Raw genomic sequence first — 57,671 nt, forward strand, 5'->3', positions numbered from 1 at the left:
GTCACCTCCCTCCGCAAGCCCTGCGCTCGGCCTCCTGAAGTCGCGATCTGCGGCGCCTGAGCTACCGCGCGATTAGAAGCAACAGCAACTGCAACTGCAACTGCAATATATAAATTCAATAGATGAGTTGACGCTTGCAAATCCTTTGAATACTAACAGTTCTATGTATTAGCGGCCTTGCGCCGCGATGGGCCGCGCAGCGGCCCCAGTCATTAGCGCACTGCCTCAACGCTTGGAGCCGCTGCACGTTTTATCCTACAGAAGACATATACCGTGGCAAGTTTAGAACTCATCACCGCTACGGTTCCATAATCCGCTCAAGCTCCGCCGCCCGCTCTCGGTTCATGTCCATCAGGCAGGTCCCGCCCTCCAGCTGCGCCATGGTGCCGCCGCTGGCCTTGCGGTGAAACTGGCAGTTGCCATCCCGATAGACCAGCCATTTGCGCTGCACATCACGCAGGCTCTTTTGCTGATCCGCCGCCAGTTTACCCATCAGCTGCTTGTAGACGCGGTTCAGGCGTTGATCCTGTACCTGCGTCTCAGCCTTGAGGCATTCACCCATGGCCAGGGTACTGGAGGCACCCTCCATACAGCGGGTATAGGCTGGAGAAGGTTCGGCGGCGATCGCCAGCGTCGTGCAGCACGCCAATGCCAGCCCCGCCAGGTAGTGCTTGATCATGCAAACTCTCCTTGAGTGTCAAAGCGTCTGAGGCTGCTCCGGCGGCATCAATACCCTGCTCGGCTCGAAGCGCAACGACGGCATCTGCGTGGCGGCATACAACGTCACCGCCAATGCCGCAATCAGGGTAACGTCCGCCCAATTCCACCCAGGCATATCAGCGGCCTGGCGCGCTTTCAAACAGTACCAGCCCTGACCAAGGCAAAATACCAGCATGGCTGCCACCCACACATAGAACCCTGCCGCCAAACCTGTCAGGTCGTGAAACTCATAACTCTGATTGTCCGGCAGGCGGTCGATACCCAAACTGGTTGCCGCCAGATACAGAGCACAAAGCCCTAGCAGCAGGGCCAAGCGGCGAAAGCGCCGATGCGCCAGAATGGCCAGGGCGAGCAACGGATTGGCGAACCACTGGTTCAGCCCGAAGGGTACCCCCCAAGGCCCGTACAGCAACATCTGCAGGGCGGGCATGTGGTGGCCATCGCTCATCGAGGCGCCATCGAAGCACAGAGCGACCAAGTACAGCAGGAGCGTGATACTGAGATAAAAAGCGGGCAAAGGACACCTGGGAGGACGGTACAGGGGATGACCATAACCCATGTCATCCCCCGCTTCCAAACTGGGTGTTCGCAGTCTTTCAAGCCACCGGCGGTTCGAGCAGCAGCCCGTAGATGCCCGAGTCGGATAGCTCACCGCCTACGCACCAGCGCGCCCGCAGGGTGCCCTCCAACACAAACCCCTGGCGCTCCAACGTACGCGCCGAGCCTTGGTTGCGAGGGTCGATCTCGCCTTCCAGGCGGCGCATGTGCAGGGTGTTGGCGATGTAGTCGATAAAGCACGTCAATGCTTCATCCATATACCCCCTTCCCTGCACGGCGCTGGCCAGGCAATAGCCGATCTCACCTCGCCGGGAGGTGTCGTCGATGTTGAACAGTTGAACCATGCCAATCAGCTCGCCGTTGTCCCGGCGATACATCCCAAGCTTGAGTTGCTCTCCATTGGCATACGCCTCACGGTCAGCTGCCAGTGCGCTCTGGGCTTCAGCCAGACTCTGCCAGGGCGCGTGGTGCCAGTACCGCATGACTTCCGGGTCGGCCATGATCGCCAACCACATTGCCGCATCTGCGTGGCGCATGGGGCGCAGGTAAAGGCGCGGGCTATCGAGACACAGATCACTCGGGAAACTTCGGGGTGGGGTCACGCCGGCTCACCTGTCCATTGCTGGGTAAGATGACAGTTTAGCGTCATGCGCGGCCTTCAGGCATTGCAAAACTCCACGGCGGTGCAAAGTCGACAGTTAGGACGCTAATAAGCGAACCTCTACATGCCGACTTAGGCGACCTCAGCCCCATCATCGGGCCAATGGGGCTCATTGGCCCCAGGCGGAGTCAATGGCGGTAGACCGTAGGCAGCCCGGGCGGTATCACAGCGTGGGTTGTGGACGCCCCCTTCCCACGACGCCTCGAACTCGCGGCAGGTGCTGGAACGGTTGGCGTAGATGGCGCAGGCAACGCCTTGCCCCACCTCGCCCTGCAGGCTGGTACAACGGCAGGGCTTGGCGTCGGTGCCAATCATGGCCACCCGAGACGGACTCACCTGCACCACCAGATCGTCAGGCACCACACCGCCGGAGGACTGGCATTCACCCCAGAAGAAGGACACACGGAAATACCCGCAGCAAGCGCCGCAGTCAAGGCAAGGGTTATATTCGGACATGATTGCACGGAAGGAAGGTGGTTGAGATCGGGGCTGGCCCGAGCAGCCATTCTCGGGCCAAGCGGGGGTGATTGAATAGAGGGGCAGAAAAAAATAACTGCAGGCGATTGACTGTCACCAGACACCCTCTTCCCCCTCGGGTCAAGTTAGCGCAACGCTTTATAGGTATCCCCATCGCACTGCGTCAGGCCAAGACCTGCAGCTGGGCAATAGGGATCGCCGCGGACATGGCTGAAGGTCGTTTGCCGGGTGCCTTGATGTAACAGCCTGTCGTCACGGCTACCTTCGGTCACGACGGTGTAGGACTTGCGACGCATTGCTTGGTACTGGTCTTCACAGTCCGCCATTGCCTTGTGATAGCCCATCACTTGTTCCTCACTCAAGTCCAGGCACTTGGCCAATTCGACACCCCAGCGCCTGAGGCACACTTCGGCGTAGTGCCTGACCACCAGGCCCGGCTCGACCAGCACTTGGCCGCTGCCAGCACCGTCTACCGACGCGTTCCCCACCAGCGTCGCGTGCCGACCCGGCATGGGAAACACGCCTATCCGCGTACCGGGTTGCACGTCTGGCACCACACAGGCGAACCCTTTGGAACGTTCGTCACGGGAGTAGAACCCTACGTACTCACGCACATTGGCCGACAGCATCACGCGCTCTGGCTGCACATTGCCAATGCCTGGAACCGGGTCAATGGTAAAAATATTGACCGGGACATCGCACAGCTCCGGGTCCTTGGCCATGGCATTGGCCAGCATGTGGCAGCTGATGCCGCCGCGACTCCAGCCGACCAGGTTGACCTGTGTAGGCACAAGCGGCTTACGAAACAGATGAATGATGCGTTCCTGTAATGCCTGCGGCGTGGGTTGGCGATCACCGTAGTCATAGGTCCTCCAGAACCACGAAGCGGTCGAAGCCACTTCCGGCACAGGGACGCCGGCATCTTTAAGCCGCCTATATTCGGCCTCGCTCAGTTTGGTGCGCTGCCAGCGGCTTTCGCCTTTGATGATCTGAAGCACATGGCTGACGTTTTCTTCCCAGCCGCGGCCAAACAACTGCCCTGTCCAGTTGTAATAACCCCCGGGATCGACGAAAAGGCTGTCGTCCTGAAGATTGCCGCTGCCCGGACCGTCGACAGCGACCCAGTGGGCAAACTCGCGGCCCTGGTCATGGCTGGCCAGGGTCGAAACCAGTTCGCCATTCCAGAAATTGGTGTTGGTGTCGTCGAAGCGATGGGAACCTGTCCCACAGAAATAGGCGGTAAAAACACTCATGTCACTGTCATCGTGCGAGAAATGAGTGCCGAAGGTAGTCAGTTAGCACGATAGGGGACATACGGAAGCCTGTCCTGCCGTCGGGCGCTGCGCACCTGCCGCCGGAAATTCCAACGGCAGGCCGTCAAAGGTTACTTGCGCGCCAGCCCGTCAGCCCGGAACATCTGGCGGATACCGCGAATGGCCTGACGAATCCGATCCTGGTTCTCGATCAAGGCAAACCGCACATGGTCGTCACCATAGTCGCCAAAGCCGATACCTGGCGAAACACACACCTTGGCCTCGGCGAGGAGTTTCTTGGAAAACTCGAGCGAACCCAGGTGTGCATACTCAGGCGGGATCTTGGCCCAGACGTACATGGACGCCTTGGGGTTCTCGACCATCCAGCCCAACTCGTGCAAGCCCTTGACCAGCAAATTGCGACGCTGACGGTACTGCTCGGCAATATCCCGTACGCACTGCTGATCCCCTTCCAGCGCTGCGATGGCAGCCACCTGCAAAGGCGTGAAAGTACCGTAATCGTGGTAACTCTTGATGCGCGCCAGGGCGTTGACCAGTTCGGGGTTACCGACCATGAAGCCGATCCGCCAGCCGGCCATGTTGTAGCTTTTAGACAAGGTGAAGAACTCCACCGCAATGTCCTTGGCGCCAGGCACCTGCATGATAGACGGCGCTTTCCAGCCGTCGTACACGATGTCGGCATACGCCAGGTCGTGCACCACCAGCACGCCATATTGCTTGGCCAATGCCACCACGCGCTCGAAGAAGTCCAGCTCCACGCACTGGGCGGTCGGGTTGGACGGGAAGCCGAGAATCATCATCTTGGGCTTGGGGATGGACTCGCGAATGGCCCGCTCAAGCTCGTTGAAGAAGTCCACGCCCGGCACAAGCGGAACAGAACGCACCTGGGCTCCGGCGATCACAGCGCCGTAGATATGAATTGGGTAGCTGGGGTTGGGCACCAGTACCGTATCGCCTTGATCCAGGGTGGCCAGCATCAGGTGTGCCAGGCCCTCTTTCGAGCCAATGGTGACGATAGCCTCTTCTTCAGGGTCTATGTCGACCTCGTAGCGCTCCTTGTACCAGTTCGAGATGGCGCGACGCAGGCGTGGGATGCCGCGGGATGTGGAATAGCCATGGGTATCCTCGCGCTGAGCGACCTGCACCAGCTTCTCGACGATATGCGGCGGCGTGGCGCCATCGGGGTTACCCATGCTCAGGTCGATGATGTCCTCGCCACGGCGGCGGGCAGCCATCTTGAGCTCGGCAGTGATGTTGAAGACGTAGGGCGGGAGACGATCGATGCGCGCAAAGCGGCGCGGCAAACTTGGATTAGCCATGGTTTCCTCTGAAAACGTAAGCGCCCGGAACCGTCCGAGCGACGCTGGCCGCATGGGGCGGCCTGATTCAGAAGATAATGCCGATAGAGACGGCTTGTAAAGGGTAATTTACTGTTTTTTTGGATTTATTCAGGTGCATTTTTTGCCAGCTGAACACGGATAACCGCATGCTGGTAAGCCAAAAACGAAAACTTGTGTACCGGGCACGTCACCTGACTTACCAGCGACAGGCCCCGCATAGGCAAAAAAAAACCCGGCACACAGGCCGGGGTTTTCGTGAAGCAGGCGTGGTTTCAGCGTGCGTAGGTCATCAGCACGTCAGCAGCCGTCTGGCTGTCCACACCCATCATCAGGCTCAAGGCCATGACGGTAAGGATGGAAAAGCCAAACACTTTGCGTGCCCACTTGCTGTCATCTTCGGCCTTGTAGCCACCCCATGCCATGTACAGCCAGTAAAGGCCCATGGCAGCTGCCACGGCCATGTAGCCGAGGCCGGCGTAACCGCCGAGGGTGAGCATCAAGGTCGCAAGCACGAATGCCAGCACATACAGCACGATCTGTTTTTTTGCAGCCAGGATGCCGCGCGCCACCGGCAATACCGGAATGTTTGCGGCACTGTAGTCCTTGAAGCGGAAGATGGCGATGGCAAAGCTGTGCGGCATCTGCCAAAGGCTGAACATCACCAGCAGGGTCACAGCCGCCAGGTCGAAGTTATTGCTGACAGCGCAATAGCCAATGACAGGCGGCATGGCACCGGACAGGCTGCCGACCAAGGTGCCGTGCACCGATTTACGCTTGAGCCACAGGCTGTAGAAGCCCACATAGACCACGAAGCCGATCAGTGCGCAGTACGCGGACAAGGGGTTGGCCTGGACGTAGAGCAAGCTGAAACCCGCCACCCCAAGCAGGGTGGCATAGATCAGCGCGAGGGGCAGTGACATGCCACCCTGTACCATCACGCGGTTCTTGGTGCGCTCCATTTTCTGGTCGATGTCGCGGTCGATGCAGTTGTTGAATGCACAACCGGACGCCACCACCAGGGAAGTACCAACGACCACTGCCAGCAGCAGGGCGAAGTCCACATGGCCCTTCGCGGCAAGGAAGAAACCGCCTGCCACGGAAAGCACGTTACCGAAAATGATCCCCGGTTTGGTGATTTGGATAAAGTGCTTAACGGACATGCAGTCTTACCTCACTTGGCCAGCATTTCGGCGTGGATGCTGAACATGATCCACAGCGACAGGCCAACCAGCAGCGCGATCACCATGACGGTGAACAGGAACGTCGATACGTTGTTGCGTTGCCCTTTCGAGCGGTCCATGTGCAGGAAGTACACCAGGTGTACCACCACCTGGATCACGGCCATGGCCACAACGACCAGAACGGTCAGGTTCTTCGGCAGGCTTGGGAACATCACCAGGCCGAACGGGATCGCGGTCAGGATGATCGACAGGACGAAACCGATCATGTACGACTTGACGCTGCCGTGGCTGCCTTCGTGATGAGTGTCGTGTGCGTTAGCCATTACAGAACCCCCAGCAGGTAGACGACGGTGAATACGCAGATCCAGACCACGTCCAGGAAGTGCCAGAACAGGCTCAGGCAGCTCATGCGGGTCTTGGCGGTCGGCGTGATGCCGTGCTTGTTGATCTGGTACATCATGATTGCCATCCAGATCAGACCAGCCGTCACGTGCAGACCGTGGGTGCCTACCAGGGCGAAGAAGCCCGACAGGAAGCCACTGCGGTTCGGGCCGAAGCCTTCGCCGATCAGGTGATGGAACTCGTAGATTTCCATCGCGATGAAGCCTGCACCGAACAGGAAGGTCACAGCCAACCAGCCCAGGACGCCTGCCTTGTTACCGGCGAACATCTTCAGCATGGCGAAGCCGAAGGTGATCGAGGACAGCAGCAGGAACAGCGTTTCAACAGCTACGAAATCGAGCTGGAAGATGTCATGACCCGACGGGCCGCCGGCAAAACTGCCGGACAGCACCGCGTAGGTAGCGAAGAGCGACGCAAACAGGATGCAGTCGGTCATCAGGTACAGCCAGAAGCCCAGTACGGTCATCTGGCCCGAGTCGTGGTGGTGATCGTCGTGCCCATGGTCGTGACCATGAGCACCGTGCATTACTTGACTGGACATTGATTACACCCGCTCAAACGATTCGACACGTGCGCCGGCAGGCAGAGCACCTGCATTGGCCAACGCTTTCATGCGCTCGCCTTCGATGCGCGCCACTTCTTCGGCCGGAACCATGTAGCCCTGGTCGTCACGCGCAGCGTGGCGAACGAAGACAGCGATGGTTGCAACCAGGCTTGCGCCGACCAGCCACCAGATGTGCCAGATGAAAGCGAAGCCGAAGATGGTCAGGAACAGACCCATGAACAAACCGGTAGAGGTATTGCTCGGCATGTGGATCGCTTCGTACTTGCCCGGCACCTTGTAGGCAACACCGGCTTCCTTGGCTTCGTGCCAGGCATCCAGGCCAACCTTCTCAGGCATGTGGGCGAAGTTGTAGAACGGAGGTGGCGAGGAAGTCGACCATTCCAGGGTACGGCCGCCCCATGGGTCGCCGGTCACGTCCAGGTTCTGGTGACGATCGCGAACCGATACGAACAGCTGGATCAGCTGGCAGGCGATACCGAACAGGATCAGCACGGCACCAACCACGGCAACGTACAGGTAGGGTTCCCACAGTGGGTTGTCCGAGTGGTTCAGACGACGGGTCATACCCATGAAGCCCAGTGCGTACAGCGGCATGAACGCCACGTAGAAGCCCGAGATCCAGAACCAGAAGGCAGCCTTGCCCCACTTCTCGTTCAGGGTGAAACCGAAGGCTTTCGGGAACCAGTAGGCGAAGCCGGCGATATAGCCGAATACCGCACCACCGATGATCACGTTATGGAAGTGGGCGATCACGAACAGGCTGTTGTGCAGCACGAAGTCAGCACCCGGTACAGCCAGCAGAACGCCGGTCATGCCACCGATGGAGAAGGTTATCATGAAGCCCAGGGTCCAGAGGATCGGCGCGGTGAAGCGCAGACGGCCCTGGTAGATGGTGAACAGCCAGTTGAACAGCTTCACACCCGTCGGGATGGAGATCAGCATCGTCGCCAGGCCGAAGAAGGTGTTGACGCTGGCGCCGGCACCCATGGTGAAGAAGTGGTGCAGCCAAACCGCAAAGCCCAGAACAGCGATCGCACCCGATGCGTAGATCATCGCGTGGTGGCCGAACAGACGCTTGCCGGCGAAGGTGGAGGTGACTTCCGAGAACACGCCGAAGGCCGGCAGGATCAGGATGTAAACCTCAGGGTGACCCCACGCCCAGAACAGGTTGACGTACATCATCGGGTTCCCACCAAGCTCGTTGGTGAAGATATGGAAGTCCAGATAACGGTCAACGGTCAGCAGTGCCAGTGCAGCGGTCAGGATCGGGAACGAAGCCACGATCAGGACGTTTGCCCAGGTGCAGGTCCAGGTGAAGATAGGCATGTCCATCAGCTTCATGCCAGGTGCGCGCATCTTCATCACGGTGACGAGGAAGTTCACGCCTGTCAGTGTCGTACCCAATCCTGAGAGCTGTAGCGCCCAGATGTAGTAGTCGACACCCACGCCCGGACTGTACTGAATGCCCGCGAGCGGCGGATAGGCAACCCAACCGGTCTTGGCGAATTCACCAACGCCCAGCGAGATGTTCACCAGCAGCACGCCTGCCAGCAGCAGGTAGAAGCTCAGGGAGTTCAGGAACGGGAAGGCCACGTCACGTGCACCGATCTGCAGAGGAACCGCAAGGTTCATCAGGCCGGTGAAGAATGGCATCGCCATGAAGATGATCATGATCACACCGTGGGCGGTGAAGATCTGGTCATAGTGTTCAGGAGGCAGGTAGCCTTCGGAACCACCGGTGGCAACAGCCAGCTGGGTCCGCATCATGATGGCGTCGGCAAAGCCGCGCAGCAGCATGACCATCGCGACGATGATGTACATCACCCCGATTTTCTTGTGGTCGACGGTCGTCAACCACTCGGTCCACAAGTAGGACCACTTGCGGAAGTAGGTGATTGCACCAACGACAGCGATACCACCGAGCGCGATTATGGCGAGTGTCACCATGACTATCGGCTCGTGATAGGGTATCGCCTCCAGGCTTAATTTACCGAACATCTCTTACTCCTCTGCACCGGCAGCTGGTTGCATACTCGATTCCACACCCTTGGTAGTGGCCAGGTCTTTGCTGCCAGCTTCTTCGTGGCTCGAACGACCGCGGTTCATGCCTTCGTACTTGTCGACGATCAGCTGGAACTGGTCAGGCGAGGCCTCGCTATACAGCGTGACTGGGTTGTTTTCGCTTGGTTTGGCCAAGGCTTCGTATTCGGCCTTGTCCAGCTTCTTCGGCGACTGCTTGACTTCGGCGACCCACTTCTCGAAGTCTTCCTGGGACGTGGCAGTAGCCTTGAATTTCATGCCGGTGAAGCCAGCACCGCTGTAGTTGGCGCTGATACCGTCAAACACGCCGTTTTCGTTGGCGATCAGGTGCAGCTTGGTGGTCATGCCCGCCATGGCATAGATCTGGCCACCCAGGCCCGGGATGAAGAACGAGTTCATCACGGCGTCGGAAGTGACGCGGAAGTTGACCGGGGTATTGGCCGGGAAGACGATCTTGTTGACCGTGGCGATACCTTGTTCCGGGTAGATGAACAGCCACTTCCAGTCTAGCGCGACGACGTCGATCTGCACGGGCTTCACGTCGGAATCCAGAGGACGGTACGGGTCGAGCTTGTGGGTGGACTTGTAGGTCACGTAACCCAGCACGATGATGATCAGGATCGGGATGATCCACACCGCAGCCTCGATCTTGGTCGAGTGCGACCAGTCCGGGGTGTAGGTGGCTGCCTTGTTGGAAGCGCGATACTTCCAGGCGAACACCACGGTCATGATGATGACTGGCACGACGACCAGCAGCATCAGGCCGATTGCGATCAGGATCAGGTTCTTTTGCTCAATGCCGACCTGTCCCTTCGGGTCGAGCAGGGTCCAGTTGCACCCACTGAGTAAAAGCATGCCTAAAAAGGGCAATATGCCAAACAGTCTGGGGTAACGCTTTTTACTCATCTCACGACCTCTAGATCAGCTTGCTTCAATGCAATTGGTGTTTGATAGCCAACACTTCGTCCAACCAAGTGAGGCATTGCGCGCCCGTACCCGCTCCTGCCTGGGCCCGACTGCAGGACCTTGGCTTCAAGCGAGTTAGCGGTGCTTTTGGTTTCGTAGGCAAAGGCCTGTATAGCAGACCAATTCCATTTGGTGCGGAAAACGCGGAGGGGGGTCCGCCCGGTATCGCCGTTGGGCGAAACTTGACGAAGTCAGCAAAAAGGAGCGCTGGGGCTTCCTTCAATCCTGCGACTTGCAAGCAGTGCCGAACGGAAATTGGGGGCGATTGTAGATAGGTCGCCAACCCTTGACTATGACTTATTGAGCAACAGTCCTTTACAGGTTCTGTAACAATAGCGCCGAAAAATTCAACTTCGCGACACTTTGTCGCACCCCTGGCTATAGCCCTGCAACCCGCATCCAGCAAGGGCTACAGCTTGATCTGGATCAATTTACCAGGGGTTTTCGTACCTCGATGAAGCCCGCGAAAACCTTGTCGTATTCAGGGACTTTTGTCTAAGGACGGCGACGGTTGCGGTAGATGCCAAGTGGCACCAGCAACGCCGTCAGGACGAAGGCGATCAACGCCCATTGCGCCAGTGAAAGGCCCAGCACCGGTGGGTAAGGCGTGCTGCAGAAACCGTCCACCTGAAACGCCAGCGGCCAGACCTTGGCCAAGGGCAAGTCATCGACGATGGGCTGCAGCGTATCGATGCCACAACTGACCATGGGGTTGGCGAGTATATACACATGGTTGCCGGCTGCAATGATTCCGCCAATGGCGCTGACCACGACCAGTGCCTCGAAGAAGGTCAGGCTGCGTCGCCCGGGCATGGCTGCGGCCAGGAATGCGAAGACGGCGATGCACAGGAGCGCATAGCGCTGAAGAATGCACAACGGGCATGGCGCCTCGCCCAGCACCACCTGCATGTAAAGGGCGCCACCGATCAGCGAAACGCAGATCAGGCCCAACAGTACCAGAAAGCGCCGTTCCCGATTCAGGCGCGATGTTTGATCATTCATTGCCGGTTCCTTGGATGGATAGTCGCAGCGTAGTCCGCCAGCCTGGCGCAATTCTACACAGACGCCGGTTGCCTGGGCGCTTCGCCTTCATGGATACATATTCCAGGCGACAATGGGGTGTGGCTCTGACCGGGCGTTGGCAGGACGGTTCAACGAGGGGCAGCAAAAAAGTGAAGCTACCGGACAGGCCGCAGTTGCCGCCTGCTTCTCGTTCAGCAGGAGTGAATGGCAGCTGGGTTAATGCAGGATTAACGCAGGACTCAAGCATTGCCCTGACGGATTTCGTGAGCACGGCGAGGGGCTGCTTTGCAGCCCCTGATGACGGCCGACCATCGCGTAGCCGTTACGCTTCTTTATATATAGTCACTAGGCGTTAAAACGCTTACACCAGCGCCGCGGCCGGCCCGAAGAACTCGTAGCGGGTCTGCCGCTCGGGTACGCCCAGGGCCAGAAGCTGACGTTTGACCGCGGCCATGAAGGGCTTCGGCCCGAGGAAGTAGACGTCCACGTCGCGTTCACGAGGGAGCCACTCGCCCAGCAGATGCTGGTCCAGCAAGCCCACGGCATTGGCGTGGGCTGCATCATCCGCTTCGGCGTAGCAGTAGAAACGCCTGAGTTGCGGGTGCTGAGCTGCCTGGGTGTCGAGCCACTCGCGAAACGCATGCACCTGCCCGTTGCGCGCGCAGTGAATGAAGTGCACCGGCCGCCCGGTCGGCAAGGCCGCTTCTAGCATGGCCAGGGTAGGCGTGATGCCCACGCCCCCGCTGATTAGCACCAACGGCTTATCACTGGCGGCCAGTGTGAAATCACCGGCTGGTGGGAACAATTGGAGGGTGTCACCTACCATCAGTTGGTCATGCAGGTAGTTGGAGACCGTGCCACCCGATTCGCGTTTGACGCTGATCCGATATTCACCACCGTCGCACAACGCGGAAAGCGAATAGTTGCGACGATGCTCTACACCATCGATCATCAGCCTCAGCCCGATGTACTGCCCAGGTTCGGCCTTGAGCACCGGCTTGCCGTCCACTGGGGTGAAGTAGAAAGAGACGATTTCGCGGCTTTCCACCACTCGCCGCGCCAGTCGGAACTCGCGGGTCCCTCGCCATCCGCCGTCGGCCTCTTCTTTTTGCTTGTATAGGCTTTCTTCAGCATTGATGAGAATGTCTGCCAACTGGCCATAGGCTGCGCCCCAGGCGTTGATCACCTCGGTCGTGGCAATGTCCTTGCCCAATACTTCCTCGATGGCCCGCAACAAGCAGCGGCCAACGATCGGGTAATGCTCGGGCAGGATCTGCAACGCCACATGCTTGTTGATGATCTGGCCCACCAGACCGCCCAACTGTTCGAGCTGGTCGATGTGACGGGCATACATCAGCACGCCATTGGCCAAGGCACGCGGCTGGTCACCGCTGGCCTGGTGCGCCTGGTTGAACAGTGGACGTACCTCGGGGTACTCGCTGAGCATCATTTGGTAGAAATGAGTGGTCAGTGTCTCGCCGCCGGTTTCCAGCAATGGAACGGTGGCCTTGATGATCGCACGTTGTTCGGCATTGAGCATTGCAGCAACTCCTGAGCCATGGGCTTCGAATGATGTCTGGGTCATTTCACCATTCGTGCCAAGTCCAGGGCCCTGCAAATTCGGGGGCTTCAAGCCCTAGCATGTCGAAATGACACAGGATGGCTTATAGTCAATTAGACACACAGGAGTCCCTATGACTGCCAAGCCATTGCTTACCGCCTTGCTGCCACTGGTCAGCGACCTGTCCCGCGACCTGCCCGATCAGGAGCGCTATCGCCGTTTACTGCAAGCCATGCGCAGTCTGCTGCCCTGTGACGCTGCCGCCTTGCTCCGGCTCGATGGCCAATGGCTAGTGCCCTTGGCCGTGGACGGCCTGAGCCCAGATACCGTTGGCCGTCGCTTCAAGGTCAGTGAGCACCCACGTTTTCAGATTCTGTTGAGCAGCCCCTCCCCTACCCGCTTTGCCAGCGACTCCGAGCTGCCGGACCCCTACGATGGCCTGGTCAATACGCCGGACGTGGACCTTGAGGTTCACGACTGCATGGGTTGCCCCTTGATGGTCGATGAGCGCCCGTGGGGGCTGGTCACCCTCGATGCCCTGACGCCCGGCCAGTTTCAGAGCCTGGAGCTCGACGCCTTGCAAGCCTTTGCCAGCCTGGCCGCTGCCACCGTGACCGTGGCCGAGCGGATCGAACGCCTGGCCCTGCGCGCAGAAAACGAGCATCAGCGAGCAGAGGTGTATCGCCAGGCCAGTGGTCAGGACCGAGAGCTGATCGGCCAGAGCCCGGCCCACAAGCGCATGCTGGAGGAAATCCGATTGGTGGGCAGCAGCGACCTCACCGTGCTGATCACCGGCGAGACCGGGGTGGGCAAAGAGTTGGTAGCCCAAGCCCTGCACCAGGCGAGCAGCCGCGCCCACAAGCCGTTGATCAGCCTGAACTGCGCAGCGCTGCCCGACACGCTGGTGGAAAGCGAGCTGTTCGGCCACGTGCGCGGAGCCTTCACCGGCGCCCATGCAGAGCGCCGAGGCAAGTTCGAACTGGCCAATGGGGGCACGCTGTTTCTCGACGAGGTAGGCGAGTTGCCGCTAGCCGTACAAGCCAAGCTGCTGCGCGTGTTGCAAAGCGGGCAGTTGCAGCGGCTGGGCTCGGACCGCGAACACCACGTCGACGTGCGCCTGATCGCCGCCACCAACCGCGATCTGGCCGCCGAGGTGCGCAGCGGGCGATTGCGTGCCGATTTCTACCACCGCCTGAGCGTATATCCCCTGCATGTCCCCCCTCTGCGGGAACGAGCACGCGACGTGCTACTTCTGGCGGGCTACTTCCTCGAACAGAATCGCTCACGCCTGGGCTTGAGCAGCCTACGTCTGGACGCGGACACCCAGGCTGCACTTCTGTCCTACGACTGGCCGGGCAACGTGCGTGAACTGGAGCATCTGATCGGCCGCTCGGCGCTCAAGGCGTTGGGCCGACAAACGGTACGTCCCAGGATTTTGTCCTTGACCGCTGCCGACCTGGATCTTCAGCCACTTGCTTCGCTGCCTGCACAGCTCGCCCCCGCCCATGAAACGGCGGTGCCGGAACTGGGTGCTGGAGGCCTGCGCCAAGCGCTGGACACCTACCAACGCCAGTTGATTCAGGCCTGCCTGGATCAACATCAGGGCAACTGGGCAGCCACCGCAAGAGTGCTCGAACTCGACCGCGCGAACCTCAGCCGCTTGGCCCGGCGGCTGGGCATTCGCTAGGGATGCCTCACAAAAGGATTAACCCAGAAAGCCTCTGGTTGGTCTGAACACGGCTGCTATATCTCCTAAACGCCCACGCCTCGACTGACCGGTCGAGGCTGCCGCATCGCGTTCCAGAGGACCTGGTGCAGCAATGCCGGCCGCATTCAGGCCGGGGGGGATCAGTCGACCAGCAGGGAGCACTTCATGGAAAACATCGTCGTCGCCGATAAGCAGTCCGCCGTCGCCACCCAGAATGCCTGGGGCAATATCACTCTCAATGGCCCAGGCGTCGTGCAGATGCCCGTCGCGCCCGACCAGGTCGCCACCGTCACGCAACGCGGGCAGGATTTGATCGTCACGCTCAAGTCCGGCGAAAAGGTCACCATCGGTAATTTCTTCGCGTTGAACCAGGCAGGCGTCGGCAGCGACATGGTGTTCGTCGGCGAAGACGGCACCCTCTGGCAAGCCGAATACGATGCTCAGGCTTTCACCGGCTTCACCTTCAACGAAGTGGCTTCTCTGGACGAACTGGTTGCAGGCATCGGTACGGCGGGCGACGCGATGCCGACGTGGGCCATCGCAGGCTTGGGATTGCTCGGCGTGGGCGGCGGCGCGGCGGCGCTGGGCGGCGGTAGCGGCGGCGGCGGTGGTGGCGGTGCAGTACCTGACACCACGGCACCGGCAACCCCCATCGACCTGCTGGTTTCCCCGGATGGCCTGCGCCTGTCGGGGCGCGGTGAAGCGGGTGCGATCGTGAACATTCGTGATGCCGCTGGCAACCTGCTCGGTACCGGTACGGTCGGGGCCGATGGCAGCTTCGATATTGCGCTCAACGCCCCCCAGATCAACAACGAAAACCTGCAGGTGACCTTGACCGATGCAGCCGGCAATGTGTCTGCACCGGGCACCGTGACCGCGCCGGATGCGACCGCTCCGCTGGCGCCGACCGAACTTGCCATCGACGCTCAGGGTACAACGCTCACAGGCCGCGCCGAGCCCGGTTCCACGGTGTCGGTCAGAGGGGCTGACGGCGTGCTGCTGGGCTCGGCCACGGCTGGGGCGGACGGCTTGTTCAGCATTACCCTGCAACCGGCACAGACAGCGGGCCAGGCGTTGCAGGTCACGGCCGAGGATGCAGCGGGCAACACGTCCGCCGCAGCTGGTATTGTGGCTCCAGTGGTCGATGGCACCGACACCACCGCTCCTGATGCGCCCGTGGCGCTCGTTGTCTCCGCTGATGGCACGCGCCTGTCGGGCCGCGGCGAACCCGGCACCACGGTCAACGTTCGCGACCCTGCCGGCAATGTGATCGGCAGCGGCGTGGTGGGGGCCAATGGAGCCTTCGAGGTGGTGCTCACACCGGCGCAGCTTGATAGCCAGAACCTGCAAGTCACCCTGACCGACGCCGCTGGCAACGTCTCTGCACCGGGTGCCGTCGTTGCGCCAGACCTCACGGCGCCGCTCGCACCGACCAACCTGGCCGTCGATGCCCAAGGGGCCACCCTGACCGGGCGGGCCGAACCTGGGTCTACCGTTTCGGTACGCGGCCCTGGCGGTGCGTTGCTGGGCACCGCCATCGCGGGCGCCGACGGCCTGTTCAGCATCACGCTGCAACCCCCGCAGACCACTGGCCAGGCCCTGGCGGTGAGCGCTACCGACGCAGCAGGCAATACGTCGCCGGCAGCCAACATCACCGCGCCCTTGGTCGATGGCGGTGACACCACACCGCCGGATGCACCTGTGGACCTGGTGGTCGGCCTAGCCGGCACACAGTTGAGCGGCCGCGGCGAAGCCGGCACCACCGTGCAAGTGCGCGACGCGGCAGGCAACCTGCTCGCCACAGGCACCGTCGGTGCCGATGGCACCTTCACCGTCAGCCTGGACCCCGCCGTCAAGGACGGCAGCAGCCTCCAAGTCACCCTGACCGACGCAGCGGGCAACACTTCGCCAGCCGCCAGCGTGGCATCGCCAGACCTCGTGGGGCCTGCGCAACCCACCGACCTCGCCCTGACCGATGGCGTCACCTTCACCGGCCGCGGTGAGCCAGGCGCTACCGTGCAAGTGCGCGATGCCGCCGGCACCGTGATCGGCACAGGCACCGTGGGCGCAGACGGCGCCTTCAGCATCACCCTCTCCCCTGCCCAGGCCAACGGCCAGGCACTGGACGTACGCCTGGTCGATGCAGCAGGCAACGCCTCGGCGCCCTTGCAGTTCGACGCCCCTGACATCACTCCGCCAGAAGCGGTCACCAATGTGCTGGTCGGCCCTGGCGGCAACGTCATCAGTGGCCGAGGCGAGCCAGGTGCAACGGTCGAGGTGCGCGATGCGAACGGGACCCTGCTGGGCAGCGCCGTGGTCACTGCCAACGGCACCTTCCTGGTCAACCTCGACCCCGCCGTGCAACCCGGCGAGCAACTGAGCCTGGTGCAGACAGACCCTAGCGGCAACGCCTCGCCCGCCGTCGACTACGAAGTGCCCCTGACCCCAGCCCTGGAAAGCCCAGCCAACCTGGCGGTAAACGCCGACGGCACCGTGCTCACCGGTACTGCCCCGGCAGGCTCACGCGTCGAAGTGCGCGATGCCAGCGGTGCGTTGGTCGGCAGCGTCATCGCCAATGCCGACGGCAGCTTCAGCATCGACCTGAACCCGGCCCAGGCCAACGGCGAACTGCTGGATGTGGTGGCCATCGCCGACGATATATCGTCACTGCCCGCCCAGGTCACCGCCCCCGATATTACGGCCCCCGCCGCTCCCGCAGAGCTGGCAGTGAGCGCCGACGGCAGCGTGGTCACGGGCCGCGCCGAGCCGGGCAGCACCGTGCGCATTCTGGCCGCTGATGGCACTGAGTTGGGCTCGGCGGTCGTCGGCGCCACCGGCGTGTTCAGCATCACCCTGAACCCTGCCCAAGTGGATGGCGAAGTACTGCAAGCCACTGCCACCGATGCGGCGGGCAACGTATCCCAAGCCAGTGCAGTCACAGCACCGGACATCGATGGCGGTGGTGACGTCACACCGCCAGACGCGCCCGTGGACCTGGTCATCGGGCTAGCAGGCAGTCAACTGACTGGCCGCGGCGAAGCCGGTACCACCGTGCAAGTGCGCGACGCCGCAGGCAACCTGCTCGCCACGGGCACCGTCGGGGCCGATGGCACCTTCACCGTCAGTCTGGAACCCGCCGTCAAGGACGGCAGCAGCCTCCAAGTCACCCTCACTGACGCGGCAGGCAACACATCGCCAGCCGCCAGCGTGGCGTCGCCAGACCTCGTAGGGCCTGCCCAACCCACTGACCTGGCCCTGGCCGATGGCGTCACCTTCACCGGCCGCGGTGAGCCGGGTGCTACCGTGCAAGTGCGCGATGCCGCCGGCACCGTGATCGGTACAGGCACCGTGGGCGCAGACGGCGCCTTCAGCATCACCCTCTCCCCTGCCCAGGCCAACGGCCAGGCACTGGACGTACGCCTGGTCGATGGGGCAGGCAATACCTCGGCGCCCTTGCAGTTCGACGCCCCTGACATCACTCCGCCAGAAGCGGTCACCAATGTACTGGTCGGCCCTGGCGGTACCGTCATCGGGGGCCGAGGCGAGCCAGGTGCAACGGTGGAGGTGCGCGATGCGAACGGGACCCTGCTGGGCAGCGCCGTGGTCACTGCCAACGGCACCTTCCTGGTCAACCTCGACCCCGCCGTGCAACCCGGCGAGCAACTGAGCCTGGTGCAGACAGACCCTAGCGGCAACGCCTCGCCCGCAGTCGACTACGAAGTGCCCCTGACCCCAGCCCTGGAAAGCCCAGCCAACCTGGCGGTAAACGCCGACGGCACCGTGCTCACCGGTACTGCCCCGGCAGGCTCACGCGTCGAAGTGCGCGATGCCAGCGGTGCGTTGATCGGCAGCACCATCGCCAATGCCGACGGCAGCTTCAGCATCGACCTGAACCCGGCCCAGGCCAACGGCGAACTGCTGGATGTGGTGGCCATCGCCGACGATGTATCGTCACTGCCCGCCCAGGTCACCGCCCCCGATATCACGGCTCCCGCCGCTCCCGCAGAGCTGGCAGTGAGCGCCGACGGCACCGTGGTCACGGGCCGCGCCGAGCCGGGCAGCACCGTGCGCATTCTGGCCGCTAACGGCACCGAGCTGGGCTCGGCGGTGGTCGGCGCCACCGGCATGTTCAGCATTACCCTGAACCCTGCCCAGGTGGACGGCGAAGTGCTACAAGCCACTGCCACCGATCCATCGGGCAATGCATCCCAGGCCAGTTCGGTCACCGCGCCGGACATTGACGGCGGCGGCGATACGACGCCGCCTGAAGCGGCTTCCAACCTGGTAGTGGGTGTGGCGGGTACCCAGTTGAGTGGTCGCGGTGAAGCCGGAGCCACGGTCCAAGTGCGCAATGCGGCCGGTGACCTGATTGCAACCGGTACCGTGGCCGCCGATGGCACCTTTACTGTCAACCTGGACCCCGCCGTCAAAGACGGTAGCGACCTGCAGGTCACGCTCACCGATGCCGCTGGCAATGTGTCCGAGGCCGCGACCGTTACTTCCCCTGACTTGATCGCCCCGGTACAGCCAACCGAACTGGCGTTGGCTGGCGGCGTGACCCTGACTGGCCGCGGTGAAGCAGGTGCGACCGTGCAGGTCCGTACCGCAGCCGGTACCCTGATCGGCTCGGCAATTGTTGGCGACGACGGCCGGTTCACAGTCACCCTCTCTCCTGCCCAGGCCAACGGCCAGGCATTGGACGTACGCCTGGTCGATGCAGCGGGTAACACGTCTGACCCGCTGCAGTTCAACGCCCCGGACATCACGCCACCAGAAGCTGTGACCAACCTTCTGGTCGGGCCAGGGGGTACCGCACTCAGTGGTCGAGGCGAAGCCGGTGCCACGGTTGAAGTGCGTGACATCGATGGCAACCTGCTGGGTCGCGGCGTGGTTACCGCCAACGGCACTTTCCTGGTCAATCTCGACCCTGCCGCGCAGCCCGGTGAGCAACTGAGCCTGATCCAGGTGGACCCCAGCGGCAATGCTTCGATCGCCGTTACATTCGCGGTGCCAGCGACCAATCCGCCCGCCAGCCCTGCTGAACTGGCACTGTCAGAAGACGGTACCGCCCTGACCGGTACCGCCCCGGCAGGTACTCGGGTAGAAGTGCGCGGCGCGGACGGTGCGTTGCTGGGCAGCGCAGTCGCAGGCCCTGACGGCAGCTTCTCGGTCGAATTGGCACCCGCGCAGGCCAACGGCGAACTGCTCGATGTGGTCGCGATCGACGGTGCAGGGCTTTCTTCCCTGCCCACCCAGATCATCGCCCCGGACATCACTGCACCTGCAACGCCAAGCGAACTGGCCGTCAATGCCGACGGCACGGTACTCAGCGGACGTGGCGAGCCTGGCAGCACTGTGCGCGTGCTGGCAGCCGATGGCACCACGGTGTTGGGCAGTGCAGTGGTCGGCGCCACCGGCAGCTTCAGCATCACGCTGAACCCGCCGCAGGTCGACGGCGAGGTCTTGCAGGTCACGGCCACCGACGCGGCGGGCAACACCTCTGCTGGGGGCAATGTCACAGCGCCCGACATCGACGCCGTGGACAACACGCCGCCTGCACCTGCCACGGGCCTGGCCATCAACCTTGCCGGCGCGCAACTGAATGGGCGCGGCGAGGCTGGCGCCACCGTGCAGGTACGCGATGGTCAAGGCAACCTGTTGGCCAGCGGCACCGTCAATGCCGACGGTACCTTCCAGGTCACCCTAGACCCTGCGGTGAAGGACGGCAGCCCCCTGCAAGTCGTGCTCACCGATGCCGCCGGCAACGCCTCCACCCCAGCCACCGTGGTCAGCCCCGACCTGCTGGCGCCTGCCCAACCAACCGCGCTTGCCCTTGAAGGCGGCGTCACGCTGACCGGTCGCGGCGAGCCTGGCGCAACGGTGCAGGTACGCACTGCTGGCGGGGGCGTGATCGGCACCGGCCTGGTCGATGCAAACGGCAACTTCAGTATCACCCTGGCACCCGCGCAGGCCAACGGCGAAGCGCTCGATGTACGCCTGGTAGATGCCGCCGGCAACACCTCGACACCGCTGCAGTTCGAAGCGCCGGACATCACGCCGCCGGCTTCGGTAAGCAACGTGGTGGTGGGTAACGCCGGCCTGACCGTGGCCGGTCGAGGCGAAGCGGGCGCGCGCGTAGAAGTGCGCGATGCGAACGGTAGCGTAATCGGCAGCGGCATCGTGAGTGGCAACGGGACCTTCCTGCTCGAACTCAACCCACCTGCCCAGCCCGGCGCACGCCTGAACCTCGTGCAGACCGACCCAAGCGGCAATGCGTCCGAACCGCTGCTGTTCGACGTTCCTCTGGTTCCGGCCCCGGCCAGCCCGAGCGATCTGGTGGTGGCCGAGGACGGCACCAGCATCAGCGGCACGGCCCCGGCAGGCAGCCAGGTGCAGGTACGCGATGCCGATGGCAACGTAGTCGGCAGTGTGGTGGTAGGCGCCGGTGGCACATTCACCGTCGTGCTCAACCCGGCTCAGGCGAACGGCGAATTGCTCGACGTGGTGGCCATCGATGGCGCCGCAAATGCCTCCCTGCCTGTGCAGGTGACGGCGCCGGACATCACGCCACCGGCCATCCCCGGCGAGCTGCAAGTCAATGGCGACGGCAGCATCGTCACGGGGCGCGCCGAAGCTGGCAGTACCGTGCGCGTGCTGGCCGCTGATGCGGTCACTGTGCTGGGTTCGGCCGTAGTGGGTGCGACCGGTGTCTTCAGCATCACCCTGAATCCGCCACAAGTGGCCGGCGAGCAGCTGCAGGTCAATGCTACCGACGCCGCCGGCAATGCCTCATTGCCGGGCTCGGTCACTGCGCCTGTGATCGACAACGGCGGCGACACCACGCCGCCGCAACCTGCCACCGACCTGGTGATCAGCGCCAATGGCGCCACCGTTTCCGGGCGCGGCGAAGCCGGCACCACTGTCCAAGTGCGCAACGACCAGGGGCAACTGCTGGCATCCGGCACAGTACAAGCCGACGGCAGCTTCGTGGTGCAGTTGCAGACGCCGGTGATCGACGGCTCGGCGCTCCAGGTCACCCTCACCGATGCAGCGGGCAACATCTCCGTGCCAAGCTCGCTGGCCGCCCCTGACCAGGTGGCGCCGTTGCAACCGGCCAACCTGGCGCTGGAAAACGGCGTGACCTTGAGCGGTACGGCCGAGGCCGGCGCGCGCGTTGAAGTGCGCGACGCCGCCGGCACCCTGATCGGCAGCGCCATCGCACAGCCCGGCGGCACCTTTACCCTCACACTCGACCCGCCCCAGGCCAACGGTCAGGCCCTGTCCGTGACCGTCACCGACGCCGCAGGCAACAGCTCGGTGCCGCTAGGCTATGTCGCCCCCGACATCACGCCGCCGGTACCGGTCAGCAACGTGCAGGCAGGTGCGGGAAGCCTTGCCGTTGCAGGCAGGGGCGAGCCGGGCGCCACCGTGCAGGTGCGCAATGACGAGGGCCTGGTCATCGGCACGGGCACCGTCGCGGCCAACGGCACCTTCGTCGTCAACCTCGATGCGCCGTTGGTGGCCGGCCAGGCCATCACGCTGGTGCAGACCGATGCAGCCGGCAATGTCTCCACGGCGATAGACGTCACCGTTTCGCAAGCCCCCGTACCGGCTAGCCCGACCGACATCGTGGTGGCTGGCGACGGCACCTCGGTCAGCGGCACAGCCCCTGGCAACAGCCAGGTGGAAGTGCGCGATACGCAGGGCAATGTCATCGGCACCGTTCAGGCCAACCCTGACGGCAGCTTCACCGTGGGCCTCACACCGGCCCAGGCCAACGGTGAAACCCTGGATGTGGTCGCCATCGATGGCGACGGCACCCCTTCGTTGCCCGTGCAAATCGTCGCTCCCGACATCACGGCCCCCAATGAACCTACCGATCTGCAGTTGAGCACCAACGGCAGCGTGTTGACCGGACGTGGCGAGGCAGGGGCCACGGTGCAGGTCACCGATGCCGATGGCAACGTGCTCGGCACGGCTCAGATCGGTGCCAACGGCGTCATCAGCGTGCAACTGACGCCGCCGCAGACCGATGGTCAGACCCTGGAAGTCACCGTGCGCGATGGCGCAGGCAATACCTCGAGCGCCACCGTCACGGCGCCCGATCTGGACGGCCCGTTGCAGCCTTCCGCGTTGGCTATCGACACCGCGGGTATCCATCTGACCGGTGTAGGTCAGGTCGGCTCGATCATTACCGTACGCGACGCAGACGGCGCTGTGCTGGGCAGCGCAACCGTGGGCGCCGACGGACGCTTCGACGTCACCCTGTCCGCTGCCCAGCGCAACGGCGAAAACTTGAGCGTGGAAGCCACCGACAACCTGGGCAACAGCGCAGGCCCGGTACCCTTCACTGCGCCGGATACCACGCCACCCCAACTGGTCGCCGACGCCGTCATCAACGGCGCAGGCAGCGTGGTGAGCGGCACTGGCGAAGCCGGCGCCACGGTGACCGTGCGCGGCCCGAACGGCGCCGTATTGGGCTTTGCCCAAGTAGGCGACAACGGCGCATTCTCGGTCACGCTCGACCCCGCGCAGACCAATGGCCAGGTGCTGAGCGTCGAACAGCGCGATGCCGCCGGCAACCTGTCCCAGGCCGTCGACCTGACTGCACCAGACAATGAACCGCCGGCCATCCCCGGCACCCTGCTGGTGTCCGCTGATGGCACCGTCGTCACGGGCACGGGCGAGCCCGGCGCACAAGTCACGGTGACCGGCGTCGCCGGCATCGTGCTGGGCACTGCCGAGGTCCAAGCCGACGGCAACTTCAGCGTTACCCTGGTACCGGCGCAACTCGGTGGCCAGGCGCTATCAATCACCCAAACCGACCCTGCCGGCAACGCCTCCGTTCCTGGCACCTTGACGGCGCCTGACCTCGAACCGCCTGTGGCGGCTGTTGGCCTCACGCTCAATGGCGCAGGGAATGTACTGAGCGGCCGAGGTGAGGCCGGGACCACTGTCGAGGTCCGCGATGTCGCCGGCAATGTGCTGGGCAGCGTCGAAGTAGGGGTCGATGGCAACTTCGAAGTCCCTCTCACCCCTGCACAAACCAATGGTGAAGTGCTGTCGGTAATCCTCATCGACGCACAGGGCAACCTGTCACCTCCAACCACGCTCACGGCTGACGACAGCACTCCACCGTCAACCGCCACGGGTCTGGTCATCACCCCGGGCGGCACTGCCATCCAGGGCGTTGGCGAACCTGGCGCCACGGCAGAAGTACGTGCCGCTGACGGCACCGTGCTGGGCAGCGTCGTGGTGCCTGAGGGCGGCAATTTCATCGTCCCCGTGTCACCTGCGCAGCTCGATGGGCAAGTGCTGGACGTCGTGCTGATCGACGGTGCCGGCAACGTTTCGTTGCCCGGTCAGGTCACCGCGCCGGACATCACCCCACCTGCGCAACCCACTGGCGTTGTGGTCAGCGAAGACGGCACCACCGTCACCGGCAACGCACCTGGCGCCCAGACCGTCACGGTACGCGACAGTGCCGGGGGCCAAGTCACTGTCCCAGTAGACGCCGACGGCGGCTTCAGCGTGACGCTGCCCACCCCGCAGAACAATGGAGAGACGGTCACCGTCGTGGTCACCGATCCGACTGGCAATGCGTCGGCGCCGATCAGCGTGACAGCACCGGACAACACCGATCCGCTGCCAGCTACCGATGTCAGCGTGAGCCCCGATGGCACCACGGTCGGCGGCACGGCCGAACCTGGCAGCACGGTGGTCATCCGCAATCCTGATGGCTCCGAGCGCGGCAGTGAAACGGCAGGCCCGGACGGCACCTTCGTGATCCCGGTCGACCCGCCCCTGAGCACGGGCGAAACGGTCGACGTGGTCGTGATCGACCCGGCCGGCAACGCCTCCACCGAAGTACAGCTGCAAGGCCCGACCGGCAACGAAGTCGCGGCCCCAAGCAACCTGGCGATCAGCGACGACGGCTTCCTGCTGACCGGCCAGGGCACCGTCGGTACCTTGATTACCGTGACATCCGCCGGTACCACGTTGGGCACGGCGACGGTTGGCACCGATGGCATCTTCCGCGTGTTCTTCCTCAATGCCCAGCTCAATGCGCAGAAATTGCAGGTCACCGCGCGAGCGACGGCAGGCGGTCAGCCCTCGGTGCCAGCCACCGTGGTCGCCGAAGACACCACACCACCGGATGCACCGACAAACGTGGCCATCGACCGGATCGGCAGCACCTTGACCGGCCAGGGCGAAGTGGGCGCCACCGTGCGCGTCAGCGATAGCCTGGGCAACTTCCTGGGCAGCGCGACCGTGGGCAGCAATGGCCTGTTCACGATCAACTTCGTTCCGCCAGTGGCCAATGCCCAGAACCTGATCGTGACCCAGGCGGACGCGGCCGGTAACGTGTCATTGGCCGCGACCTTGCAAGCCCCCGATCTGCAGGCACCTCTGGCTGCCGACAACCTGAGCCTGAACAACGCGGCCACGGTCGTCAGCGGCCAGGGTGAGGCCGGGGCGCTGGTGACGATTCGCGATGCCAGCGGCGCGGTACTGGCCACCGGTACCGTCAACCAGAGTGGCCAGTTCCAGATCACCCTGCCCAGCGCCCAGACAACCGGTAGCGCGCTGCAGGTCACCCTCAGCGATGCAGCCGGCAACGTGTCGGCACCGGCCAGCCTGGCCACGCCAGATCGCACACCGCCGGCAGCCGTGAGCGACGCGCAGTTGAGCGGCGATGGCCGGCAGCTGTCCGGCAGCGGTGAACCCGGCGCTACCGTGCAGGTGCGCAACGCCTCCGGCGCCGTGCTGGGAACGGCGACTGTGGGTGTGGACGGCCGCTTTACCGTGGTGTTCGATACGCCCCAGGCCAATGGCCAAGCCATCGGCGTCACCCAGGTCGATGCCGCCGGCAACACCTCGGTTGCCGTCAACCTCACCGCGCCAGACCTCACACCCCCGGCTGCCCTGACCAACGTGGTGCTGAACAACAACGGCCTGACCCTGACCGGCCTGGGCGAAGCAGGCGCCACCGTCAGCGTACGCGGGGTCGACGGCACCATCCTCGGTACAGGACTGGTCGCGGCCAATGGCAGCTTCACCCTGACCCTGGACAGCGCGCAGCTCAACGCGCAGCGCCTGAGCGTCACCCAGACCGATGCGGGCAACAACACATCGGTGGCGGTTGCCGTGACTGCGCCGGACTTTACGGCACCCGACGCGCCGATCGACCTGCTGCTCGCCCCTTCAGGCCTGCAAATGACCGGCAGCGCCGAAGCAGGCAGCACGGTGACCGTGCGCGACAGCGCCGGCAACGTGCTGGGCACGGCAGTCGCCGCTGCCAACGGCACCTTCCAGATCACCCTCAATGCTCCCCAGACCAACGGTCAGGCCTTGCAGGTGACCGCCACCGACGCTGCCGGCAATGTCTCGACCGCTGCGCCCTATACCGCAGCAGACACCACGCCGCCGCCCGCCGTCAGCAACCTGGCCGTGTCCGCCGACGGCGCGAGCCTGGTGGGCACCGGTGAGGCCGGCGCCACCGTGCGCGTCAGCGCAGCCGATGGCAGCCTGCTGGGCACAGCCGTGGTCGCAGCCGACGGTCGTTTCAATGTCAGCCTGAGCCCTGCGGCACTGGTGGGTGAAACCCTCAGCGTGGTGCAAGCCGATGCAGCGCAGAACGTATCGCCTGCCCAATCGATCAACGCCCCTGGGCCCTTGGCACCGGCAACCCCGGCAGACCTGGTCCTGGCAGCCGACGGGCTATCGGTATCGGGAACGGCAGCCAGCGGCACCACCGTCAACGTGTACGGCACCAATGGGCAACTCCTGGGCAGCAGCCCAGTGGCCAATGACGGCAGCTTCACGGTCAACCTTGGCAGCGCGCAGGCCAACGGCGAAGTGCTGCTGATCGCCGCCACTGGCACCGACGGCGCGGTTTCGCTACCTGCCACGCTGCAGGCGCCGGACACCACGGCGCCGCTGTCGCTGACCGGCCTGGTGCTGTCTGGCGATGGCCTGGTCGTGACCGGCCGCGGCGAGCCGGGCGCTACCGTGACCATCACCGGCGAGGGTGGTATCGAACTCGGCACCGCCGTGGTCGATGCCGCTGGCAACTTCAGCGCCACGCTGGCGACGGCACAACTGGACGGCGAGCTGCTCAATGCCAGCCAGGCCGATGTGGCTGGCAACGAATCGAACAGCGTCAGCCTTACCGCGCCAGACCGCACCGCGCCAACACCTGCACAGGACCTGGCGTTCGCTGGCGGTGGCAGCCTGCTCAACGGTACAGGTGAGCCAGGCGTCACCGTGCGGGTGATCGCTGCCGACGGCAGTGTTCTGGGTACCGACACCGTGCGCGTCGATGGCACCTTCCAGGTCAACCTCACGGCGCCTCAGGCCAATGGGCAACAGGTCCAGGTGCTGCTGACCGACGCCGCCGGCAACCAATCGGGCGCCAGCGTCATCACCGCGCCCGACACCACGCCGCCAACCGCACCGGCGGAGCTGGCGGTTTCCAGCGACGGCGCCACCATTACGGGGCGCGGCGAAGCCGGCGCAGAAGTGACCGTCACCAACGCAGCGGGTGAGGACATCGGCAGGGCCATCGTCGATGCCAGCGGCAACTTCACGCTGACCCTCGACCCGCCGCTCACCAACGCCGAGGTGCTGAGCTTCACCCAGGCCGATGCGGCCGGTAATGTCTCGCCGATCGCCACCTTGCAAACGCCTGACTTCACCCCACCAGCGCCATTGACTCAGGTGGCAATCAACGCCGATGGCAGCGTGGTCACCGGCTTGGGTGAGCCGGGATCCACGGTAACCGTCAGGGATGCAGCGGGCGTGGCGCTGGGCACGGGCACGGTCCTGGCAGATGGCAGCTTCCGTGTGGACCTGTCGCCGGCTCAGGTCGATAACCAGGTGCTATCCGTGCTGCAGGCCGACCCACCTGGCAACGTCAGCGAGGCGGTCACGGTGCAGGCGCCCGACCTGACGCCGCCAGCAGCGGCGACCGAGTTGCGCCTCAATGCGGCAGGCGACACCCTAGGTGGCGTCGGCGAAGTGGGCGCCACCGTGCGGGTGTTCGTGGGCACGACGCAGATCGGCACGGGAGTGGTGAGCGCCGCAGGCACCTTCACCATCGCCCTGCAAACCCCGCAGCTCAATGGCGAGCGGTTGCAGGTGACCCTGACCGATGCTGCCCAGAACGTCTCGCCGGTCAGCACCCTGACTGCCCTGGACATCACGCCCCCTGAAGCGGTGGTGGCGACCATCAACAGCAGCGGCACCCAGGTAGTCGGCACAGCCGAAGTCGGGGCGCGCGTCACGGTGCTCAACAGCCAGGGCGACCTGGTCGGCCAAGTGGTCGTCGCCGCTGACGGCCGCTTCGTGATGGCACTGACGCCGGCACAGATCAACGGTGAAGTGCTGACACTCATCGCCCAGGATGCCACCGGCAACCCATCGCCCGGCGTGGAACTGCAAGCACCTGACCTCACCCCACCGGTGCAGCCGGGTGACCTTGTGCTCAATGCCACCGGCCAGACCCTCACCGGTACGGCCGAAGCCGGCACCACCATCAGCGTGCGCGGGCCGGACGGTGTCGAAGTCGGCACCGCCCAGGTAGCGGCGGGCGGTGCCTTCACCGTCGCCCTGAACCCAGCCCAGAACAACGGCCAGCTTCTGACCGTGGTCTCCATCGACGCAGCAGGCAACGCGTCGATCCCGGCCACCTTGCTGGCCCGGGATACCTCGCCGCCCGGTGCCGTTACAGACCTGGCGGTGGACAACACCTTCACCGTGATCACAGGCCGTGGCGAGCCAGGCGCAACCGTCACCATCAGCAAAAACGGGACGGTGATCGGTACCGGTGAAGTCAGCGACGCCGGGACCTTCCAGATCGTCACCAGTCCGCCTGCCGGCTCAGTGGCGTCGCTGGTGGTCTACCAGACCGATGCGGCGGCCAATACGTCTGCCAGCATCACCTTCGTCACGCCGTTGGCACCTCCTCCGGTACCCCCTACCAACGTCGTGCTGGCCAGCGATGGCCTGACCTTGTCGGGCAATGCGCCTTCGGGAACGGGCATTCGGGTATACGATGCGGCGGGCAACCAGATCGGTGTCGGCGGCGCCACCTTGAACGGCACGTTCAGCCTGCAACTGACGGCCGCACAACTCAACGGGCAGCAACTGACCGTCACGGCCGTTGCCTTGATTGGCGGCGAGTCGCAGCCAACCTTCGTGGTGGCGGCAGACATCACCCCGCCTGCAAACCCGGTCATCGCCGCGCTGTCGAGCAATGGCCTGGTACTGACCGGCACCGGCGAAGCGGGCGCGACAGTGACCGTGCGCAGCGCCGGCAATGCGGTGCTGGGCACCGGGCAGGTCAACGCCGCCGGCGAGTTCAGCATCAACCTGAACGCACCGCAGTTGAACGGCCAGGTGCTGACCGTCAGCCAGACCGACGCGGCGGGCAACGCCTCTGGCAACACCGCCTTCACCGCGCCTGACGTCCAACCACCTGCTGCGCCGACCAACGTGGTGGTCAACGGTGCGGGCACCGTACTGACCGGCAACGGTGAAGCAGGCGCTACCGTTACCGTGCAAGGCCCAGGAGGCCAGGTCGGTACCGGTGTGGTGCAGGCCAACGGCACCTTTACCATCGCCCTGAGCTCACCACAGAACGATGGGCAACTGCTGGTGGTACGCCAGACCGATGCCGCCGGTAACCTGTCCGGCAGCGCCAGCGTGCTCGCACCCGACACCACGCCGCCTGCCGCGCCGCTTGCCACCATCAACCCCACCGGCACCGCCGTCAGCGGCTCGGGCCAGGTCGGCAGCACGGTGCAGGTGCGTAACAGCGCCGGCACCGTGCTGGGCACTGCCACGGTCGGCAGCAACGGGTTGTTCGTGGTCAGCCTGGCGGCTGCGCAGATCGACAACCAGGCGCTGTCGGTTACGCTCACGGACGCAGCTGGCAACGTTTCAACGCCTACGGCATTGACGGCGCCGGACTTCACCCCGCCAGCGGTCGCCGGCAACCTGCAGGTCAATGCCGACGGTACCAGCCTGACCGGTACCGGCGAGCCCGGCGCCATCGTCACCGTGCGCAGCGCGACCGGCACGGTGCTGCAAACCGGTACCGTGCAGCCTAACGGCAGCTTCACCGTGACCTTGAACCCACCGCAGGACAATGGCCAGCTGCTGTCGGTGACCTTGAGCGACCCACGCGGCAACGTGTCGGGCAATGTCACCGTTACCGCGCCCGATGTGGACGCCAACGCACCGGTCATCGCCAGTGACAACCTGGCCACTGCCGTGGTCAACCTTGCGCCCGTCGTCAGCAGCCGCACCTACCAGGACTCGTTCAGCACCCTGCTGGCAGGCTTCAGCAAGACCTTTACCTGGACAGTTGGCGCAGGGACAACGGCGGACCCGACGCTGACGCTCAACACAGGCAGTGCCTTGGCCTTGCTGGACAGCGCCACCTTCACCTTGCAGGTAAAAAATGCCAGTGGCGCCTGGGTGACGCTGGCCACCGGCAACAGCCAGGGCCTGCTCGACCTGGTATTGCTGCCGCTGGGCCAAGGCCTGCGCGTGGACATCGGCGAGCTGCGTGCCGGTGACTACCGGCTGACCGTGGGCAGCGGCGGCATCGGCCTGCTGACCACGGTCAACACCACGTTGCAGGTCGATACCACCAGCCTGACCCAGTTCACCGGTACAGGCGCTGCAACGTCCGGCAACGTGGTCACCGACGTGGGTATCGATGGCACTACCGATGCGCGTGGGCCGGACAGCGACGCGGTCCTGCAGGTGCTCAAAGGCGGGAGCTACGTGACCGCTGGCAGCGCCACCACGGTGCAGGGCCAGTACGGGACGCTGGTGATCAGGGGCGATGGCAGCTACACCTACACCCCCAACGGCAGCCCGAGCAGCGTCGGCAAGGTGGATGTATTCAGCTATCAACTGGTGCATCCGAACGGCAAGTCCGACACCGCCAACCTGTACGTGCGCATCGACAGCCCTCAAGCCACCGAGGTGTGGAGCAACACCAACTATGCAGCGCCAGCCACCGTGGTGGATGCGGTGAACGACGTCGACAACACCAACATCAGCCTGGTGAACCTGCAAACCAGCAGCACCACCACGTTCTCACCGCTGTCCTTGCCGGTGCTCGGTACCCGCTCGGCCACCTACACCACCACCGTGGCAGCCAACACCACTGCTGATGTACAGGTCGTGCTCAACTCCACCAACCTGCTGACCCTGCTCAACGGCACCACGCTCGAGCTGCTCAAGCTCAACCCGGCCACCGGGCAGTACGTGACGGTGCAGACAGTGGGTGGTGGCTCATTGGTGACCCTGCTGGGCGGCGGTGCGGGCTACACCTTCCAGAACCAGGGCGCCGGCACCTACCACGTGCGGGTCACCGCAGGCGGCATTGGGCTGCTCAGCTCGCTGACCACCACGGTCAATGCCACGGCCACTCACCTCAACGAGTTCGTGGTGGGCAGCTACACGCCGGTCACCGGCAACCTGCTGACCGACGGCGCGGGCGCCGACAACCTGGGCTCGCCCCTGACGGTGCTGAGCGTGCTGACGGCGGCGAACACCTTCACCATTCCGGGCTATAACGGGGCCATTGTCCAGGGCAATTACGGTACCTTGGTGGTACAGGCCGACGGCAGCTACGCCTATACCCTCGACGCCGGTCTCAGTTCGTCGGTGATCGGGCAACGGGAAGTGTTCACCTACGAGCTGACCCACCCCAACGGCACCACCGACACCGCCACGCTCACCATCAACCTTGACCCAGTCACCGGCTTTGCCGCCACCGCTGCGATCATGGCGGACACCGGTGAAGAGGGCGCGGCGCTGGCCAGTGTCGCCGCAGTCGCTGCCAGCGAGGTGATCGCCGGCACCGATGGCGATGACACGCTGGTGGCCAGCACCGGTAGCGCGGTCGCGCTCGACGGGGGCGCGGGCAACGATACGCTGGTCATCAGCGACCAGGCCTTTGCCAGCATCAACGGAGCAAGCGGAAGCGACACCCTGCTCTGGAATGGCGGCGATGCCAGCATCGACCTGGGCAACCTGGTCGGGCGGGTGCACGAGATCGAAACCATCGACCTCAACGACACCAGCGCAGTGACCCTGACATTGACCCTGGCCGATGTGGTGGCGGTCACCGACAGCGCCAGCGACACGCTGATCATCAAGGGGGACGAAAGTGACTCGGTTCACATGACCGACACCTGGAGCAAGGTGGGGAACCAAACTGCCGACGGTATCGACTATAACCAATACACGGCCCAGGAGGATCCGAGTCACCACTTGTGGGTGCAAAGCGGTATCCATGTGGTCTGAGGCCGCTGCAAACCCGCCGGGTACACCCCCGGCGGCAAGGACGATGACCAGCAGTAAGGACACTCTGTGAAGCCAAGCAGTACGCTTTCACCGTGGTTGCTGGGAGCCTTCGGGCTCCTGGCCTTGAATTTTCAACCGGTGGCCCAGGCCGCCGATGACATAGACCCTGCATTACGCCAGATCGGGCCGTCCCTGCTCAGGGACGCGCCTGACGCGGTACCGGCAAGGCCCGCCGTGGGCATGGCCCCGGTCGCCGGCGCGCAGCCCTTGGGGCTGTCCGAGGCCGTGTTGCAAGCCGCGCAATGGCACCCGAGCATCGCCGAGGCCATCGGCAACCTGTACAAGCAAGGCGAAGGTATCAATGTCGCCCGCGCAGGTTATTACCCGCAGATTTCCGGCGGCCTGCGTACCGGTTATGACACCGGCTACGGCGGTGACCGCAGCAGCCAGGCCATCAACCTGTCGCTCAAGCAGATGCTGTACGACTTCGGCAAGGTCGATCATGCGGTCAGCGCTGCCCAGGCCGCAGCCGCCCGGGCCCAGGCCAATATCCTGCTGGTGGTCGATGACCTGGCCCGCGACACGGCCTACGCCTGGATCGAAACGCGCCGCTATGAGCAGCTGATCGGCATTGCCCGTGACCAGATCCGTGGGGTAGGCGACATTGCCAGCATGGCCCGCCAGCGCAGTGACATGGGCGCCAGCACCCGCTCCGACGTGGTCCAGGCCGAGTCGCGGGTACAAAGCGCCCGCGCCGTGCTGGAAGAATACAGTGCCCAATACGAGCGCTGGCGCTCGACCCTGGCGGCCTTGCTCGGACGCGCCACGCCGGTCTCCCTGGACGAACGAACGCCTCGGGAACTGGCCCAGGCCTGCAAGCGGCCGAGCCAGGGCGACGAGCGCCTGCCAGCGGTACTGATGGCGCTTGCCCAACGTGCCCAGGGCCAGGCCGAACTGGCCCAGGCCAAGGCCGAGGCCTACCCTACCGTGTCGTTGCAGCCCCAGGTCAACCACTACCTGGACAATGACTACAACCGTGACAACTCACGCCTGGACCGTACCCAGGCCGGTATCTACCTCAACGTGGAGGTGCCGATCTACCAGGGCGGCTCCATCAGTGCCCGCAGTCGCGCGGCGGGCTATGCCCTGACGGCCGCCGATTCGGCCGAGGATGCCGCGCGCTTGCAGGCCCGCCGCGGCCTGGCCGAAGCCACCGCGCAAACAGCGGGGCTGGGCCGCCGCCTGAGCTCGCTCGAGGCCCGCCAGGACAGCATTCAGGAAGCGCGGATGCTTTACGGCCGCCAGTACCTGGACCTGGGCACGCGCCCCCTGCTCGACTTGCTCAATGCCGAGCAGGAAATCTACCAGTCGCGCTTCGAACTGGCCGGCACTCGTTCCGACCTGCTGCGCCTGGACGTGGACTGCCTCTACAACACGGGCGCCCTGCGGGCGGCCTTCGGCCTCGAGGGGCGTAACCTGCAAGGTGTGGAGATTCAGCCATGAGCGATCCGGTCAATGTGACACTGCCCGAACAGGCCCACGCCCCGGCACCTGCCACCAGCGCGCGGGCTGACCTCGGCCCTTGGCTGGAGGTGATGCTGCAGGTCGCGCATCACTATCGTCTGGACGTGTCCCCCCAGCGCATCCGCCTGGCCGCCGATGAGGATGCCCGGCCCCTGGACGAAATCCTGCGCCACATGGCACGCCAGGCCGGCCTGGCCTTGCGCTTTGTGCGTTTCGACGCAAAAGGCTTGCGGCAATGGCGCACGCCGCTGGTGCTGGAGCTTGATGACGGCCAATTGGCCGTGGTCGAGTCGGTGACCCAGGAGGATGACCTGGCGGTGGTCTTCGCAGGCGATCAAGGGCTGACCTCGCGCCTGCCCCGCGATGCGCTGCAAGGCAGGATCACCCGCGTTGCACTGCTGCGCCCTGCACGGCCACTGCGCGATGTGCGCACCGATGACTACACCGCCCCGTACGACCGTCACTGGTTCGCCCGCATCGTGCTGCGCGACCTGCGCCCGTATGGGCAAGTGATGATCGCCTCGCTGGTCGCCAACGTTCTGGCGCTGGCCGGGGTGCTGTTCTCGATGCAGGTCTACGACCGCGTGATTCCGGCCGAATCGCTGCCGACCTTGTATGTGCTGTTTGGCGGCGTGGTGCTGGCGCTGGTGTTCGACTTCAGCATGCGCCTGCTGCGGCTCAAGGTTACCGACCTGTTGGGCAAGCGAGCCGACCTGCGCGTCAGCGACCTGGTCTACGGCCACGCCCTGCGCCTGCGCAACTCGGTGCGGCCCAAGTCCACCGGCTCGTTCATTTCGCAGTTGCGCGAGCTGGAGTCCATCCGCGACCTGATCACCTCCAGCACCGCGACGGCACTGGCCGACCTGCCCTTCTTCCTGCTGTTCCTGTTCGTGTTCTGGCTGATCGGCGGCGTGCTGGTGTTCGTGCCGATCGTAGCCCTGGTGGCGATGGTGGTGCCGGGCTTGCTCGCGCAGCGGCGCCTGGCACGGTTAGCCAATGCCTCGATGCGCGAGTCCTCGTTGCGCAACGCCATGCTGGTCGAGAGCATCCAAGGCCTGGACGAGATCAAGGCCCTGCAAGCCGAAGCGCGTTTCGAGCGGCAATGGAACCAGTACAACGCCGCCTGCGCCCACACCAACCTGCGCCTGCGCACCCTCACCAACGGGCTGGTGGCCTGGACGCAGAATGTGCAAGGGGCCGTGTTCGCCGTGGTCATCGTGATCGGTGCGCCCATGGTGATCGCCGGTGACCTGACCACCGGCAGCCTGGTGGCCGCCTCCATGCTGGCCTCGCGCATGATGGCGCCGCTGGCCCAACTGACCCATGTCCTGACCCGATGGCAGCAGGCCAAGGTGGCCCTGCAAGGGCTGGACAAGCTGATGCAATCGCCAGTGGACCATCCTGAAGGCGAGGCACGGGTGCACATGCCTGCCCTGCGCGGTGAATACCGCTTACGCCAGGCCACCTTCCGCTACAGCGAAGAAGCGCCGCCTGTGCTCAACATCGCGCAGCTGGACATTCGTCCGGGTGAGCGCATTGCCGTGCTTGGCCGCAACGGCGCTGGCAAGTCGACGTTGCTGCAGGCGCTGGCCGGCAGCATGGACCTGATGCAGGGCGAGGTGAGCCTGGACGGTATCGCCATGGCGCACCTGGACCCGGCCGACCTGCGCCGTGACGTAGGCTTGCTGGCCCAATACGCCAGGCTGTTCCACGGCACCCTGCGCGAGAACCTGACCCTGGGCGCCGGCCAGGCCAGCGATCAGGAGCTGGTGGCGGCGCTGTCGGCCACCGGTGCGCTGGATTTCGTGCGTCGCCTGCCCAAAGGCATGGATCACCTGATCCTCGAAGGCGGCCTGGGCTTGTCCGGTGGGCAGCGCCAGGCCCTGGTGCTGTCGCGGTTGCTGGTGCGCCAGCCGCAGGTGCTGCTGCTGGACGAACCTACTGCTTCGCTCGATGACATTACCGAGCGCCGGTTGTTGGATAACCTGGACCGCTTCTGCCAGGGCCGCACCCTGGTGATAGCCACCCACCGGTTGAGCGTGCTGCAACGGGTGGACCGCATCCTGGTGCTCGACGGCGGCCGTATCGTGATCGACGACGCGCGCGACGTCGCGTTGGCCAAACTGCAAGGAGCGCAGGCATGAGCAACCATGAACTTCCCGCCTCTTATCTCGATGGTCAGGATGACCAGGCGGTGTTTCGGGCCGGGCGCCTGATCACCCTGTGCGCGGTGATGCTGGCGGCATTCCTGGCTTGGGCTGCCTGGTTCGAGGTGACCGAGGTGTCCACCGGCACGGGCAAGGTCATCCCCAGCTCTCGCGAACAGGTCATCCAGTCGTTCGAAGGAGGCATCGTCGCGCAGATGAGCGTGGCCGAAGGTGACCTTGTCGAGCGCGGCCAGGTCCTGGCCCAGCTTGACCCGACCAAGACATCATCGAGCGTGGGCGAAAGCGAAGCCAAGTACCGCGCGGCCAAGGCCAGCCAGGCGCGGCTGCAGGCAGAGGTCACGGGCAAGCCGCTGAAATTCCCGGCCAGCCTGCGCGAGTCGCCCGAGCTGATCGAGGCGGAGACGGCGCTGTACACCACCCGCCGCCGTGGCCTTGAGCAGACATTGGCCGGTATCGAGGACTCGCTGCGGCTGGTGCGCAGCGAGCTCAAGATCACCGAAAACCTGGCGAAGATGGGCGCCTCCAGCCGCGTCGAGGTCATCCGCCTGAACCGTCAACGCTCGGAACTGGAGCTCAAGGCCACCGAGGCGCGCTCGGAGTACCTGGTGCGAGCCAGGGAAGAGCTGGCCAAGGCCAGTGCCGAGGCCGACAGCCTGTCGGAGGTGATTCGTGGCCGCAGCGACTCATTGACGCGCCTGACCCTGCGCTCGCCTGTGCGGGGCATCGTCAAGGACATCGAGGTCAATACCCTGGGCGGTGTGGTGCAGCCCGGCGGCCAGGTGATGAAGATCGTACCGATGGATGAACGCCTGCTGATCGAAACCCGCATCGCGCCACGGGACATTGCCTTCATTCACCCCGACCAGGCCGCGAAAGTGAAAATCAGCGCCTACGACTACTCGGTGTATGGCGGCTTGGACGGCAAGGTGGTGGGGATTTCGCCGGACACCCTGCAGGACGAGGTCAAACCTGAAATCTATTATTACCGGGTGTTCATTCGCACCGAACAGGACAGCCTGCAGAACAAGGCCGGCAAGCAGTTTGCGATCGTGCCGGGGATGATCGCCACGGTGGATATTCGCACCGGGGAGAAGACCATACTCGACTACCTCATCAAACCCCTGAACCGTGCCAAGGAAGCCTTGCGCGAACGTTAGCGCAGGCGCCCCTAAAGCCTTGACGGAACAGGCCGATAACCTGTTATACCCTGTTCCCCACCGAAGGTCACCATGGCCAAGCAAAATGCCCGCGCGGACGCGTTGTCCCTGCTGTTGTTCACCCTGCGCAGCGGCAAGCTGATGGCAATCAACCTGCTCAAGGTCAGCGAAATCATTCCGTGCCCAGCGCTGACCAAGCTTCCCGAGTCCCACCCCCATGTCAAAGGCGTAGCGACCCTGCGCGGGCACCCGCTGTCAGTGATCGACTTGTCCCGCGCCATTGGCGAGCGACCGCTGGCCGACCCCAACGCAGGGTGCTTGATCGTCACCGAGATCAGCCGCTCGCGCCAGGGCCTGCACGTGCAGGCGGTCAGCCGCATCGTGCACTGCCTGAGCACCGACATCAAACCGCCGCCTTACGGTGCGGGCAAACAGTCGTTCATAACCGGCGTTACCCGTGTGGACAACACCTTGGTGCAGGTGCTCGACATCGAGAAGGTCATTCACGGCATCGCCCCGGCACCCGTCGAATCGCCCGCCAGTGGCCTGAGCGTCGAGGACGCCAGCCTGCTGGCCGCCGCCAACATCCTAGTGGTCGACGACAGCAACGTCGCCCTGCAACAGTCGGTGCATACCCTGCGCAACCTGGGGATCGAGTGCCGTACCGCCCGCAGTGCCAAGGACGCCATCGGCATTCTGCTGGAGCTGCAAGGCACGGCGCAGGAGATCAATGTCATCGTCTCGGACATCGAGATGAGCGAGATGGACGGCTATGCCTTCACCCGCAGCCTGCGCGAGAGCCCGGATTTTCAGCACGTGTACGTGCTGCTGCACACCTCGCTGGACAGCGCCATGAGCAGCGAAAAGGCGACCCAGGCCGGGGCCAACGCCATCTTGACCAAGTTCTCGTCCCCCGAGTTGACCGACTGCCTGGTGGTGGCGGCGCGGGCCGTGGTCTTCGCTGAGCGCTGACCTGCCAGCACGGCTGCGGGTTTGCCCCTCGGACTGACTGGGGCATACTTCCAGACCCTCTCGCAACCAGCAGGAAGCCACGCATGAAACGTATCAGCCTCATCCTGATCAGTTGCGCCCTGTTCAGCGGCCTCGTCCAGGCCTCCAGCAGCCAGGCCTGGAACGAGCACCGTCAGCAGATGCTCAAGGCCTGCCTGGCTGCCAGCCAGTTCAAGAACGCCCATGCTCGCGGCAAGCCCGCCGAGTTCGACGACCAGTCCGGCATGAGCGCACTGCTGATCGAAGGCGTGTACCCGCAAAAGCACATGAAGCAGCGTACCGGTACCGAGTTGTGCCTGTATGACCGCAAGCAGCAGCGGGCGTATGTAAGTGAATGGAGCCCGCAAACCAAGTGAGCGATAGCCTGCGTTTCGCCTGCACCGGCTGTGGCAAGTGCTGCAGCGGCCACCATGTGCCCCTGACCCTGGTCGAGTCGCAGCGCTGGGCCCGCGACGGTGGGCAGGTAATCGTGCTGATAGAGGCATTCGTCGTCGACGGCCCTGGCATGCCTCCTGAGCAACGCGAACATGTGCTGTTGCGCTCTCACGCCGTACCCAGTGCCGACGGCCAGATCCGGGTGTCGGTAACCTTCGCGGCCTTCAACCCTGGCCGCTGCCGCTATCTGGCCGACAACGACCTGTGCGCCATTTACGACCAGCGCCCGCTGGTGTGCAGGATCTATCCGGTTGAAATCAACCCACACATCCCCTTGCGGCCCGAGAGCAAGGATTGCCCGCCTGAGGCCTGGCAACAGGGGCCTGAGCTGATCCACGGCACGCAGTTGGTCGATGCCCAGTTGCAGGCGTTGGTGCAGGCCTCTCGGCAGGCAGACAGGGAGGACATCGCGGCCAAGGTGGCGGTCTGCCATGCACTGGGCATGACGACTAGCGCGCTTAAAGGCAACGGCTTTACTGCCTACTTGCCTGACATGCAGGCGTTTGTCACAGCACTTGTAGATCAGCCCCAGGACATCTGGGGATCATGGGTTCTGCATGTCGAGGATGCGGCATTGCAGGTGCAGTTACAGGCGCATGGGGTACAGGTGACTGACCAGCCACCGGTTTATTACGCGTTTATCGGGTTCTAGGGGCGGGGCCGCTTTGCGGCCCCGGCAATGTGAGCTGCGAAGCTGAGCACCTGAAGCCGCCATCTTCGTGGCCGTTCTGGCCGAGGCAAGCGTGCGCTCCGACCACGTCCGGTAACCGTCTGAATGCAAGCACCCTCACGCCCACTCTGAACCTCGGCTCTCACTATTTCCCTACAAGGCTCTAAACCGGGCATTTCAAAGAAAATCCCCGCCATTCCAGCCCCGATACTTACCTTTTACGCAACAGTGCTTATCCAACTTCGCTCTGTTTAAACTGCCTCCACACGACTAACTTTACCCCTGTCCTCATTAGTACTTGCACCGCAAGAAGGTAGTTAGAAATGTCCAACAGTATGGGTATTGCCAGCGTGTTCGTCCTGTCGTCCCTGTTGTTGTCCCCCCTGGCCATGGCCGAAGAGTCGCCTGCATTCGTGGCCCGCAACGCCGAGTTCGCAGCGGCCCATCAGGAGGCCCGTGAAACAGTGGCCACACAGCATGCCGACACCGTCAAAGGCTCGCCGCAGACAGCGTCCAAAGCGGTTGTCGATACCGACGCCGACAGCTGAGCCTACGCCTCGGCGCGTTCAACAGGCGCCATGGGATTCATCTGTTTCAATATGTTAGCCTCTAAAAGCCGCTGCCCTATCAGCGGCTTTTTTTCGTATGCGCTGTGTTTTTTCCTGGCAGTTGTGTCATGCGCCAAGCATGGCCATCCCTTATAACAAGCACTGCCCCGCCTACCGATCAAGGAGTCTATACCGGTGTCTTTCGCGTTTCGCTTCACCCCGCTTTTCATTGCGCTCAGTGCAAGTATTCCCGTCACGGCTCAGGCCACCGATGACAACGCCGAGGGTTTTGTCGAGGGATCGTCGTTGAACCTGCACTTGCGCAATGCTTATTTCAACCGCGATACCCACAATCACGGTGCACGCGATACGCGGGAATGGGGTCAAGGGGCAGTGGCGCGCTTCGAATCCGGTTACACACCAGGCACTGTCGGTTTCGGTCTGGACGCGCACGCCATGCTAGGGGTGAAGCTCGACGGTGGTGGTGGTCATGCAGGCACCAGCATCCTGCCGACCCGTGTGAAAAGCGACGGTGAACTGGGGGCAGCCCCGCATTCGTTTTCCACCGCAGGCGCGGCGCTCAAGCTCAAGGCGCTGGACACCGAGTTCAAGGCCGGTGATCTGTTTCTGACCAACCCCGTGATCGCCGGTGGCGAAACCCGCATGCTGCCGCAGACGTTCCGGGGTATCAGCCTGACCAACACCAGCGTCGAAGGGCTGCTGCTTGAGGGTGGCAAGGTCAGTTTCACCAAGCCCTACAACCAAAGCGGCCATCGCCGTATCGACACCTACTACGGCTCACTGGATGAGCGCGGCAAGAGCAAGCACCTGAGCTGGGCGGGCGCAGCCTGGAGCGGTACACCCAACATCACGACCAGCGTGTATGCGGCTGAACTCAAGGACATCTGGAACCAGTACTACGCCGACTTCGACTACACCTATGTGGTCAACGAGCAGGTCAGCCTCAACCCTGGCGCTCACTTCTACCATACGCAAGACACAGGCCGGGCCTTGCTGGGCAGCATCGACAACAACACCTACAGCCTGCACCTGACCCTCAATGCAGGCGCTCATACCGTGACCGCCGCCTATCAGCGGGTTAACGGCGATACGCCGTTCGACTACATCAACCTCGGAGACAGCGTCTACCTGGACAACTCGCGCATGTATTCGGATTTCAATGCGCCGAACGAGCGGTCCTGGAAACTTCAGTACGGGTATGACTTCGCCGGCCTCGACCTGCCTGGCCTGAGCGCATCGCTGTCGTACTCGCGGGGCAAGGCCGACCTGACCAAGGCTGCCCAGGACAACAACCATTACGACTACTACCGGGCTGATGGCAAGCAGGCCCAGCATTGGGAACGCGACCTGGACGTCAAGTACGTGTTCCAGGAAGGCGACCTCAAAGACCTCTCGGTGCTGGTCCGTTACGCCACGCACCGCGGCGGCCAAGGCTACGCCTCGATCGATGGCAACAGCAACAACGACGAAGTGCGCGTCATCGTCGACTACCCTCTGAACGTGTTCTGACAGCTTGGTACAGACACTGGCTAATCCGTGCGGCAGGGCGATCTCTGCCGCGCAGTGATTCCGTCGGGCGAACTTGTCCGACAATCACCTCTTGCCTAGAATGTCGCCGCCGCAAATGCCCCCCAGCAGTCGCGACCATGCCTACCTCACCGTTACGCCTTGCCTCTTCCCGGTCGCACCCTGAACTGGCTCTCGTGCTGGGCAGTTGCCTGGCCGTGCTCGCCATCGTGGCCATCGTCAGCTACTTGCTGATGCGCGAGCGTGAGAGCGTGGAGCAATCGGCCGTACGCTCGGCCAACAACATCGTGCAATTGATCGAAAGTGACATCCTGCGCAATGTCGAGCTTTATGATCAGGCCCTTCAAGGGTTGATCTGGGCGGTAGGCCGCAAGGAGCTGCCCTCGGTACCCGGCCCCCTGCGCCAACGGCTGCTGTTCGATGATACCTTCGCCGACCGCAAGCGCGGGGACGTACTGTGGCTGAACAGCAATGGTGACGTGGTAGGTGATTCGACCAGCAGCGTACCGCGCAAGGCCAACTTCCGGGACACGGGCGTGTTCCAGACCCACTTGCACAACCCAAACACCGCCCTGCTGGTGGGGCCGCCGTTCAAGGCCCGGTTGGGCGACCTGGACTGGTGCATCAGCTTCAGCCGGCGCATCACCGACCCGAACGGCAATTTCGCCGGGATTGCGGCTGGCGCACTGCGCCTTGGCTATGTCACCGATCTGTTCAAACGCCTGGATATCGGTGCCAACAGCAGCGTGAACCTGTTCAACGTCGAAGGCCAGCTACTGGCCCGCCAACCCATGGGCCGGTCCGACCCATCTGTGGGCAGCCAGTACGCCGGCAAGCCCAATTTCCAGCGAATACTCGGGCAACAAAGTGGCAGCTTCGTCGCGGCCTCAGCCGGGGATAACAGCGAGCACATGTATACCTTTGCACGGGTGGGCGACCTGCCGCTGATCGTGCTGGTGGTGCATGCCACCGACGAGGTGTTCGCGTCCTGGCGCCGCACGGCGCTGCTGGTCAGCGTCGCCACCGGGCTGCTGTGTGCAGGGATCATCTGGTTGACCTGGCTGCTCGGCCGGGAGCTGCATCGCCGTTACCAGGCTGAACAGCGCCTGGCGTCCTTGGCCGCGACCGACAGCCTGACCGGCCTGGCCAATCGCCGGCACCTGGATCAAATGCTGCGCCATGAATGGGCACGTGCTCAGCGTTCCCGCCAGCCACTGACGGTGCTGATGGTGGATGTGGACCATTTCAAGGCGTTCAATCAGCGCCACGGCCATGCGGGCGGTGATCACGCACTGCGCGAGGTGGCCAAGGCCATCGAGGCCTGCATCCGTCGGCCGGCCGATCTGGCTGCTCGGTATGGCGGGGAGGAATTTCAGGTGGTACTGCCAGAAACCGACGCGCAAGGTGCACGGCTGCTGGCAGAACGGATATGCCGTAGCGTCGAGCGACTCGCTCCTTTCGGTAACGATACCCAGCCGGTCACGGTGAGCATCGGCATTGGCAGCTTCAACGCAAACACCCAGCAGGGCCTAGCAGCCATGCTGGGTGGTGCGGATGAAGCGCTCTACCGGGCCAAGGCCAAGGGCCGCAACCGGGTAGAAGGCCCGGTCACTTAAGAGCGGGCGCGGGCCGAATCACGCAGCGCCTTTACTTGGTCATGGTTGCGCTGTACGCCTTGCAGCTGTTTCTCGACCAGGGTGTAGGTGGAGTCTGTTGCACTACGACCCAGCTTCACCAGTTTCTCACGGGCCTCTTTGTAGGCCTTCAGCGCATGATCCTCACCGCGCTCGACTTCGTTGAGCACTGCCTCTTCGCTCTTACCTGTCAGCATGGACTTGAAGTTCACCCATCCCCGATGGATATCAGCTGTAATGCTGGTAGATGTCTCTGGATCCCCGCCAAGCCTACGTACTTCGCTTTGCAGTTCGGCAGCAGCATTCGCGCACTCGCCAGCACGTTGAACGAAGAACGCTTTCAGTTCAGGATTCTTGACATCATCGGCCGATTCACGGAAACCCTTTTCGCCGTCTTTGCTGTACTCGATCAGGTCGTTCAATACGTTGATAACGTCTTTGTTAACGTCACTCATGGCAAAACTCCTTGGCAGGTGATAGTCATCTGGATAGGAGCAGTGATCGTGCCAAATTGAGCAATCTTATAAAATGCATATATTTCAATGACTTAGCCAAATCAAATATTATTTGGAAAGCAGCATTCTGCATGATTGCGCTTGGGTACTCGTGCAGATTGCCGTATGGTCGGCATTTTCACGTTCAGATCTGAAAAATGTTCAACCAGCAAAGTCTTGAACTGTTAGTGACTCGCAGTATGCCGTTTGGCAAATACCAAGGTCGGATCATTGCCGACTTGCCGGGCGATTACCTGGCGTGGTTTGCGCGCAAGGGCTTTCCTACAGGGGAGCTGGGGGAGTTGCTGGCCTTGATGCATGAAGTCGACCATAACGGTCTGAGTGACCTGCTGGTGCCATTGCGGCGCAAGCATGGGTGTTGAGCGGGTTCGCCGACAGTGCCGGTGAACGGCACTGTGCCAGGCTGACGCCGCCCCTTAAGAGCGGCATCCGTAACCGAAAAGGCTTGCCGTTAAGCACCTCTATCCCTTGGCTGGCGCCACCATCAGCTCGACGTTTTCGTTCTTCTTGATCAGCGCATACACCACCGCCGTCAACAAGCTACCTGCGACAATCGCCAACAGGTACAACGCGGCATGGTTGATGGCGTTCGGGATCAACAGGACGAACAGTCCACCATGGGGCGCCATGAGTTTGCAACCAAAGTACATGGACAAGGCCCCAGTCAGCGCGCCCCCTGCCAGGCTCGCCGGAATCACTCGCAGCGGATCCTTGGCGGCGAATGGGATGGCCCCCTCGGAAATGAAGCACAGCCCCAGTGCCAAGGCCGCCTTGCCCGCCTCTCGCTCGCTCTGGGCAAACTTGCGCCTGGCCAGGAACGTGGCCAAGCCCAGGCCAATCGGCGGTACCATCCCGGCGGCCATGGTGGCAGCCATCGGGGCATAGCTCGAAGACGCCAGCAACCCTACCGAGAACGCATAGGCGGCCTTGTTGATCGGTCCGCCGAGGTCGACGCACATCATGCCACCAAGCAGCAGCCCCAGCAGGATCGCGTTGGTGGTGCCCATGCTGTCGAGAAATCGCGTAAGGCCTTCGAGCATGGCCGCCACCGGCTGCCCCACCACATAGATCATCACCAGACCGGTGAACAGGCTGGCCAGCAAGGGAATGATCAGGATCGGCTTGAGCGCCTCCAGACTGGTGGGCAGCTTCGCCCAACGGGCAATGGCTTTGGCGCTGTAGCCGGCCAGAAAGCCCGCCACGATGCCGCCGATGAAGCCGGCACCCTGGGTGCTGGCCAGCAGCCCGCCGATCATGCCTGGGGCCAACCCTGGCCGATCGGCGATGGACCAGGCGATATAGCCGGCCAGCAGTGGCACCATCAGCTTGAAGGCCGCTTCACCGCCGATCTGCATCAGCGCAGCCGGTAGCGTCCCCGCTTGCTTGTAGGCTTCGATACCGAACACGAACGACAAGGCAATCAGCAGCCCCCCGGCCACGACCATGGGCAGCATGAACGAGACACCGGTCAGCAGGTGCTTGTAGACGCCGGTTTTTTCGCCCTTGCTGGCGGCAGCGCTGGCCGAAGCAGTCCCACCCTCCTCCACCTTGGCTTCGGCCAGCGCCTTGTCCAGGGTGGCGCGGGCCTGCTTGAGCGCAATGCCAGTGCCGCAGCGGTAGATGCGCTTGCCCGCAAAGCGCGCTGCGGGCACCTCGATGTCAGCGGCCAGCAGCACCACGTCGGCAGCTGCGATGGCTTGGGCCGAAAGCGGGTTGCGTGCCCCGACCGAGCCCTGGGTTTCAACGGTGAGCTGGTAGCCCATCTGTTGCGCGGCCTGTTGCAGGGCTTCGGCCGCCATGAAGGTATGGGCGACGCCAGTCGGGCACGCAGTGACTGCAACGATGCGCACTTCCTCGCGGGTGTCGACATCGGGGGCTACGGCCGTCAGCGGCTGCGCATTGGCAGCTGCTTCGTCGAGAAAACCTTCGCGGTCAGCCAAAGCCTGGGACGGCGTGCTCTGGTACACACGCTTGCCTACAAAGCGGGTAAGGTCCACCGGGCCGGTGCTGACCACCAGCACCCAGTCGGCGTCGGCGATCTGCGCTGCGTCGAGCTGTCGTTCGGGATGCTCGGCATCCTGCACCTCGACCTGAGTGGTCCAGCCACGGCGCTGGGCAGCAGCCGCCAGCAGACGTGCGCTGAGCACGCTCGATACCTGGCCATTGGGGCAGGCAGTGAGAATGACAATGTTCATTGGCAACCCTCTTGTTGTTCTGTCAGGCTCACAGCGGCTTGCAGGCGGGCCAACTGGTCATGGTCGTTGATGCCGAAACCCACCTGGGTGACGGCCTGTGCGGCGATGGCGGTGGCACGGGCCAAAGTGCGCGATGCGGCTTCACCCTGCAACAGCCCGTGGACCATGCCGGCCACGAGGGAGTCCCCAGCACCGACCGTACTGGCCACCTTCACCTTGGGCGGTACCGCCGCCAGGGTGAAATCATGGGCGAACCAGCGTACCCCGTGCTCGCCGGCCGAAACCACCACGTGCTCGACGCCCTGATCCAGTAGCTGCCGGGCGGCCAGTCGCTGTTGATCGGCATCGTCCACGGGCGTACCCAGGGCTTCGCCCAACTCTTCGGTATTGGGCTTGACCAGCCAGGGCAGGCTTTGCAGACCGACGCGCAGCGCCTGGCCGCTGGTGTCCAGCGCCACTTTCAAGCCCATGGCCTTGAGCTCATCGAGCAAATCACCAAACCATTGAGGGCTAATCCCGCGTGGCAGGCTCCCGGCAACGACCACGGCGTCATGCCCCGGTGCTTCCTGGCGCAACAGGCGCAGCAAGGCATCGCGGGCGGCCGCGTCCACTTCCGGGCCCAGGCCATTGATGTCGGTGACGCGGCCATCGGCCTCGACCAGCTTGAGGTTGCTGCGGGTTTCCCCAGGCACGCGCACGAAGCAATCGCAGAAGCCGCGCCAGTCGATCAGCGCTTCGAATGCCTGCAGGTTGTCCTGCCCAAGAAAACCACTGACGGTCACGGTATGGCCCAGGTCGGCCAGCACCTGGGCGACATTCAAGCCCTTGCCAGCTGCGTGGCTGTGCTGGGCCTGGCTGCGGTTGACGTGACCGGGGCGCAGGCTGTCGAGCCCGATGGTGATGTCCACGGCAGGGTTGAGGGTCAGGGTCAGGATCTTGGCCATTCAATAACGCTCCACCAGCGCGCGAACCGCGGCGGCACTGTCTTGTTGCAAGGCCTCGCGCGCCAGGGCGCGGGCTGTACGGGAATCGGCCTGGCGCACCAGGGCCTTGACTTCGGCGACGCTGCGCGACGCCACGCTCAGCTCGTCCACTTCAAGCCCCAGCAGCACCGCGACGGCCTGCGGGTCAGCCGCCAGTTCGCCGCAAACCCCCACCCACTTGCCATGGGCGTGGGCGGCGCGCACTGTCATGTCGATCAGGCTGAGGACCGCAGGATGCAGCCCATCGGCCTGGGCGGACAGGCTGGGGTGGCCACGGTCGATGGCCAGGGTGTATTGGGTCAGGTCATTGGTGCCGATGCTGAAGAAGTCCACCTCGCGCGCCAGTTGCGGCGCCAACAAAGCTGCCGAGGGCACCTCGACCATGATGCCCACCTGCAGGTCTGCCACGGGAATCTCCATACGCAGGCGCTCGACCATCGCACGTGCCTCGCGCCACTCGTGCATCTGCCCGACCATGGGGAACATGATGCGCAAAGGGCGTTGATCGGCGGCGCGCAGCAGGGCACGCAGCTGGTCTTCCATCACCTGCGGGCGCTGCAGGGTCAGGCGCACGCCGCGCACGCCGAGGAAGGGGTTTTCTTCCGCGGCGATCGGCCAGTAGGGCAGCGGCTTGTCACCGCCCACGTCCAGGGTACGCACCACCAGCGGGCGCCCGTCCAGGCCATCGAGCACGCGCCGGTACTCGGCCTCTTGGGTGGCCACATCCGGCGCCTGGGAATGGGCCATGAAGATCAGCTCGGTGCGCAACAGGCCGACGCCTTCGGCCCCCTGCTCCACCACTTTGGCGATACCGCTGCTTTCACCGATGTTGGCGAACACTTCGATGGCATGGCCATCACGGGTCACGGCCGGGTCGAAACGGTTGGCCCACGCGGCTTGCAAGCGCTGCTCGCGCAGGTCGCGCTCAGCCAAGGCACGCTGCAGCTCATCGGCTGGCGGCGCGACGTTGACCATACCGCGCTGGCCGTCGAGCAGCAGCGACGTGCCATTTTCCACTAGCAGCACGCTGGCGCCGGCTCCGACCACGGCAGGGATACCCAGCGCCCGGGCGACAATGGCGCTGTGCGCGGTGGCGCCACCCTGGGCTGTGACGATACCGGCAACCCGCGCCGGGTCGAGCCTGGCGACATCGGAGGGGCCGACCTCGCTCATCACCAGTACGTAAGGTTGGTCAGGCTCGCTCTGCGTCTGGACCCCGCACAGCTGGGCCAATACGCGGCGGCCCACGTCGCGCAGGTCGGCAGCCCGCTCGGCCAGCAAAGCGTCATGCAGCGCTTCCTGCTGGCTGGCGGCTGACTCGATCACCGCCACCCATGCGGCAGCGGCACTCTCCCCCTGAGCCAGGCGCTGCTCGACGTCGTCGGTCAGAGCCGGGTCGGCCAGCATTTCCTGATGGGTGACGAAAATCTCGCCGATGGCCGCGTCGCTGCGCTGCACCAGCACCTGAAGATCGGCACTGACGGTAGCCACGGCCTGGGTCAGCTTGTGACGTTCCTGATCGTACGACTCGCCGCGCAGCGGGTAGTCGTACGTGCGCTCGGTCACGACGTGGGCAGGGCCGCACGCGATACCCGGGGCAGCGCCCACACCCTGTACGCGGCTGCCGGCCGCCGGCGCCTTCGCCTTTTCGACGGTTGGCTGCGCGGGGGTCTCTGGGACAAGCGGCAGTGCCTCCACCTCCTCGCCCAGCCCTTGCTCGATGGCTGCCAGTAACGCAGGCAGGGCATCGGCGGCGATAGCGGGCTCGGCCACCAGTTCCAGCTCCTGGCCACGGCGCGCGCCCAGGCTCAACAGCTTGCTCAGGCTTTTCACCGAGACGCCAGGCTGACCGCTCTCGACCACGCGCACGCGAATGTCGCCCTCGAAACGTTTGGCCAGTTGCGCCAGCACCTTGGCTGGGCGGGCATGCAGGCCGTGGGCATTGGCCAGCAGGATGCGTGCGCTCGGCCAGTCGGCAGGCGCCTCGCCGCCGAGCACTTCGAGCACGGCGCGGCTGCTGGTGGCCTGGTAGAGCATCTGCCCGCGCCCTTCGATCAACACTTCGCACAACCGTTCGAGCAATGCCTGGTGGGCAGCCCCCAGGCTGGCCAGGCAGAACAGGCCAGTCAGCGGTTGATCGCGATAACGCACAGGTTGTGCCGGGGTGACGAAGGCCAGGCCTGGCTGGCGAACTTGGCGTTCGCTGTGCAGCCACCACAAACCCTCTCCCAGCGGCAGCGGCTCTGCCTGCTGCAGCACAGCGGCAAAGCCGCTGTCCACGCAGTTGGCGCGCTGCAACAGGCGCGCACCGCGCCAGGCCAGCTCATCGAAGTCTTCGGCCGGAAGGTTCAGGGCGATCAATTGCGCATCGAGCGCCAGCGCCTGCGGTGCACCCTGCAGCAGTTTGAGCAAGGCCTCGGCCGAGCCTGCACGGCGCAGGGCTTCTGCCAGATCGGTTTCGCCCAGGGCACGGGTCAGCAATTGCAGAAGGCGCAAGTGCTCGTCAGAGCGCGCGGCGATGCCAATGGCCAGGTACACGATCTGCCCATCACCCCAGTCCACACCCTCGGGAAACTGCAACAGGCGCACGCCCGTGGTGTACACCAGGTCGCGGGTCTGCGGCGTACCGTGGGGGATGGCGATGCCCTGGCCAAGGAACGTGGAACCTTGCGCCTCGCGATCCTGCAACCCTTGCAGGTAGCCCTCGGCGACCAGTCCGTCGGCGACCAGGCGATCCGCCAGCAGGCGCAATGCATGTGCCTTGTCTGGGGCCGTCTGGCCCATGGCTATCTGCTCCTTGGCGAGCTCAAGCATGACCTTCTCCCTTTGCAGTTCCCGGATGGGTACTGGAGTATTGTTGTGAAATTCACGGAAATGGCCAGTTCAACCGCCTTGCACAGTGGGCAGCAGAGGCAGAAAATCAGGAGGCTGAAACGTTTAATCTGACCAGGCGGCCACGTTACTCGATAATCTGCCGATGAAAAAGCCCCATCCTGTCGGACAATTGCGACAATGCTCGCCTGCGCTCGCTGCGGTATCAGGGTCAAACTGCCTGGTCATCGCCTACAGCCAGCTTTGGTCATAACAAGGAAAACTCGGTGAAACTCAGCGATATCGCCCGCCTGGCCGGTGTGTCCGTCACTACCGCCAGCTACGTCATCAATGGCAAGGCCGAACAGCAACGCATCAGCAACAGCACCGTGGAGCGCGTGCAGGCGGTGGTGCAGGCCCATGGATTTACGCCCAACCCTCAGGCCGCTGGCCTGCGCAGCCGGCATACCCGCACGCTGGGCTTCATCCTCCCGGACCTTGAGAACCCCAGCTACGCGCGTATTGCCAAGCGCCTTGAGCAAGGGGCTCGGGCCCGGGGCTACCAGTTGCTGATCGCCAGCAGTGACGACCAGCCCGACAGCGAGCGCCAGTTGCAGCAGCTGTTCCGGGCGCGCCGGTGCGATGCCTTGTTCGTGGCCAGCTGCCTGCCGCCGCACGATCAGAGCTACCGCGAGTTGCAAGACAAGGGCCTGCCGGTCATTGCCATCGACCGAGGCCTGGACCCCCGGTATTTCTGCTCGGTGATCAGCGATGACCATGATGCCAGTCGTCGTCTGGCCGCCAGCCTGTTGAGCACCTCGCCAGGCAGCATTGCCTTGATCGGCGCACGCCCTGAACTGTCGGTTAGCCAGGCCCGCGCCGGTGGCTTCGACGATGCGCTACAGGGCTTTGCCGGTGAGGTGCGCCGCTACCAGGGCGAAGCGTTCAGCCGAGAGTGCGGGCAGCGCCTCATGCAGCAATTGATCGATGAGCTGGGTGGCCTGCCCGATGCCTTGATCACCACTTCGTACGTGCTCCTGCAGGGAGTGTTCGACGCGCTGCACGCCCAGCCCACCGAGTCGCGCAGGTTGCAGCTGGGTACATTCGGCGACAACCAGTTGCTCGACTTCTTGCCGCTGCCGGTCAATGCCATGGCCCAACGTCACGGGGACATGGCCGCCAAGGCACTGGAACTGGCCCTTGCCGCGATTGAAGAAAAACGCTACGAACCAGGCGTGCATGCGGTCTCGCGCACCTTCAAGCAACGAATCGACCCGTCATGAACCTGCGTCTGATCGACACCCACACGCACCTGGACTTCCCGGACTTCGACGCCGACCGCCCGAGCCTGATGGCCCGTGCAAGCGCGCAAGGCGTCGAGCGAATGGTGGTGCTGGGGGTTCATCAGGCCAACTTTCAGCGGGTATGGGACCTGGCCTGCAGCGACTCGCGCCTGGCCGCGGCGCTTGGCCTGCACCCGGTCTACCTTGAAGATCATCAACCGAGCCACATCGAGCAGTTGCGCGCCTGGTTGGAGCGCTTGCGTGGCGATAGCCGCCTGTGTGCGCTGGGCGAGTTCGGACTGGATTACTACCTCCCTGAACTGGACAAGGCTCGTCAGCAGGACGTGTTCGAAGCGCAGTTGCAAATGGCGTGCGACTTCCAGCTACCGGCCCTGCTGCACGTGCGCCGCAGCCATGCCCAGGTGATTGCCACCCTCAAGCGCTACAAGCCCATGCGGGCGGGTATCATCCATGCATTCGCCGGCAGTTACGAAGAGGCACGTGAGTACATCAAGCTAGGCTTTCGGCTTGGGTTGGGCGGCGCGGCGACCTGGCCCCAGGCCTTGCGGCTGCGCCGTACGATTGCCCGCTTACCGCTCGACAGCGTGGTGCTGGAGACCGACGCACCGGACATGGCGCCGGTCATGCATCCGGGGGTGCGCAACAGCCCCGAGCACCTGCCAGACATCGCACAATCGCTGGCCGAGTCGATGGGCGTGCCCGTCGAGCAATTGGCCGAAGCGAGCACGCGCAATGCCTGCGAGCTGTTCGGTTGGCAAGCCCTGCATTGATTCGCGCCGGCCCGCCCCGCGCGGTCAGGCCAACACGGTCCACAACGCGAAAGCGGCATACCACAGCACACCACAACGCAGCACCAGGTCCCATAGGCCATCCAGGCGTCGCATTCCGCAATCATTCTCACTGGCAGTGCCGGCATCACTGCCGTCATCAGCCATACGCCCGACGCGGGCTACCAGGTGCGCGGCAGTGACATGCCAGTTCAACAACTCGTGCAATATTTCGCGGGCAACGGCCACGAAGTTGCCGACCAGGGCAAAGCTCAATGCCACCACCCTGACCGGCACCCAGTCCATGAGGTGGCGAAGCTGCTCGGCGCGGTGCTGGAGTGCGGGTCGCTGACTGTGCGCTTGGCACAACGCCAGAAGGCGGTAAGCCAGGGCAACGGCCGGCCCCAGCAGGAAGTACCAGAAGATGACGGCGAAAAAGCCCTGGTAGGCCTCCCACAGCAACCTGCTTTGCAGGCGTTCGAGCAGGCTGCGTGGCCCATCGGCCACTACGCCAAGGTCACGTGCGGCCACGTGCAGCGCGGCCTGTTCATCGCCCCTGTGCCAGGCGTCACGCACGGGCCCGAGGGAAGCCTTGGCATTGCCACGTCCCAGGCTATAAACCAGCACCAGAAGATGCACTGGCAGGGCCAGCAGGCCGTAGGCAACGGGCTCAAGCACATGTAACAGCAGTGTCAGCACCAGCACCGGAGCCAGCACCACAGCGGCCAGTACCCACCCTACAGGCAGCCCACCTTTGCGCTCAAGGCGCGCCAGTTCGCCAAGGAAGAAACCGTCACGCTGGACCAGATGGCGCAAGCCCGAAAATTTCTCGAACCACAGCACCAGGATCAATACCAGAAAACTCATGCCTCAGCCCTCCTCGCGCTGTAACGCCTGGCGGTACCGCGCCCAGTCGAAGGCAGGGCCGGGGTCGGTCTTGCGCTGGGGGGCAATGTCGCTGTGCCCTTGGATACGCTCGGGTGCGATGGCCGGCCAGGCCTTGCGGATGTGCCGCGTCAAGCGGTCGAGGGTCAGGTACTGCGCATCGGTATACGGTATCTCGTCAGTGCCCTCCAGCTCGATGCCGATCGAGAAATCGTTACAGCCCTCACGGCCGTCGAAACAGGAGACGCCGGCATGCCAGGCCCGATCATGCAACGAGACGAACTGGGTCACCGCCCCCCCACGCTCGACGAACAGGTGTGCAGATACCTTCAGGTGCTCGATGCTGGCGAAATACGGGTGTGCGTTCGGGTCGAGCCGGTTCTGAAAGAACGCCTGGACGTAACCGCCGCCAAAGTTGGCCGGCGGCAAGCTGATGTTGTGAAGCACCAGCAGAGAAATCTGCTCACCTTGCGGGCGGGCGTTGAAATTCGGTGAGGGGCAGTGGGTGATTCCGTCTCCGTGGAACCAGCCAGTGGCACGGTCCAATTGCATGAGGGGCCTGTCCTGAAAAGTGCTGCACAGAGCGTCAGTATGCCCTGCTGCCGCTAGCGTTGACACGGTAATCATCACAAAGCAGCCAGCCCGCTCCTGTGCAAATCCTCTATGACCGCTTCCAGGGCGCGCTCGAACAAAGGACCGTCATCCAATACGCGAACGGTGCCGGCTTCCAGGGCCTGGGTAAGGCCTGCGCCACTCCACTCCCGCACTTTCATGCCGCTGCGATTTGCAAAGACGAGCTTGTCGCAACTGTCCAGGCGTGCCACCAACTTGCAGCGCTGAATGCCACTGTCATCGGACACTTCAATCCAGGTACCCATGCGCAAGCGTTGCACCTTCTGCGAGACCTTGACCTTGCCCTTGTCACCGGCCGGTTGCTGCCCAGGTCCGTCTGCCTCTTCGGCCAACGCCAACAGGATGTCCTGGGTGACCAGGATGTCGTCCTCGTCGGCCTCAGCGCCACCTGCATAAGCACGTATGTGCAGTTGTTCGAGTTTGCGGAAAAATTCACGGGTCACCAGCGAGTCGGTTCCGACACTGGCCAGCCCATCGCGCAACGACTTGAGCAACGGTGGTACCTGATGCACCAGGGCCTGCGGCTGAAGCGATGGCGTCACACTGGCCAGCAAGGTATCGAGGGTCTGCAGCGCACTGCGCCAGCCCAGAGACGCTTCGCCGTGTCTGAGCCAAGCCAGCATCATCACCTGGCTCCAGTTGTTGATCAGCATCCGTACCACTGCCTGGGGCCAGACCCGTCCCCGCAGGCGCTGGCTGAGCACGTGTTGCACCTGTCGCCTGGCAAGCGATGCATTGGCCCGCCCCTCTTCGGCGTCCCGGGTGCGCTGCTCGAACAACTCGGTACGCCGCCGTTCATGCTGGGTCTGCCCGAGCAAGTCCTCAAGTAGCTCACCGAACAGACTCGTGTCTTCGGCAAAGTCGATGAGCAGGCGCTGAACCACACGTTCAGCGCGCAGTTGCAACGCATCACCCTGCTCTTGCTCGCGCGGGTCGCAGCCGAGCCCCGCCGCCGCCATTTCGTTGAGCAGCCGCCGGGCGGGATGACTGGCGCGGCTGAGCAGCCCCCTGTCCAGCAGCGCCACCTTGAGCAGCGGGATCTGCAGGCGCGCCAGCACGGCTCGCAGGCAGGGGGGTAGATTGTCGTCGCGAGCAATAAACCTGAACACGTGATCGATCAGGTTGATCATGTCTTCGTCGTCCCCGCCAATAAAGCGGCGGGTACCGCTACGCACGCTGATGGTCAGCAGCAATTGCTCCACTTGCTGGCCAAGGGCGAAATCGTCAGCCGCATCGGGCTCTGGCACATAGTGCTGCAGATGTGAGAGTAACCGCAGCAGATCGGCTCTGCTGACCGGCTGGGCGCCGGCCGGTGCCTCCAGGCGAGGCGCGAACAAACCACGTGCGGATCGCAGAAGCGGTTGCAGGCAGGCGAACAACGCATCGCCTGCGGTATCTTCGCTCGCTTCAGGCTCATGGTAGGAGCGCTCGTCCGGCTCCGCCAGCAAGTAACTGTCCCCGGCTCGTCGGCAAGGCGTCGGTGGCAGCTGACCCAGCACGCCTGCCGCAATCAGCAGCCTGTTGGCTTCGCCATAGATGACTTGCGCGTCGCACAATACATACCGTTCGAACAGCTTGAGCAGCACCAGCTTAACGCGCGGCCCTACACCCAGGCTTTGTCCGGCCTCGAGAAAGCAGCGGCACAAGGCAATCGGGTTCAGGGGGTTGCACTGCTCAGGCACATGACGTTCGAGCAGCGTCTGCAAGCGCAGGCCCAGCTGCTGTAGCGCGACGCCATCACGGGCCTTTACCCTGGTCACCATCGCCTCCACTGCTGCTGCACGCTCGGACTGACCGGGGGTAAACGACAATACGGGAGCGACGGTTGCCGGGGTATGCTCAGGCTCGGCCAAGCGCGCGAAGGCATCATGGACGGTATCGAGAAACAGCCGCTCGATGCTCTTGCGCTTGAGTCGCAAGTCGCGCATGGCTTCGAAATACAGGTGCTGAGCGAACCGGTCCGCGGCCTTGTCGGCCATTTCGAACAGGGTATCGTCGGCATTGTCGAACAGCGCCTGCAAACCCTGGCGCAGTTGCAGGGCGGCCTGATCGCGCACCTGCAGCAGCGCGATGGGCAGACTCGTGGCGGGCGTGCGCCGTCCATGTTCAGCCGCCGCCAAGGGCACTACCTTGCCCTCTTTGTGCATCCTGTACTCCTTGCAGGGTGTCGGGCCTAGACGCGGCCAGTTTCGCCAATAGCATGACGCCAAATATCAGACAGCATTATCAGGAATTATTCCTTTTACTGCCAGACGCGTTTCCTTGCTAAATGTCTTGACCCTGTACAGGCAGTGATTGCTCAACCCGTTGCGTCATGGCAGCCGAGCACCGGCTGTACAGGCCTGCGCCCTGCCCTATAATCGCGGGCATCTCGCTTGTGGAGCCAACCATGCCTAACCTACGCCTTGCCGACCTCACCGCCGAAATCGAAGCCAACGTGCGCCGTGCGTTGCTGGAGGACATCGGCAGCGGCGACATCACCGCCCAGCTCATCCCGGCCGAGCGGCTGGCCAAGGCAACGATCATTACCCGCGAAGCGTGTGTGGTGGCCGGTACGGCCTGGGTCGATGCGGTGTTTCGTCAACTCGATCCACGCGTAGCCGTGCACTGGCAGGTGGTCGACGGCGATCGCGCCCAGCCCAACCAACCGCTGTTCCACCTGGAAGGCCCGGCGCGCGCGCTGCTCAGCGGCGAGCGCAGTGCACTCAACTTCCTGCAGATGCTGTCCGGGGTCGCCACGCGCGCGCGCACGTTGGCGGATCTGGTCCAAGGCACTCACGTACAGTTGCTGGACACCCGCAAGACCTTGCCGGGCCTGCGCCTGGCGCAAAAGTACGCAGTGACCTGTGGCGGCTGCTACAACCACCGCATAGGCCTGTATGACGCTTTCCTGATCAAGGAAAACCATATCGCCGCCTGTGGTGGCGTCGCCGAGGCGGTACAAGCCGCACACCGCATCGCCCCCGGCAAGCCGGTGGAAATCGAGGTGGAAAGCCTGGAGGAATTGCATCAGGCGCTAAGCGCGGGTGCCGACATCATCATGCTCGATGAGCTGACGCTCGACGAGATGAAAGAAGCCGTCGGGATCACCGCTGGCAAGGCCAAGCTGGAGGCCAGTGGCGGCGTCAGCGAAACGACCCTGCGGGCCATCGCCGAAACCGGTGTGGACTACATCTCGATAGGTTCGATGACCAAGGATGTGCGAGCGGTCGACCTGTCGATGCGCCTGAGCCTGTAACACGGGGCCGCCAGGCGGCCCCGGTTGAGGGATCAGAACGAGGCGTTGGCCAAGCCGTCCAGGTAGCGCTCGACGTCCAGGGCGGCCATGCAACCAGCACCGGCCGAGGTGATGGCCTGACGGTAGACATGGTCAGCCACGTCACCTGCGGCGAACACACCCGCGACGTTGGTGGCGGTGGCGTTGCCTTCACGGCCGCCGCTGACCACCAGGTAGCCGTCCTTGAGGGTCAGCTGGCCTTCGAACAGCGAGGTGTTCGGGGTGTGGCCGATGGCGATGAACACGCCATCTACCTTGATCTCGTCAGTGCTGCCATCGTTGTTCTTCAAGCGCGCGCCGGTCACACCCATGTTGTCGCCCAGGACTTCATCCAGGGTAGCGTTGAGCTTGAGTTCGATCTTGCCTTCGGCGACGCGGGCATGCAGCTTGTCGACCAGGATCTTCTCGGCGCGGAACGTATCGCGGCGGTGCACCAGGGTTACCTTGCTGGCAATGTTCGCCAGGTACAGCGCCTCTTCAACGGCCGTGTTGCCGCCGCCAACCACTGCGACCGGCTTGTTGCGGTAGAAGAAACCATCGCAGGTGGCGCAGGCCGATACGCCCTTGCCCATGAACGCTTCTTCCGACGGCAGGCCCAGGTAGCGAGCACTGGCGCCAGTGGCCACGATCAGGGCGTCGCAGGTGTAGGTGCCGCTGTCGCCGGTCAGGGTGAACGGCTTGTTGGCCAGGTCCACGGCATTGATGTGATCGAAGACGATTTCAGTCTCGAAACGCTCGGCGTGCTCTTGCATGCGTTGCATCAGTGCCGGGCCGGTCAGGCCGTGCGGGTCGCCTGGCCAGTTGTCGACTTCGGTGGTGGTGGTCAATTGGCCACCGGCCTGCATGCCAGTGATCAGCAGCGGCTTGAGGTTGGCACGGGCCGCATAGACCGCTGCGCTGTAACCGGCAGGGCCGGAGCCCAGAATGATGACGCGCGAATGACGTGCTTCGGACATGTCGAACTCCTGTCGAGCGGGCTGAAAAGGCCAGCTGTGCAAATGAAGTAGGGCCTGCACCACGGGCAGGCCGGTGACGCTGAAATATGAGCGCACTGTAGCGAGGTGGCAAAGAGTAAGGAAATATCCTTAGACAATCCACCTCATAGCCATCGTCTATGCGCGTCGTTGCGTTGGCAGGGTCCGATCATTGGCTTTTGTTACCACCGGTTTCACCCAGATGGCGCAGCTTCCGCATCCCCCTGAAACTCGGTAATGTCTGCCAACCAACTTTTCTGCGGAGTGATACATGCAAGCCCCCGTTCTTTCCGGGCCGCAGTACCTGCGCGAAGGCCTGAAGCTGATCCTGAGCCCTGGCCTGCGCTTGTTCGTGCTGCTGCCGCTGACCATCAACCTGCTGCTGTTCGGTGGCCTCATCTATTTTGCCGGCCACCAGTTCAGCCAGTGGCTGGACGCGCTGGTGCCCACCCTGCCAAGCTGGCTCAGCTTTCTGACCTATATCCTCTGGCCCCTGTTCGTGGTGTTGCTGGTGCTGATGGTGTTCTTCACCTTTACCCTGGTGGCCAACATCATCGCCGCGCCGTTCAATGGCTTTCTGGCTGAAAAGGTGGAAGTGGTGGTGCGCGGCGACGATCACTTCCCGGCCTTCAGCTGGGCCGAGCTGCTGGCGATGATCCCCCGCACACTGGGCCGCGAAATGCGCAAGCTCGGCTACTTCCTGCCGCGCGCCACCGGCTTGTTCATCCTGTCGTTGATCCCGGTGGTCAACGTGGTCGCCGCGCCGCTTTGGCTGATTTTCGGCGTGTGGATGATGGCCATCCAATACATCGACTACCCGGCCGACAA

General features: G+C 63.7%; 37 protein-coding genes (1 of these 37 running past the window's edge). 16 read left to right on the top strand and 21 right to left on the bottom strand.

Annotated elements, in window-relative coordinates; genetic code table 11:
• Nucleotides 1–298: 298 nt before the first annotated feature.
• The 13 genes from ACF8GB_RS17320 to hmpA all read right to left on the bottom strand — a co-directional run bounded on the left by ACF8GB_RS17320 (nt 299) and on the right by hmpA (nt 12,747).
• Complete coding sequence (locus tag ACF8GB_RS17320) at nt 299–679, bottom strand: lysozyme inhibitor LprI family protein (protein ID WP_392527362.1); 381 nt, start codon at nt 677–679, stop codon at nt 299–301.
• Between the two features lie 18 nt (nt 680–697).
• The gene (locus ACF8GB_RS17325; RefSeq protein WP_058639710.1) at nt 698–1,237 is read right to left on the bottom strand and encodes a hypothetical protein; all 540 of its coding nucleotides are present in this window, start codon (nt 1,235–1,237) and stop codon (nt 698–700) included.
• A gap of 79 nt (nt 1,238–1,316) precedes the next feature.
• Nucleotides 1,317–1,880 carry a GNAT family N-acetyltransferase gene (locus tag ACF8GB_RS17330; RefSeq protein WP_058639709.1) on the bottom strand — a complete coding sequence of 188 codons (564 nt, stop codon included), beginning with the start codon at nt 1,878–1,880 and terminating at the stop codon, nt 1,317–1,319.
• Between the two features lie 131 nt (nt 1,881–2,011).
• Nucleotides 2,012–2,395, bottom strand: a complete 384-nt coding sequence (locus ACF8GB_RS17335; protein WP_058606019.1) for a YkgJ family cysteine cluster protein — start codon at nt 2,393–2,395, stop codon at nt 2,012–2,014.
• A 146-nt stretch (nt 2,396–2,541) separates the two neighbouring features.
• Nucleotides 2,542–3,669, bottom strand: coding sequence for a hypothetical protein (locus ACF8GB_RS17340; protein ID WP_058639708.1), 1,128 nt, complete (start codon nt 3,667–3,669; stop codon nt 2,542–2,544).
• Between the two features lie 131 nt (nt 3,670–3,800).
• Nucleotides 3,801–5,009, bottom strand: a complete 1,209-nt coding sequence (alaC, locus tag ACF8GB_RS17345) for an alanine transaminase (RefSeq protein WP_058639707.1) — start codon at nt 5,007–5,009, stop codon at nt 3,801–3,803.
• A gap of 293 nt (nt 5,010–5,302) precedes the next feature.
• Nucleotides 5,303–6,190: a heme o synthase gene (gene cyoE, locus ACF8GB_RS17350; protein WP_058606016.1), complete on the bottom strand. Its 888-nt coding sequence runs from the start codon at nt 6,188–6,190 to the stop codon at nt 5,303–5,305.
• An 11-nt stretch (nt 6,191–6,201) separates the two neighbouring features.
• Nucleotides 6,202–6,534: a cytochrome o ubiquinol oxidase subunit IV gene (gene cyoD, locus ACF8GB_RS17355; protein ID WP_058606015.1), complete on the bottom strand. Its 333-nt coding sequence runs from the start codon at nt 6,532–6,534 to the stop codon at nt 6,202–6,204.
• Nucleotides 6,534–7,154 carry a cytochrome o ubiquinol oxidase subunit III gene (gene cyoC, locus ACF8GB_RS17360; RefSeq protein WP_058606014.1) on the bottom strand — a complete coding sequence of 207 codons (621 nt, stop codon included), beginning with the start codon at nt 7,152–7,154 and terminating at the stop codon, nt 6,534–6,536. The genes cyoD and cyoC overlap by 1 nt, the downstream gene beginning before the upstream one ends.
• A 3-nt stretch (nt 7,155–7,157) precedes the next feature.
• Nucleotides 7,158–9,176, bottom strand: a complete 2,019-nt coding sequence (cyoB, locus tag ACF8GB_RS17365; protein WP_058639706.1) for a cytochrome o ubiquinol oxidase subunit I — start codon at nt 9,174–9,176, stop codon at nt 7,158–7,160.
• A gap of 3 nt (nt 9,177–9,179) precedes the next feature.
• Nucleotides 9,180–10,124, bottom strand: a complete 945-nt coding sequence (gene cyoA, locus ACF8GB_RS17370; protein ID WP_058606012.1) for a ubiquinol oxidase subunit II — start codon at nt 10,122–10,124, stop codon at nt 9,180–9,182.
• A gap of 555 nt (nt 10,125–10,679) precedes the next feature.
• Nucleotides 10,680–11,186 (bottom strand): disulfide bond formation protein B, encoded by a 507-nt coding sequence (locus ACF8GB_RS17375; RefSeq protein ID WP_058639705.1) that lies wholly within the window; start codon nt 11,184–11,186, stop codon nt 10,680–10,682.
• A gap of 382 nt (nt 11,187–11,568) precedes the next feature.
• Nucleotides 11,569–12,747 carry an NO-inducible flavohemoprotein gene (gene hmpA, locus ACF8GB_RS17380; protein ID WP_392527386.1) on the bottom strand — a complete coding sequence of 393 codons (1,179 nt, stop codon included), beginning with the start codon at nt 12,745–12,747 and terminating at the stop codon, nt 11,569–11,571.
• 154 nt (nt 12,748–12,901) lie between these two features.
• On the opposite strand from hmpA, the gene norR reads away from it, so the two are divergent.
• The 11 genes from norR to ACF8GB_RS17435 all read left to right on the top strand — a co-directional run bounded on the left by norR (nt 12,902) and on the right by ACF8GB_RS17435 (nt 42,481).
• On the top strand, nt 12,902–14,455 hold the full coding sequence (gene norR / locus ACF8GB_RS17385; RefSeq protein WP_145257145.1) for a nitric oxide reductase transcriptional regulator NorR: 1,554 nt from the start codon (nt 12,902–12,904) through the stop codon (nt 14,453–14,455).
• A gap of 186 nt (nt 14,456–14,641) precedes the next feature.
• Nucleotides 14,642–31,804, top strand: a complete 17,163-nt coding sequence (locus tag ACF8GB_RS17390; RefSeq protein ID WP_392527366.1) for a BapA/Bap/LapF family large adhesin — start codon at nt 14,642–14,644, stop codon at nt 31,802–31,804.
• 66 nt (nt 31,805–31,870) lie between these two features.
• On the top strand, nt 31,871–33,307 hold the full coding sequence (locus ACF8GB_RS17395; protein ID WP_196127448.1) for a TolC family outer membrane protein: 1,437 nt from the start codon (nt 31,871–31,873) through the stop codon (nt 33,305–33,307).
• The gene (locus ACF8GB_RS17400) at nt 33,304–35,472 is read left to right on the top strand and encodes a type I secretion system permease/ATPase (RefSeq protein WP_078479087.1); all 2,169 of its coding nucleotides are present in this window, start codon (nt 33,304–33,306) and stop codon (nt 35,470–35,472) included. Before ACF8GB_RS17395 ends, ACF8GB_RS17400 begins: the two co-directional genes overlap by 4 nt.
• The gene (locus ACF8GB_RS17405) at nt 35,469–36,653 is read left to right on the top strand and encodes an HlyD family type I secretion periplasmic adaptor subunit (protein ID WP_023534727.1); all 1,185 of its coding nucleotides are present in this window, start codon (nt 35,469–35,471) and stop codon (nt 36,651–36,653) included. Before ACF8GB_RS17400 ends, ACF8GB_RS17405 begins: the two co-directional genes overlap by 4 nt.
• A 72-nt stretch (nt 36,654–36,725) precedes the next feature.
• Nucleotides 36,726–37,625, top strand: a complete 900-nt coding sequence (locus tag ACF8GB_RS17410; RefSeq protein ID WP_058639429.1) for a chemotaxis protein — start codon at nt 36,726–36,728, stop codon at nt 37,623–37,625.
• Nucleotides 37,626–37,708: 83 nt separating this feature from the next.
• Nucleotides 37,709–38,020 carry a hypothetical protein gene (locus tag ACF8GB_RS17415; protein WP_058639430.1) on the top strand — a complete coding sequence of 104 codons (312 nt, stop codon included), beginning with the start codon at nt 37,709–37,711 and terminating at the stop codon, nt 38,018–38,020.
• The gene (locus tag ACF8GB_RS17420; RefSeq protein ID WP_392527368.1) at nt 38,017–38,751 is read left to right on the top strand and encodes a YkgJ family cysteine cluster protein; all 735 of its coding nucleotides are present in this window, start codon (nt 38,017–38,019) and stop codon (nt 38,749–38,751) included. The genes ACF8GB_RS17415 and ACF8GB_RS17420 overlap by 4 nt, the downstream gene beginning before the upstream one ends.
• Nucleotides 38,752–39,092: 341 nt before the next feature.
• Nucleotides 39,093–39,317, top strand: coding sequence for a hypothetical protein (locus tag ACF8GB_RS17425; protein WP_078479089.1), 225 nt, complete (start codon nt 39,093–39,095; stop codon nt 39,315–39,317).
• Nucleotides 39,318–39,512: 195 nt separating this feature from the next.
• Complete coding sequence (locus tag ACF8GB_RS17430) at nt 39,513–40,847, top strand: OprD family porin (protein WP_325943639.1); 1,335 nt, start codon at nt 39,513–39,515, stop codon at nt 40,845–40,847.
• Nucleotides 40,848–40,984: 137 nt separating this feature from the next.
• Nucleotides 40,985–42,481, top strand: coding sequence for a diguanylate cyclase domain-containing protein (locus tag ACF8GB_RS17435; RefSeq protein WP_392527369.1), 1,497 nt, complete (start codon nt 40,985–40,987; stop codon nt 42,479–42,481).
• Here the strand turns inward: ACF8GB_RS17435 and ACF8GB_RS17440 are convergent.
• A complete protein-coding gene (locus tag ACF8GB_RS17440; protein WP_058639435.1) occupies nt 42,478–42,954 on the bottom strand; it encodes a PA2169 family four-helix-bundle protein in 477 nt (158 codons plus the stop codon). The genes ACF8GB_RS17435 and ACF8GB_RS17440 overlap by 4 nt on opposite strands.
• 197 nt (nt 42,955–43,151) lie before the next feature.
• Between ACF8GB_RS17440 and ACF8GB_RS17445 the strand changes: the two genes are divergently transcribed.
• Nucleotides 43,152–43,376 carry a DUF3820 family protein gene (locus ACF8GB_RS17445; protein ID WP_058639436.1) on the top strand — a complete coding sequence of 75 codons (225 nt, stop codon included), beginning with the start codon at nt 43,152–43,154 and terminating at the stop codon, nt 43,374–43,376.
• A gap of 99 nt (nt 43,377–43,475) precedes the next feature.
• Here the strand turns inward: ACF8GB_RS17445 and ACF8GB_RS17450 are convergent, their stop codons facing one another.
• From ACF8GB_RS17450 to ptsP, 3 genes are read right to left on the bottom strand one after another with little or no spacing between them, the layout of a single operon-like run.
• Nucleotides 43,476–45,209 carry a PTS fructose-like transporter subunit IIB gene (locus ACF8GB_RS17450; RefSeq protein ID WP_392527371.1) on the bottom strand — a complete coding sequence of 578 codons (1,734 nt, stop codon included), beginning with the start codon at nt 45,207–45,209 and terminating at the stop codon, nt 43,476–43,478.
• Nucleotides 45,206–46,153 carry a 1-phosphofructokinase gene (pfkB, locus tag ACF8GB_RS17455; protein ID WP_196121969.1) on the bottom strand — a complete coding sequence of 316 codons (948 nt, stop codon included), beginning with the start codon at nt 46,151–46,153 and terminating at the stop codon, nt 45,206–45,208. Before pfkB ends, ACF8GB_RS17450 begins: the two co-directional genes overlap by 4 nt.
• Nucleotides 46,154–49,006 carry a phosphoenolpyruvate--protein phosphotransferase gene (gene ptsP, locus ACF8GB_RS17460; RefSeq protein WP_392527372.1) on the bottom strand — a complete coding sequence of 951 codons (2,853 nt, stop codon included), beginning with the start codon at nt 49,004–49,006 and terminating at the stop codon, nt 46,154–46,156.
• Between the two features lie 284 nt (nt 49,007–49,290).
• Between ptsP and cra the strand changes: the two genes are divergently transcribed.
• Both cra and ACF8GB_RS17470 read left to right on the top strand, forming a co-directional pair.
• Nucleotides 49,291–50,286 (top strand): catabolite repressor/activator, encoded by a 996-nt coding sequence (cra, locus tag ACF8GB_RS17465; protein ID WP_058605850.1) that lies wholly within the window; start codon nt 49,291–49,293, stop codon nt 50,284–50,286.
• 2 nt (nt 50,287–50,288) lie between these two features.
• Nucleotides 50,289–51,077 carry a TatD family hydrolase gene (locus ACF8GB_RS17470; RefSeq protein WP_058639473.1) on the top strand — a complete coding sequence of 263 codons (789 nt, stop codon included), beginning with the start codon at nt 50,289–50,291 and terminating at the stop codon, nt 51,075–51,077.
• 24 nt (nt 51,078–51,101) lie between these two features.
• Here the strand turns inward: ACF8GB_RS17470 and ampE are convergent, their stop codons facing one another.
• The 3 genes from ampE to ACF8GB_RS17485 all read right to left on the bottom strand — a co-directional run bounded on the left by ampE (nt 51,102) and on the right by ACF8GB_RS17485 (nt 54,739).
• Nucleotides 51,102–51,941, bottom strand: coding sequence for a regulatory signaling modulator protein AmpE (gene ampE, locus ACF8GB_RS17475; RefSeq protein WP_196121971.1), 840 nt, complete (start codon nt 51,939–51,941; stop codon nt 51,102–51,104).
• A 3-nt stretch (nt 51,942–51,944) separates the two neighbouring features.
• A complete protein-coding gene (gene ampD, locus ACF8GB_RS17480; protein WP_196186333.1) occupies nt 51,945–52,511 on the bottom strand; it encodes a 1,6-anhydro-N-acetylmuramyl-L-alanine amidase AmpD in 567 nt (188 codons plus the stop codon).
• 74 nt (nt 52,512–52,585) lie between these two features.
• A complete protein-coding gene (locus tag ACF8GB_RS17485) occupies nt 52,586–54,739 on the bottom strand; it encodes a DUF1631 domain-containing protein (RefSeq protein WP_392527373.1) in 2,154 nt (717 codons plus the stop codon).
• Nucleotides 54,740–54,981: 242 nt separating this feature from the next.
• Between ACF8GB_RS17485 and nadC the strand changes: the two genes are divergently transcribed.
• Nucleotides 54,982–55,830, top strand: a complete 849-nt coding sequence (nadC, locus tag ACF8GB_RS17490) for a carboxylating nicotinate-nucleotide diphosphorylase (protein ID WP_058605854.1) — start codon at nt 54,982–54,984, stop codon at nt 55,828–55,830.
• Between the two features lie 32 nt (nt 55,831–55,862).
• Here the strand turns inward: nadC and trxB are convergent, their stop codons facing one another.
• Entirely contained in the window at nt 55,863–56,825 is a 963-nt protein-coding gene (gene trxB, locus ACF8GB_RS17495) for a thioredoxin-disulfide reductase (protein WP_058639474.1), read from the bottom strand.
• A 289-nt stretch (nt 56,826–57,114) separates the two neighbouring features.
• Here trxB and cysZ point away from each other — a divergent pair, with 289 nt between their 5' ends.
• Nucleotides 57,115–57,671, top strand: the 5' portion of a protein-coding gene (gene cysZ / locus ACF8GB_RS17500) for a sulfate transporter CysZ (RefSeq protein WP_058605855.1). Its footprint extends 208 nt past the window's final position; only the first 557 of its 765 coding nucleotides appear in the window; the start codon lies at nt 57,115–57,117; its stop codon lies off the right edge, out of view.

The sequence above is a fragment of the Pseudomonas sp. xss_4 genome (genome assembly GCF_043104125.1).
Lineage (GTDB): Bacteria > Pseudomonadota > Gammaproteobacteria > Pseudomonadales > Pseudomonadaceae > Aquipseudomonas > Aquipseudomonas parafulva_B.

What these genes read in the sequence shown, in the direction of transcription:
- ampD (WP_196186333.1), bottom strand. Translation starts at nt 52,511, where the DNA reads ATGCAATTGGACCGTGCCACTGGCTGGTTCCACGGAGACGGAATCACC.
- ACF8GB_RS17390 (WP_392527366.1), top strand. Translation starts at nt 14,642, where the DNA reads ATGGAAAACATCGTCGTCGCCGATAAGCAGTCCGCCGTCGCCACCCAG.
- trxB (WP_058639474.1), bottom strand. Translation starts at nt 56,825, where the DNA reads ATGTCCGAAGCACGTCATTCGCGCGTCATCATTCTGGGCTCCGGCCCT.
- norR (WP_145257145.1), top strand. Translation starts at nt 12,902, where the DNA reads ATGACTGCCAAGCCATTGCTTACCGCCTTGCTGCCACTGGTCAGCGAC.
- cyoB (WP_058639706.1), bottom strand. Translation starts at nt 9,176, where the DNA reads ATGTTCGGTAAATTAAGCCTGGAGGCGATACCCTATCACGAGCCGATA.
- ACF8GB_RS17485 (WP_392527373.1), bottom strand. Translation starts at nt 54,739, where the DNA reads ATGCACAAAGAGGGCAAGGTAGTGCCCTTGGCGGCGGCTGAACATGGA.
- ACF8GB_RS17440 (WP_058639435.1), bottom strand. Translation starts at nt 42,954, where the DNA reads ATGAGTGACGTTAACAAAGACGTTATCAACGTATTGAACGACCTGATC.
- ACF8GB_RS17450 (WP_392527371.1), bottom strand. Translation starts at nt 45,209, where the DNA reads ATGAACATTGTCATTCTCACTGCCTGCCCCAATGGCCAGGTATCGAGC.
- cyoC (WP_058606014.1), bottom strand. Translation starts at nt 7,154, where the DNA reads ATGTCCAGTCAAGTAATGCACGGTGCTCATGGTCACGACCATGGGCAC.
- hmpA (WP_392527386.1), bottom strand. Translation starts at nt 12,747, where the DNA reads ATGCTCAATGCCGAACAACGTGCGATCATCAAGGCCACCGTTCCATTG.
- ACF8GB_RS17375 (WP_058639705.1), bottom strand. Translation starts at nt 11,186, where the DNA reads ATGAATGATCAAACATCGCGCCTGAATCGGGAACGGCGCTTTCTGGTA.
- pfkB (WP_196121969.1), bottom strand. Translation starts at nt 46,153, where the DNA reads ATGGCCAAGATCCTGACCCTGACCCTCAACCCTGCCGTGGACATCACC.
- ACF8GB_RS17340 (WP_058639708.1), bottom strand. Translation starts at nt 3,669, where the DNA reads ATGAGTGTTTTTACCGCCTATTTCTGTGGGACAGGTTCCCATCGCTTC.
- ACF8GB_RS17320 (WP_392527362.1), bottom strand. Translation starts at nt 679, where the DNA reads ATGATCAAGCACTACCTGGCGGGGCTGGCATTGGCGTGCTGCACGACG.
- nadC (WP_058605854.1), top strand. Translation starts at nt 54,982, where the DNA reads ATGCCTAACCTACGCCTTGCCGACCTCACCGCCGAAATCGAAGCCAAC.
- cyoE (WP_058606016.1), bottom strand. Translation starts at nt 6,190, where the DNA reads ATGTCCGTTAAGCACTTTATCCAAATCACCAAACCGGGGATCATTTTC.
- ACF8GB_RS17410 (WP_058639429.1), top strand. Translation starts at nt 36,726, where the DNA reads ATGGCCAAGCAAAATGCCCGCGCGGACGCGTTGTCCCTGCTGTTGTTC.
- ACF8GB_RS17400 (WP_078479087.1), top strand. Translation starts at nt 33,304, where the DNA reads ATGAGCGATCCGGTCAATGTGACACTGCCCGAACAGGCCCACGCCCCG.
- ampE (WP_196121971.1), bottom strand. Translation starts at nt 51,941, where the DNA reads ATGAGTTTTCTGGTATTGATCCTGGTGCTGTGGTTCGAGAAATTTTCG.
- alaC (WP_058639707.1), bottom strand. Translation starts at nt 5,009, where the DNA reads ATGGCTAATCCAAGTTTGCCGCGCCGCTTTGCGCGCATCGATCGTCTC.
- ACF8GB_RS17415 (WP_058639430.1), top strand. Translation starts at nt 37,709, where the DNA reads ATGAAACGTATCAGCCTCATCCTGATCAGTTGCGCCCTGTTCAGCGGC.
- ACF8GB_RS17405 (WP_023534727.1), top strand. Translation starts at nt 35,469, where the DNA reads ATGAGCAACCATGAACTTCCCGCCTCTTATCTCGATGGTCAGGATGAC.
- cyoD (WP_058606015.1), bottom strand. Translation starts at nt 6,534, where the DNA reads ATGGCTAACGCACACGACACTCATCACGAAGGCAGCCACGGCAGCGTC.
- ACF8GB_RS17335 (WP_058606019.1), bottom strand. Translation starts at nt 2,395, where the DNA reads ATGTCCGAATATAACCCTTGCCTTGACTGCGGCGCTTGCTGCGGGTAT.
- ACF8GB_RS17445 (WP_058639436.1), top strand. Translation starts at nt 43,152, where the DNA reads ATGTTCAACCAGCAAAGTCTTGAACTGTTAGTGACTCGCAGTATGCCG.
- ptsP (WP_392527372.1), bottom strand. Translation starts at nt 49,006, where the DNA reads ATGCTTGAGCTCGCCAAGGAGCAGATAGCCATGGGCCAGACGGCCCCA.
- cyoA (WP_058606012.1), bottom strand. Translation starts at nt 10,124, where the DNA reads ATGAGTAAAAAGCGTTACCCCAGACTGTTTGGCATATTGCCCTTTTTA.
- ACF8GB_RS17425 (WP_078479089.1), top strand. Translation starts at nt 39,093, where the DNA reads ATGTCCAACAGTATGGGTATTGCCAGCGTGTTCGTCCTGTCGTCCCTG.
- ACF8GB_RS17435 (WP_392527369.1), top strand. Translation starts at nt 40,985, where the DNA reads ATGCCTACCTCACCGTTACGCCTTGCCTCTTCCCGGTCGCACCCTGAA.